Below are 53,441 nucleotides of genomic sequence, written 5' to 3'. Positions count from 1 at the left end.
GTCGGCGTTCTCGTCCCAGGCGCGTTCGAGGAGGTTCTCGGCGCTGATGACGCCGCCGCGTGCGGTCATCAGGACCTCCAGGACGGCGAACTGCTTGCGGGAGAGGGCGACGTAGCGGCCGTCGCGGTAGACCTCGCGGCGGAAGGGGTCCAGGCGCAGTCCGGCGTATTCGAGGACGGGGGGCGCGGCCTGGGCGGGGCGGCGGGCCAGGGAGCGCAGCCGGACGACGAGTTCGGCGAGGTCGAAGGGTTTAGTCAGGTAGTCGTCGGCGCCGAGTTCGAAGCCGGCGACCTTCTCGTTGAGGCGGGCGGCGGCGGTGAGCATGAGGACGCGGCAGCCCAGGCGGTGCTCGACGATGGTGCGGCAGACGTCGTCGCCGTGGGTGCCGGGGATGTCGCGGTCCAGGACGACGACGTCGTAGGTGTGGACGGCGAGGCGTTCGAGGGCGGCGTCGCCGTCCGTGACGATGTCGCAGGCGATCGCCTCCAGGCGCAGGCCCGCCTGGACCGCCTCGGCGAGGTAGATCTCGTCCTCCACCACCAGGACCCGCACGCGCTGTTCTCCCGTCCCGCTCTTGCTGTCGTTGCCGTTGCCGTTGCCGTTGCCGTCCATTGGACACGAACGGGCCTATCGAAAACGTATCGGCTAGTGCAGACGTCCTGGTAACACCGCTTTTCCTCCCATGGTGTGGCCGCCGGGTTTCCCCGTCGCGGCGAAAGTGACGAGCGCCGGGAGGCAGGGATGGACGGGACGACGCGCCAGGAGGCGACGCGGTGGCGGCCGGTGGGGGGCGGTCGGCGGGCGGTGGCCGTGGGCACCGGGGCGGTGGTGGTGCTGGCGCTGGCCGGCGCCTGCGCGGCCGCCGATCCGCCGGCGACCGAGGCGGCGCTGCGGACCCTGGCGGCCACCGTCGCGCCGTTCTCCTCCTCCCTCGCTCCGGGGTCCGGTTCCTCGGCAGGGGCGGACGGCGACATTCCCGACGGCACGACGCTGACCCCGTTCGACACCGGGGCGCCGGCGGTGGGCAACCTGGACGGGCCGCTGCTGGCAGCCGTCCAGCAGGCCGCCCGGGACGCGCGCGCCCAGGGCATCGAGATGACCGTCACCTCGGGCTGGCGCAGCACGGAGTACCAGCAGCGGCTGCTCGACAAGGGGGTGGCCAGGTACGGGAGTCTGGAGCGGGCCAGGCAGTTCGTGAACACGCCGGAGAAGTCGGCGCACGTCTCGGGCAAGGCGATCGACATCGGTCCGACCAATGCCGACTACTGGCTGATCCAGCACGGCGCGCGGTACGGCCTCTGCCAGGTGTACGCCAACGAGATCTGGCACTTCGAGCTGCTGACCAGCCCTGGCGGGACCTGCCCGGCGCTGTTGCCCGACGCGGCCGGGTAGGGGGCGTTCATGATCCGATCGCAGGAGGGGCTCGCGCCGGGGGCGGGGGCGGTCTCAAGGCCGGGAGCGGTGGCGGGGGCGGGACAGGGGACGGTGGGGGGCGCCTCGGCGGGTGTCTCCCGCCCGGGCGGCCGTCGATGCCGTCGGCGGCGGCAGCGGCGCGAGCCGGTCGGGCGCTGGCGGCGCGGCCGTGTGGCCGCCGCCGTGGCCCTGCTGACCGCTCTCGCCCTGGCCGGTCACCGGCGGGTGCCGAGCCTGGGCGTCCAGTTGGGGAGCCTGTGGGAGAGCGCCCTGCCCTGGGCCGGCGTCGTGGTGCCCGCCGTCCTGCTCGCCGCCGCGCTGCGGCGAGCGCCGGTGCCGGCGTGCGCCGCGGTGGTGCTGGCCGCGGTGTGGGCCGTCGTGCTCGGGCCGGTGCTCGCCGGCGGCGGCCCGCCGCCGGGGGGCGGTGCGGGCCCGACCGGCGGTGCGGGCCTGACCGGCGGTGCGGGCCTGACCGTGGTCACCCACAACGTGAGCGCGCAGAACCCGGACCCCGCCGGCACGGCCCGGGCGCTGCTCGCCGCCCGCCCCGACCTGGTCGCCCTGGAGGAGGTCACCGACGCCGCGCTGCCCGTCTACCAGCGCGTGCTGGACGCCGAACTGCCGCACCGCACGCGGATCGGCACCGTCGCGCTGTGGAGCCGCTACCCGGTGACCGACGCACGGCGGCTGACCATCGACCCGGGCTGGAGCCGCTCACTGCGGGCCGAAGTCCAGGCCCCTGGTGGGCCGTTGGCCGTGTACGTGGTCCATCTCGCCTCCGTCCGGCTCAACGTCACCGGCTTCGCCACCGCTCACCGCGACCGCAACCTCGCCGCGCTCGGCGCCGCGCTGGACGAGGAGCCGCTGCGCCGGGTGCTGCTGCTGGGCGACCTCAACACCGCCGCCGGGGACCACGCGCTCACCCCGGTCACCAGCCGGCTGAGCTCCGCGCAGGACAGCGCGGGCGGCGGCTTCGGGTTCACCTGGCCGGCGGTCTTCCCGCTGGCCCGGATCGATCACGTCATGACCCGGGGCCTGCCCGCCACCGCCGCCTGGACCCTGCCCGCCACCTCCAGCGACCACCTGCCCGCCGCCGCCCGGCTGACGGTGTGAGGGGCGTGCGGGCGGCGGGCGCGGGGGCGGCGGGCCCGGGGGCCGGTGTCAGGCGAGGAGGTCGGACTGGAGGGTGACCACCTGGCGGAAGGCCGCGTCCGGGACGCCGTCGGGGTTGGTCATGGTGACGACGGCGACGAGGTCGGAGGCGCAGAGGTAGGCGATGCGGGCGTTCGGGGTGCCCTTGGCGCCCTTCGCCGAGCTCTCCTGGGCGTCCAGGTGGACGCCCTCGACGGTGTCCCAGGCGCTGTGGGAGGTGCTCTTCGCGCCGGGCAGGGCATTGGGCTTGGCGTCGGAGCGCAGGGAGGAGAAGACGTTCCAGGACTCGAAGGAGGCGCCGAAGCGCAGCAGCCGGATCTGGGTGCGGGTGCCGTCGGAGGCCGTCCACTCCCGGACGGTGGCCGCCCGGCAGGCGTCCTGCAGGAGCAGCGCGCGGAGCTCGGCCGGGTCGCGCTGCTCGGCGAGGATCGCGTCGCAGGTGACCCAGTCGGCCGGAGCCTGGCCGGCGGGGGCCGTGGACGGGCTCGCGCCCGCCGAGGCCGAGGCCGACGTGGAGGCGGAGGCGGTCGGGCTCGGGGTCGCGCTCGCCGACGGGGTGCCGGTGGCCGAGGCGGTGGGAACCGGGTAGAGCGCCGGGGTGAGGCTGCCGCCGGCCTCCTTGGGGGCGGGCAGCAGCAGGTAGCGCAGGTCCGCGGCGTGCAGGGCGTTCTTGCCGCCCGTACGGTCCGGCGTGCTGCTGCCGGAGGGCAGCGGCGGCAGCGTCAGCGGCGGGAAGGTGTAGCGGCCGTCGCCCGGGGTGGCCAGGCCGGGCAGGTCGGTGCGCTCGGGGGCGGTGACGGCCAGCGCGGCGCCGGTGCCCGCGAGGGCGAACACCAGGGTGGCGGTGGCCCAGCGCGCGGCCGCCCTGCGGCGGGCGCTGCGCCGGGCGAGGCGGGCCTCGTGCTCCTCGGGGGTCTCCGCGGCGGGAGCGGCGGGGAACTCGGCGAAGGTGCCCGCGGGGGTCTCGACGGCGGCCTCAGCGGGGGTCTCGGCGGGGGCGGCGGGCTCGTGCGGGATTGCGTGGTCGGTCATGCGGACGCTCCCGGGCGGGCGAGGCGGTCGAGCTGCAGGGTGAAGAGGGCGACGATCCGGTCCTTGGGCAGCGGTGCCACGCCCTCGACGTTCATGACCACCAGGAGGTCGCCCTCGGCGGCCGAGCACTCCAGGTAGTCGATCGGCGCGGACGGCGGCGCCGGCATCAGGTAGCAGTGCGCCTCGGGGTGGCCCGGGATCTCCGGGCCGATCCGGAACAGGCCGGTGTCGCCGGTGAAGACCGCGGTGTACTCGTTGAGCTTCTGCACTTCCTGCTGGTTGAACTGGCGCAGCTTCAGGCCGACCACCAGGTCGTCCTCGCTGGTCCGGTACGTCCGCACGCCAGTGGCCTTGACGTGCAGGCCCTCCCAGTAGGAGCGGAGCTTGTCGCGCTTGTCCTTGGGGATCTGCTGGAGTTCGTCGTCCAGTTCGGCGGACAGGAACTCGGCGCCGAGTTCGGTGTCGTTGCCGTAGCCGCCCTCGTCCGGGCCGGGTTCGTAGCCGGCCGGGACGGGCAGCAGCAGGTCGCGCAGCGAACCGAAGTGGTTGCCGTTGGACTTGGCGCCGAACGGCGTGGCGGTCGCGGTCGGGACGGGCGCGGCGGACGGCCCGGCGGCGACGGCCGGGGCGGGGTCGTCGTACTGGGTCTTGATGATGCCGACGCCGATGGCCACCCCGGCCAGCGCCGCCGCTGCCGTCGCGGCGCCCGCGCGCAGCAGGCGGCGGGAGGCGGGGCGCGGGGCGGCGGGATCGGCGGCGGTCGGCGCGGCGGGATCGGCGGCGAACTGCTGCTCGGCGGCGGACTGTTCGACGGCGTCCGGGGCCGCCTCGGGGGCGGTCGGCGCCGGCGTGGCGGCCGGGGTCCCGGTCATGCTGTTGTCGGTCATACCAGCCGCTCCCATTGCTGCTTGGCGAGGTCCTTCACGACATCGGGGTTCACCGGCTTGGGGTCGAAGACCTCCACCACCATCGCCACCGTGCCGCGCTGGGCTACGGCCTGGCCGTAGTAGTACCGATCGGCGCTGTCGGCCCAGTACCTGGGTGCCTCGTCCACCCGGTAGCCGCCGTTGGCGCCGTCGGCGAACGGCTTCAGGTTGCGGGTGGTGCCGACGGCGTGCGTGGCGGCTTCGTTGGCGCGGTCCGGCGCGTACTGGACCAGCGACACGCGGTACCTGGTGTCGCCCTTCTTCCAGTCCACCTCGGCCGCGCGCCGGAAGCCCCGGGAGTTCAGGTCCTTGAAGTCGCGGACCGCGCTGTCGTTGTGCTCGGCGAGCTCGCCGACCGACACCCAGCTCGGCTTGTCCGGGAATTCTCCCCAGGCGGCGCTGCCGTCCGGGGCACCGATCAGCAGTTTGAGCAGGTCGCCGTCGATGGCCAGCGGCTTGGGCTGCTGGGCGGCGAAGGCGGTCGGGTCGACCGCCACGGCCGGGTAGGACGGGCGCGCGACCTGGATCGGCGGCAGCGGCGTCGGCGGGCGCTGGGCCTGGACGGCGTAGCCGACGCCGCCGCCGGCCAGGGTGCCCAGCACCAGGCCGGACACCGCCAGCAGCACCGGGCGCGGGCGGCGCGGGGCGCGGGGCGCCCGCTCGGGGGCGGGCGGCAGGAGCTCGGAGGCCGGCGCGTCGGACGGGAACGCCTCGGCGGAGGGCGGCGGTTCGGTGGTGAACTGCGGTGCGGTGAAAGGCAGTTCAGCGGCGGGTGGTTCGGTGGCGGGCGGTTCGGTGGCGGGCGGTTCGGTGGGCGCGGTGTGGGGCCGCGGCGGGGCGGCGGGCGCCGGCGCGGTGCCGGGCGGGGGCAGCGCGGGTTCGGTGGTCACGGGGTGGCTCCAGAGGAGGGTGGGAAGGACGGCGTCGGGACGGGCGGCGGCGCGGGTTCAGCCGCGTTCAACCGCGTTCAGCTGCGTTCAGCCGCCGGAGGCGAGCCACTCGCGCTGGCGCTTCATCAGCCCGCTCAGCAGCGCCTTGTCCGGTGTCCCCTTCACCTCGACGTCGATCGTGTACTGGACGTCGCCCTGGCTGGAGATGCCGGTCATCGAGCCGGTGTACGCCTGCTGCTTGGGCTTGTGCAGGTAGCCGTGGGCGTTCGGGTCGCCGTCGATGTCGATCGGGTCCTGCGACTTGAGGGTGTATCCCTGGACGAACTCGCGCGCCATCGAGGTGGAGCCGAAGCGCAGCAGGGTGACGGTGACCTCGGCCTTGCCGTCGGCCGTCCGGTACATCCGGGTGGCGCCCGACTGGTAGCCGTACGAGCCGAGGATGTCCATGATGCCGTCCTGCTTGCCGAACAGGTCGGCGACGTCGTCGTTGGTCATGGTCATCCCGTCCGCGGGCCCGTACGACTCGCCGCCGTCCGGGATCGGGAGCAGGAAGTAGCGCAGGTCGCCCTCGTGCTTGCCGCCGTTGACGGTCCCCTTGACGGTGCTGGCCGGCTTGGGGGTGGTCGGGGCGGCGGTGGGCGTCGGCACCGGTAGCGGGGTGGCGGAGGCCGTCGGGCTCGGACTGGAGGCGGTGGTGGTGGCCGGCGCGGGTGCGGCGGCGGCGGCCGGGCGGGTGTCCGGCCTGCCGACGGCGACGGTCACCGCGGCGCTGGTCGCCGTGACGGCAAGCAGGCCGGCGGTGGCCAGCGCGACGCCGACGGCGCGCGGCAGCCGGCGCGCGGCCGGTTCGGGTGCGGCGGCGTGCTGCGGCGCAGCGTCGGGCTGCGGTACGGCGGGGTGCTGTGGCGCAGCGGGGTGCTGCGGCACGGCGGCCGGTTCCGGCGCGGCGTCGGGCTGCTCCGGAACGGCGGCTGTTTCGTTTTCGGGCGCGGACAAGGAACTCCCCCGGGAAAATGTGGGATCTCGCGCGCGGACTTCCTCGCAAACCGCTCCCCCGGCGGTTCTCCGGACCGTCCATCACGCGTCTCAGCAGGCATTATGAGAGACCGTTCGCATCGCTGCCAACAAAGTTAATCGCCGCACTCCGGTCCAATACTCGATGAATCGGACACGTCGTGATGTAACCGCAACAGGCGGTCCTGGCGTGGTACCGGGGTACCGTGCCCCCTCCGATGATCGGTCCGGGGTACCACGGATCGCGCCGGCGCCGCGCCTAGCGTGGAGTGTGAGGGAGGCCGGGACGGTCCGGCCCCGGAGCGTAGGGGTGAGCGATGATCGAGGCGCACCAGCTGACGAAGCGGTACGGGGAGAAGACCGCCGTCGACCGGCTCGACTTCATGGTCAAGCCCGGCACGGTCACCGGCTTCCTCGGGCCCAACGGCGCCGGGAAGTCCACCACCATGCGGATGATCGTCGGGCTGGACGCGCCCACCAGCGGCTCGGTGCGCGTCAACGGGCGCCGTTACGCCGCGCACGCGGCGCCGTTGCAGGAGGTCGGGGCGCTGCTGGAGGCCAAGTCGATCCACCCGGGGCGCTCCGCGTTCAACCACCTCATGGCCCAGGCGCACACCCACGGCATCCCGCGCTCGCGGGTGGAGGAGGTCGTCGAGCTGACGGGGCTGCAGTCGGTGGCCAGGAAGCGTGCCGGGGCGTTCTCGCTGGGCATGGGCCAGCGGCTGGGGATCGCGGCGGCGCTGCTGGGCGACCCGGCGACGGTGATGCTGGACGAGCCGGTCAACGGTCTCGACCCGGAGGGCGTGCTGTGGATCCGCAACCTCCTCACCTCGCTGGCCGCCGAGGGCCGCACCGTCTTCGTGTCCTCGCACCTGATGAGTGAGGTCGCGCTGGTCGCCGACCACCTGATCATCGTCGGGCGGGGCCGGCTGCTGGCCGACACCACCGTGCAGGACCTGGTCCGCCAGGCCGGTGGCGACGTGGTGAAGGTGGCCAGCGCCGATCCGGCCCGGCTGCGCACGGCGCTGGCCGGGCCCGGGGTGGAGGTCACCGGCCGTTCCGGTTCGGAGGAGCTCCTCGTCACCGGCCTGGCCGCGCGGGAGATCGGCCTGCGGGCCGCCGAGCAGGGCATCGCGCTGTTCGAGCTCACCACCCGCACGGTCTCCCTGGAGGAGGCGTTCATGGAGCTGACCAGGGACGCCGTGGAGTACCACGGCACCACCACCGCGACCGGGCCCGCCGCCAGTGCGGGTGCCGGCGCCGAGTCCCCGAGGAGCGCGGCATGAGCACCATCGCACCGAGCCAGCCGTCCGCGGCCGCCGACCGGCGGCCCGCGCGCCCCGCCTACCGGGTGACGCCCGTGCGCGTGCTGCGCTCGGAGTGGGCCAAGCTGTGGTCGCTGCGCTCGACCTGGATCACGCTGGGCCTGGGCCTGCTGTTCCTGGTCGCGTTCGGGTTGATCGCCGCGTTCCAGTTCAAGTCGAGGATCACCTCGGGGCGCCCGATGGATCGGGGGGACTTCGCCGACGCCAGTGCCCTGAGCCTGTCGCTGTTCGGCACCAACTTCGCGCAGCTGGCGTTCGGCGTCCTGGGCGTGCTGGTCGCCGCGGGCGAGTACTCCACCGGCATGATCCGCTCCACCCTGGCCGCGGTGCCGCGCCGGCTGCCGGTGCTGTGGTCCAAGGCGGCGGTGTACGGCGTGGTGGTGGTGCTGCTGGGCACCGTCGGGGTGTTCGTCGCCTTCGCGGCCGACAGCGGCATCCTCTCCGGTACCCGCGCGGCGATGACGTTCTCCGACGCCGGCGTCCTGCGCGGCCTGCTGGGGGCCGGGCTCTACCTCGCCCTGGTGGGCGTGATCGGTGTCGCGCTGGGCGCGCTGCTGCGGTCGGTGGCGGGCGGCATCTCGGTGCTGGTGGCCTCGCTGATGCTGGTCCCCGGCCTGATCTCGCTGCTGCCCTCGTCCTGGCAGGACCACATCAGCCCGTACCTGCCCAGCAACGCGGGCCAGGCGATGTTCGCCCTGCACCACGACGCGACCACGCTGTCGCCCGCCGCGGGGCTGGCGGTCTTCCTGCTGTGGACGGTGCTCGCCCTGGCGGGCGCGGCCGTGCGCCTGGTGCGCAGCGACGCCTGAGGGCTGGGAGACTGCGTGGACGTCCCGGTGCGGTGCCCGTTCGAGTCGGGTGCCGCACCGGGCCCGTTTCGTATCCGTTCCGGGGTGAGCTGGACGAAGGTGACGTCCGTTCCGGGTGAGCTGGACGAAGGTGACGACCGTTTGCGGGTGAGCTGGACGAAGGTGACGACCGTTTGCGGATGGGCTGGACGAAGGTGACGACCGTTCCGGACGAGCTGGACGAAGGTGACACCGTGAGCGAGCACGACACCGCCGTGGGGGCGGGGGGCGACCCGCTGTCGGGGTACCCGGTGTTCGCGCGCCTGGCCCGGCTGGGGCAGCGGGCGCGGCAGGCGGACCGCGACCACCCGTGGGTGCTGGACACCGCGGTGGTGGCCGCGGTCTTCCTGCTGTTCTGCCTGCCGGACCTGCTGCCCTTCCACGACGGCGGGGAGCGGGCGCGCGAGCACCGGATCGTCTTCGCCCGCCCGCCGCTGGCGGCGCTGCTGGCCTTGCAGGCGGGGCTGCTGCTACCGCTGCTGTGGCGCCGGCGGCGACCGGCGGCGGCGTTCGCGGCGGTCGCGGCCGTGTTCGTCCTGCAGTGGTCGCTGGGGGTGGCGCTGCGCGCGGACGTCGCGCTGCTCGTCGCCCTCTACAGCCTGGCCCTGCACGGGAGCCTGCGGCACCTGGCGTGGGCGTGCGCGGCGATGACCGGCGCGTCGGCCCTGGTCGCGGTGGAGCTGTCCGGCGGGCTGCCGGTCGGGGACGCGCTGTTCTTCCTGTTCAGCGCGGCGACGGCGGCGGTGGCCGTCGGCATCGCCGTGCGCATCCGCCGGGCCCAGCTCGCCGGGCTGCGCGAGCGGGCGGCGCGGCTGGAGGTCGAGCGCGACCAGCGCAGCCGGCTGGCCACCGCCACCGAGCGCACCCGGGTGGCCCGGGAGATGCACGACATCATCGGCCACAACCTGTCCGTGATCATCACCCTGGCGGACGGCGGCGCGTACGCGACCGAGGCCTCCCCCGAGCGGGGCCGGGAGGCGCTGCTGCTGATCGGGGAGACCAGCCGCCAGGCGCTGGGCGAGCTGCGGCGCATGCTCGGTGTCCTGCGCGACCAGGGCGAGCAGGGCCCCGAGTTCACGCCGCAGCCGGGCATCGCCGATCTCGACGGGCTGTGCGCGCGCATCCGGGCCGCCGGGCCGCAGGTCGTGTACACCGCGCGCGGCGAGGTGGAGCGGCTGGACCGCGGGGTGCAGCTGATGGCGTACCGGATCGTCCAGGAGGCGCTCACCAACACCCTCAAGCACGCCGGGCCCGACACCCGGGCGCACGTGACGCTGGCCGCCGAGGGCGGCCGCCTGCGGGTGCGGGTGCGGGACGGCGGTCCGCCCGGCGGGGCGGTGCGCGGCGGTGCGGCGGGCGAGGAGGGGCACGGGCTCACGGGCATGCGCGAGCGCGCGGCCCTGTACGGGGGCACCGTCACCGCCGGGCCCGGGCCCGGGGCAGGATGGACCGTGGAGGCCGTCCTCGACCTCACCCCCGACGGACCCGACGGACCTGGCGGACCCGACGGACCCGACGGCCCCGGCGCCTTCACTCCCGATCCCGACCCCGACCCGACAGGCGGCCTGACGTGACCACGGTCCTCATCGTCGACGACCAGCCGCTCCAGCGGTACGGCTTCCGGATGCTGCTGGAGAGCCAGCCCGGCACGGAGGTCGTCGGCGAGGCCGCGCACGGCGCCGAGGCCGTGCGCCTGGCGGCCGACCTGCGGCCCGACGTCGTCCTGATGGACATCCGGATGCCCGGCATGGACGGCATCGAGGCCACCCGGCGCATCGTCGCCACCGGCGGGCGCTCGCGCATCCTCGTCCTGACCACCTTCGACCTCGACGAGTACGCCCACGCCGCGCTGCGCGCCGGCGCCAGCGGCTTCCTCCTCAAGGACGCCCGCCCGGAGGACCTCCTGGCCGGGATCCGCGCCGTCTCCGAGGGCGACGCCGTCGTCGCCCCCGCCATCACCCGGCGCCTCCTGGACGCCTACGCCCACCACCTGCCCGTGCGCCCGCCCGGCGCGGCCGCCGAGGACGATCCGCGGCTGAACGCCCTGACCGAGCGCGAGCGCGAGATCCTGGTCGCGGTCGGCCGGGGCTGGACCAACGGCGAGATCGCGCAGCGCCTGGTGCTCGCGGAGTCGACCGTCAAGACGCACGTCAGCCGGGTGCTGTCGAAGATCGGCGCCCGGGACCGGGTGCAGGCCGTGATCTTCGCCTACGACCGCGGCCTGAACCGGCCGAACCCGCCGGCCTGAGCCGTCCCGCTCCTGCCGCGGGGGGCGCGGCGTCAGGGGCGCTTCTTCGGGGCGGCTTCGAGGTCGGTGGCGGCGGCGGCCAGGATGGCGCCGAAGACGTGGGCGATGACGGGCTTGCCGACCCGGCGGGCGAAGGCCGCGCCGACGAGGGGGATGGGGAGCGCGAAGCCGGTCGTCCAGACGACCAGGGTGCCCTCGGGGACCTCCTCGAAGGTCATCCGGCCGAACTCGTGCCGGGCCGGCGGGAAGCTGCGGTCGACGGTGTAGTCGAAGCCGTGCGGGGCGTTGTAGGCGGTGATCCGCTCGTTGAACCAGCCGATCAGCCAGGTGTGCAGCCGCACGGCGCCCACCCCGTAGGGCGCGCCCTCGCCGGGCCGGGCCAGGCGCGCCCTGAGCACGAACGGGGAGCGGGTGTAGTTGGTGCTCGTGGCGCACCAGTCGAACACCTCGGCGATCGGCGCCGCGATGACCCGTCGCACGGTCACGGTTTCCATGGCTCGTCCCTCTCCTGCAGCGGGGGGCGCGGGTGTCTGCCGCGCCCTGTTCACCGATGAAGACCGGGCGCGGCCCGAAACCGTGACATCGGGTGGGGGCGTCCTCGGGGGTGGCGATGCCGCCTGCCTACCATTCGGCTCTGGGCGTGCGGGCCATGAGCAGGTCGACGGCGCGGTCGGTGGTGACGGTGCCGTCGAGGATGGCGACGACGAGTGCGGTGATGGGCGGCACGCGTACGTCAGACGTCGCCGAACTCTCCGGAGCGGACGGCGGCGACGAAGCTCGACCAGGCGTCGGCCGGGAAGACCAGCGCAGGACCGTGGGGATCCTTGGAGTCACGGACCGGGACAGTGTGGACTACATTCGCATCGACCTCGACGCAGTTCCCTCCCTGGGTGCTGTATGAACTCTTGTACCAGGTGACATTGCGATCATCCATGCTCAAAGCCTTTCCGCACGTTTCGAATGAACTCGATGCTCGCTGCTCGGGACAGCGCCTCGGCCTGGAGATGATCGTACTCACTGGCCCACTCGGCCAGCGTCTCCGGATCGCGTTCGAGGTAGCCGCGCCGCTGCGTCTCGCCGTACCCCACGATGGACCTGTTCGGCATGGTCAGCAACGTAATTGGATGCCCGAACGGGCGGTTCTCGCCTGCTGCGGTAGGGCACACCTGCACCAGAAAACGGGGACGTGCAGCGAGTGCTTCCAGGTGCCTGAGTTGCGCCACCATGACGTCCCGACCACCGATCGGCCGCCGTAGCGCCCCCTCATCTATCACCACCTGGACGTGCGGCGCCGGATCTCGGGCGAGGGACTGCTGTCGGAGCAGCACCTTCTCGGTTCGTTCGTCGGCCTGCTGCTGAGTTGCGATCCCCCTCAGGACAGGCGCCTCCTGAAAAACTCGGCTGTACTCGGGCGTTTGGAGCAAACTCGGAACCAGGTTGATCTCGAACAGTCTCAGGGCGATGGCTTTCGCTTCATTGCGCAGGTACTCATCGAAGCCTTCGAACAAGACCCGCCGACCGGACGTACTCCACTCCCTGAGGAACCTCTCTCCCGACCCGAACACTCGATCAAGTGCCGTTGAGATCTGTTGACTTGGTTTCCTTCGGCCGTGTTCGAGCGCGGAGATGTACGACGATGTACAGCCGATCAGCTCGGCAAGGTGCTCCTGAGTCCAGCCTCGCTGCTCGCGCGACGTGCGAAGTAGTACGCCGAACTCGGCGGCTGGGGATGTCGGGGGGTCAAGTTCCCGCTTGTTCAAGGCTGTTCGTCCTACCAATCTGACACTGTGGGACAAGTTGAACAGCTCCGCAGCCTAGAGGACAGTTGGCGCCCCCAGTAGTCGTCGGACTACGGAACGGAGTCGCTGTCGTGACGCGCAAACGCACCCCCGTGTCCCCTGGGCCGCGATACCGCCCGCAGGTCGGCGAACTGGTTGCGGACTTGAGGTCCGTTCCGACCGGGCGGGATCAACAACTCGGCCAACCGGCCGAGTTGTTGATCCCGTCAGCACCACCACGAAATGGAGGCGCAGCACAGATGACAACCGCACCGTGGGGTACCACCCGGATGGGGCCGTTCACGGCTACCGTCCCGGTCCCGCAGTACACGCCCGTCATCGACCCCGAGACGCAGATTGCGGTGATCGTGGACGAGCACGGACGCACGGTCGAGTTGGGCGGGCATGGCACCAGCACGAGCGGCCTGACGCCCACCACGACCACGCCCGACGGAAACCCGGGCGGGCCGACCGACGCCGACAGCACCGAGTCCTACGATCAGGACCAGAGCAACGGCTGATGAACGACCGAAGCGGGTCGGTGCTGGTGCTGACCAATCCCCTTGACGTGACCGCGGATGCGGTACTGCGGGTGCTCGCCGAGCGCCGAGTTCCGGTGGTCCGGCTCGATCCCGGCACCGACCTGCACACGGGTGCCTCGCTGATCGCCACGTACCGCACAGGCCAGCAGCAGGGCACTCTGCGCACCGCCAGCCGGGACCTCGACCTCTCCGCCGTCCGGTCCGTCTGGGTGCGCCGGGCCTCACCCTACGAAGGGCCCTCCGAACTGGACGGCCAGGACCGCCGGTTCGCCGCCGCGCAATCCCTGTGGGGTGCGGGCGGCATCCTCGCCTCGCTCCCCGCCGCACACTACGTGAACCACCCCTGGGCCAACCGTGCGGCCGAGCACAAGCCAGCACAACTGGCGGCCGCGCAGCGCTGCGGGTTCCCGGTCCCCGACACGGTGATCACGAACAGCGCGAACGAGGCGCGGGAGTTCGTGGCGGCCCGGGCCGCCGGGGCGGTGTACAAGCCGTTGTGGAACATCCCCTACTCGATCGGCGGGCAGCCTCACGCCGTGTGGGTACGCGAGGTCGATCCGGCCGACATCACCGACGCCGTGTCCGCCTGCCCGCACCTCTTCCAGGCGAAGGTGCCGAAGCTGTTCGACGCAAGGGTGACGGCCGTCGACAACCGCCTGTTCGGCGTCCGGATCGACAGTCCCGACCTCGACTGGCGGCGCCGCCAGGACCGGATGACGTGCACCCCGATCGACGTACCCGAGCCGGTCGCACGTTCGGTCGCCGCCTACCTCGGAGAACTTCGTTTGGCCTACGGCGCGTTCGACTTCGCCGTGACCGCCTCGGGCGACTGGTACTTCCTCGAATGCAACCCGAACGGCCAGTGGGCATGGCAACCGGCCGAGACCACCGAGGCGATTGCCCACGCCCTCGCCGACCAGCTACAGAAAGGCCGTGACGCATGAGCACACCGGCTGAACTCCGCACCGCTCTGGCCGACAGGCTCACCGAGGACGGCATGCTGACCGAACGCGAGTGGGACAGCGCGGTGAGGGCCGTTCCCCGAGAGCTCTTCGTCGGAACCTACTTCGCTCCGGTCGCCGGCAGCGTTCCGACTGTCTACCGACCCGTCCGTCCGGGCGAGCCCGGGTGGCTGGTGGGGATCTACGATGACCAGACACTGGTGACCCAACTCGACGGCCGCATCGGGCCCGAGGACACCGCTGGGGAGACCGTGACAGGCATCCCGTCATCGTCGTCCACCCTCCCGTCCGTCGTACTGCGCATGTGGCAGCAGTTGGGCGCCGAGGCCGGGCACCGGGTACTGGAGATCGGCACGGGCACCGGGTACTCGACCGCCCTCGGCGCACACCGCCTCGGGGACGCCAACCTCACCAGCATCGAGTACGACCCCACAGTCGGCGCGGCAGCGGCAACGGCGATCAAGACTGCGGGATTCTCCCCCCGGTTGATCATCGGTGACGGGCTGCGCGGCGACCCGGACGGCGGGCAGTACGACCGGATCATCGCCACCTGTTCTGTCCGGTACATCCCCCTCTCTTGGCTCCACCAGGTCAAGCCCGGCGGCCGAATCCTGGTCACCCTCTCCGGGTGGAGCTACGCGAACGCCCTCGTGCTGCTCGACGTGACCGGACCTGGCGAGGCCACCGGCCGGTTCCTGACCGGCCAAACCAGTTTCATGATCGCCCGCCCGCACGACCGACCGCCCCGCCCGACGCTGGACCTCCTGCCCGGCAAGGAACGTCCGACCCGCATCGACCCGGCGAAGCTGGACAGTTGGACGGGCGGTTGGGTAGCCCAACTTGCCGCACCCGGGGCAATCCGCATGGGTGTGGGGGCTCAACAGATCCTCTGGGACCTGGCCACCGGATCGCAGGCCCGGACGGCGCCCAACCCCACCGGCGGGTGGGCCGTGACTCAGCGCGGGCCCGTCGCCCTGTGGGACCAGGTCGAGCAAGCGGTTGAGACCTGGCAGGCGGCCGGTGAGCCGCACCAGGATCGCTTCGGGATCACCGTGTCGGCGGCCGGACAGCGGGTCTGGCTCGGCACCGAGGACGGGCCCGGATGGAATCTGCCCGTATAAACCTGGCCCAGCCCTGCGCCGAGCCGTGTCGCACCGTAATCAATCCATCATGGAATCCTCCCGTCCTGCGAGGGGGGAAGGGCCCCTGGAAACGGCCGACCGCCGTCCGGGAAGCCGCACGCGCCCTCTCCCCCGTGGCGCCGGCTGGTGCTTGGATCGGCGACCATGACTGACACTCCCTCACGTATGGCCGACCACTGGTGGTGGCGGCCCGGCTGGACCACGGGTACCCGCTGGTACACCTGGCACCTGGTCTTCGACGGCGCCGACGACCTCCACGGCCTCGCCGCCGACTACCGCCACGCCTTGGCCGACGTCCCCGGCCTCGACCTCGTCCCCGACCGCTGGCTCCACCTCACCATGCAGGGCCTCGGTTCCACCGACGAGGTGAGCGCGGCCGACGCCCGCGCCATCGTCGACGCCGCCACCAGCCGCCTTGCGAAGATCCCCGCCTTCGACCTCGCACTGGGGCCCGCGATCGTCGCCCCCGAGGCCCTGCTCCTCACCGTCGACCCCGCAGAGCCCGTGCGCGCCGTCCGCTCGGCCATCCGCGCCGCCATCGCCGACGTCTGGCCCGAAGTCCCCGAACAGGCCGACGGCTTCCGCCCCCACGTCTCCGTCGCCTACTCCAACGCCGACGGACCGGCCCAGCCCGCCGCCGACGCCCTTGCCGGCGTCACCACCTACCCCGCGACCGCCCGCATCGCTTCCGCCGAACTCATCGTCCTCGGCCGTGACCGGCGGATGTACGAGTGGGAGGCCGCCGCCCGCGTGCCGCTCGGCTGACAAGAGGCGGACCGGGCGCGGGCCGAAACCGTGGCGTCGGGTGGGGGCGTCCTCGGGGGTGGCGAGGGTGGGCGGGTGAACGGGGAGAGGGGGGCGGGGTGGGACGCGAGGCTTCCGTGGAGTGGGGGGCGCTGCACCGGCGGTGTGCGGTGGGTGTGGTGGCGGGGGTGGCGGTGCTGGGGGGCGCGGCCGGGCCGGTGGTGTGGGCGGGGTCGCAGGACCTGCCGGGCGATCGGCGGTGGTGGCTGGTGGTGTGCGGGGTCGCCCTGGTGGCGGCCGTCGGTGCCTCGCTGCCGCTGCTGCGTCAGGTCGCCGCCGTCGAGTACGCCGCCGCGTTCGTGGCGCTGGTGGTGCTGCTCGCACTCGCCCTGGGCACGGTGTTCGCGGCGGCGCAGGCCGCCTACGCCGTCCGGACCAGGCTGCACGAGCCGCCCGGCGTCACGGCCACCGTGACGGGCTGCCGGACGACGGGCCGGGAGCTGGACGACCAGAACCAGGGCCACGACGTCTACGGCTGCACGTACCACTGGAGCGCCGGCGGCCGGGAGTTCAGCGAGGAGCGGCCCACCGGGAAGCTGTATCCGGACGGCCACGAGACCAGGGTGTGGCTCGCCGGCGAGCGGATGATCACGGGCCGGCCGAGCCTGCTCGGGATCCCGCTGTGGATCGCGCTCGCCCTGGCCGGGCTGGTGGGCACGGTCCGGTTCGCGATGGCCCTGGCCTGGAAGGCCCGCGAGGTGGGCCTGCGGCGCTAGGGGGTGGCCGGAATCCGGGGTGGCGGGCGCGGCGCTCTGGCAGCATCGGGCGGATGGGGCAGCGGGAGGGGATCGGGCGGCGCTTCGTGGTGGGCGCGGGGTACGCGCTGTACCGGGGGCCGTTGGCGGACAGTACGTCACATCGGCACGCCGCGTTCCAGGTTGCCGTCGCGCCGGCGGGCGGCGAGGTGACGATCGTGGACGGGGCCGGGGTCCGCCACCGGGGCGCGGCGGTGGTGGTGGCGCCGATGGTGTGGCACCGGATGGCGCCGGTCCGGGAGGTGTCGGCGTTCTTCGTCGATCCGCACTGCGCGTTCGCGGACCGGCTGCGGGCGGGGTGCGGTGACGGTGTCACCGTGGCACCCCAGTGGCGGGACCTGGTGGAGGAGGACCTGTGTCCGTCCGGGGTGCTGCCGTCGGCCGAGGTGGACGTGCGGCTGTGGGCGGCGATGGAGGCGCTGACGGACCACCGGGTCGCGCTGCCGGGGCTGGCGGCGCGGGTGGGGCTGTCGCCGCAGCGCCTGCGGGCGCTGGCGCGGCGGCAGTTGGGGGTGCCGCTGGCGCGCTGGCGGATCTGGCGGCGGCTGGCCCGCGCCGCCGACGCGCTGGGCGAGGGGCGCACGCTCGCCGAGGCGGCGCTGGCGGGCGGCTTCGCGGACCAGGCGCACTTCAGCCGGCAGATGCGGGAGATGACGGGGCTGACGCCGTCCGCGGTGCTCCCGGTGCTGCGCGCCTCGGGCCGGGCGGGCGCCTCGGACCCGGCGTAGCCTCGTCCGCATGTGTCTGATGGTGTGGATCGGAACCGAACAGCCCGTGCTGCCGATCCCCTGCACCGCCGGTCCCCAACTCGGGACCTGCTACTGCGGGGTTCGCGAGATCGCCGCCGACGCGCCCGTTCGAGCCCGCTTCACTTCACCGCACGTGACCTACGTCGGCTCGCACGAGGGCTGCGGCTGCGGATTCAACAGCTCCCGGTTCGAGTGGGAGGGGTTCACCGACACGGCCGACGCGATGGCGCTCGTCGACGCGATGCGGGACGAGGAGCGCGAGGAGTTCCTCGCTCAGAAGCACTCCCGGGAATTCCTGGCGGCGCTGGTGTCCGCGGCCCTCCCGCACGGGAGGGTCGACATATACATGTGCTGGGCCGGGGACGAGGACGAACCGCCCGACCGCGTGGAGAGCATCGAGACACGCCGGCTGACGGAGCGTTTGACCCCACTCCAGGAGCGGGTGAAGTACACGACGCCCGGCTGAGCAGGAGGCGCGGGCCCGCCGGCGTACCCGTGGTCACCGGTCGCACGGGGGACCCGACGGGCGGCCTACGCGCGGCGGGCGACGTAGAACGACAGCGAGCCGGTGAGCGTGGCGACGGTCTCGGTCTCGCGCACGCCGTGGAAGCCGGCCTCGGTGATCAGCCGGGGCAGGATGCCGTCGGCGTTGGGCTGGGTGTCCTCCTTGCCGTCCGCCAGTTGCACGATGCGGAACGCCAGGCGCATGGCGGCCGTGCGCTGGCGCCCGAAGTCGGCGATGACGAGCTTGCCGCCGGGGCGCAGCGCCGTGTGCATGGAGGCGAGGACGGCCTGTTTCATGGGGATGGGGCACTGGTGGAGGACGAGGCTGGAGACGACGGTGTCGGCCGTTTCGGCGCCCACGAGGTCGGCGACGGCGTCGCCCATGCCGATGTGCCATTCGGGGGTCACTCCGGCGGCGGCGGCCTTGCGGCGGGCCACTTCGAGGGTGGTGGGGTCGGGGTCGACGCCGATGACGCGGGCGCGGGGTTCGACGCGGCCGAGGAGGACGGCCAGTGAGCCGGTGCCGCAGCCGACGTCGAGGATCACGTCGTCGGGGCGGGGGGCCACGTGCATGGCGAGCAGGCTGCGCCACAGGCGTTCGCGGGTGAGGGAGACGATGGGGTCGTAGAGGCGTACGGGGCCGAGGCGGCCGGCGGCGGGGGTGAAGGCGCGATCGGTCATGGGGGTCAGTGTCGGCCGGGGGGTGTGGTGGCGTCTTGAACGAATCGCTCGCCGGGCGGGGCGGGTTGGGGTTTCCGGGCCGGTTGCGGGGGTCGGTTGCGGGGGTCGGGTTCCGGCCCTCCGAGGGCACATAGAAAGTCTATCGACATATGACGTTGGATGACTTATCGTGATCGTCGCGGTGGTCCGGCGCGGCCGGCCCGCCGCGACCACCGTTCGGCCCTGCGAGAGGACCTCCGTGCCCCGTCGTTCCCGCACGTCCACAGCACTCGGCATCGGCGCCACCGCCGTGGTGGCGCTGGCCCTGGCCGCGCCGCCCGCCCTGGCCGGGCCCGCGGCCGCCCCCGACCCGGTGCCCTCCCTGGTGGCCGGTCAGGACACCGCCGCCCCGCAGCTGGTCACCGGCCTGGCCGAGCCGGCCGTCGGCAGCCCCGCCGACGCCGCCCGCGCCCACCTCGCGGCCCACGCCGACCGCTACCACGTCGACCCCGGCGAGCTGGCCGAGGTCGGATCCGAGAGCACCGCCGACGGCCGGCGCACCGTCAGGTTCGAGCAGCGCCACGACGGCGTGCCCGTGTTCGGCGCGCAGTACCTGGTGCATCTGACGGGCGAGGGCGCCGGGCAGCGCGTCGAGTCGGTCGGCGGCAAGTACTTCACCGGCCTGACCGTGCCGACCACCGCCACCGTCCCGGCCGCCGCCCTGCGGGATCTGGCGCTCGGCTCCGTCCAGGACCCGAAGGCCCGGGCCGCGGCCACCGCCGAGGACCACGGCCTGGTCGTCCTGCCGGACGGCGCCGGCCGGCTCGCCCAGCGCTTCACCGTGCACGCCGCCGACCCGGCGACCGGGGCGCCGGCGGCCCGCGAGGTCTTCGTGGACGCCACCGTCGGCGTGGTCGCCCTCGCCTACGACACCCGCGCCCCGCTCCCGACGGGCGGCAATGCCGGGAGCACCGCCGCCGGAAGCACCGCGGCCGGCCTCGAACCCGCCACCGGGACCGCGCCGGACGCCCACGGCAACTCCGCCAAGGTGAACATCGCCCGCCTGCCGGACGGCAGTTACCAGCTCACCGACCTCACCCGGCCCGCCGCCATCACCACCTACGACGCGGGCGGCCGGGACGAGATGGACTTCGGCGGCGGCATCCCCGCCGACCTCCCCCCGGCCCACTCCCCCGGCCCGGACTTCCCGGCCTCCGCCGGCACCAGCGGCGCCACCGACGCCAGCGTCAACGCCGGTATCGTGTACGACTTCTACCACGACCGGTTCGGCCGCAACGGCCTGGACGGCAAGGGCGGCGCGATCACCTCCGTCGTCAACGTGACCCAGGACGGCGCCCCCTACGCCAACGCGTACTGGGACGGGAAGAAGATGGTCTACGGCAGCGGGGGCCCCAACTACTACCCGTTCTCCGCCGCCCTCGACATCGCCGGGCACGAGATGACCCACGGCGTCATATCGAACACCGCCGACCTGGCCGGCATGGGCCAGGCCGGCGCGATGAACGAGGGCATCGCCGACTACTTCGGCAACGCCATCGAGGTCACCGCCCGCGGCATGTCCATGAACGACCCGGCGGCCGCGCTGCTCGGCGAGAGCAAGTGCCGCACCGGCACCCCGCAGGCCTGCGCGGACCGCCGGATGGACGACCACCGCACCACCGTGGACGACTACCTCGGCGGCACGGTCGACAACGGCGGACAGCACCTCAACGCCACCATCTTCAGCGGCGCCCTGTGGGACGTCCGGCGCACCCTCGACCCGCTCACCGCCGACCGGGTGGTCTACCGGGCGCTCACCGCCTACCTCACCCCGCTCGACGACTTCGTGGCCGGGCGCAACGCGGCCCTGGCGGCCGGCCGCGACCTCGGCCTCAGCCACGCCCAACTGCGCACCGTGGCAGCCGCGTTCGACGCGCACGGGATCAAGCCCGGCTGGGAGAACCGGATCGGCATGGACAGCCGCACGCTGGCGCGCAACCTCTCCTACTCGATGGCGCCCCCGGCCGCCGGCGGCGGGCACTGGGTGGCGATGGCCCCCGCCCCCGACCCGGTCAAGGGCACGGGCGGCACCCGCCCCGACACCACCGCGCTGTACACCGGCTCCACCACCGGGCGCGGCGCCCCCGTCCGGCTCAGCCCCGACGACGGCCGCTACCACAGCTGGCCCGCCACCGACGGCACCACCGCCGTGTGGAAGGCCATCGGCACCACCGCCCAGAACCACAGCCGCGAACTGCTGGCCGCACCGCTGTCCGGCGCCGGCCCGGTCCGCAGCCTGTTCCTCGCCGACGGGACGGAGCCCGGCAGCCCCCAGGTCTCCGGCGGCGACATCGCCTTCACCGTGAACGACTTCACCACCCACCGCACCAGCATCCGGCTGTCCCACGACGGGGCCCCCGCGGTCGAACTGCCGCTGGCCGACGGGCACCACCCGGACGACCTCACCCTCAAGGACGGCTACCTCGCCTGGACCGAGTCCTGGCAGGACGGACAGCAGTACGTCACCGCGCCGACCGTCTACTCGATCGCCGCCGGCAAGGTCACCGCGCAGTACACCGCGCACGCCGCCCCCGGCGCCGCCACGACCACCGCCTCCTCCGCCCGGCTCGCCGGCGGACGGCTGCTGTGGCTGGACACCCCCGCCGGCGCGACCGCCCGCTCCTCCATCCGCTCCGGCGCCCTGGACGGCTCCGGCGTGACCGAGGTGCTGGCCGCCGACTCGCCGAACGCCCCGACGCGCGGCGGCAGCCTCGCCGCCTCCGACCAGGCCGTCACCTACAGGGTCGACGGCACCAAGCCCGCCGGCGGCTGGACCAATGCCGCACTGCCCAAGCTCTGGCAGCTCCCGACCGGCGGCGGCACCCCGCAGCGCCTCTCCTGCGACCGGGGCGGCCAGGACCAGCCCGCCGCCGACCAGGGCACCCGGGTGGTCTGGCTGGACTCCACCCCCGGCCGCACCGACCTGGTCGTGCGCGACCGCGCGGCGGGCACCTGCTGACCGCCTTTCCCTGACCCCCACCCCCCAAGGGTCCGGCCCGGCACGGACGGCTCACAGCCAACCGCGCCGGGCCGCCTGCACGCCCGCCTGGAACCGCGTGGTGGCCCCCAGCTGGGCCAGCAGCGCCGAGACCCGGCGCACCACCGTGCGCCGCCCCAGCCCCAGCCGCCGGGCGATGGCGTCGTCCGTGGCACCACTGGCCATCAGGGTCAGGATGCGGCGGTCCCGCTCGCCGATCTGCAGGTCGACGGCGGACACCGACGCCGGGACGGCCAGCCGCCAGAGCGTCTCGAACACCGCGGCCAGCGCCCGCAGCAGGCCCGAGGGCCGGATCAGCAGCGAGACGACGCCCGGGCGCCCGTCGGCCGCCAGCGTGACGATCGCCAGGTCGTCGTCGCCCAGGGCCAGCTTGAGCGGCGGCTCGTCCAGCGTGCGGGCCTGCTCCCCCGCCTCCATCATGCGCGCCATGTTGGGGCCCGCGACCGGGTCGTCGAAGGCGCAGCCGTGGTAGATCGAGCGGTAGACGACCCCGGCGGCCATCCGCTGGCGCTGCAGCACCTCCTGGTCGAGGTAGTAGGCCGAACTGCCGGAGTAGGGCGGCACGTCGATGACCCGCACCTGGTGGCGGGCGGCCAGTTGGAGGCGCCGGCTGGCCGCCAGCACCTGGGCGGCGTCCTCGACCACCTCCAGGGCGCCGTAGGTGCCGGCGTCGCGCCGGGCGAAGCGGTAGAGGCGTTCCAGTTCCGCCCCGGCCCGGCGCGCCGCGGCCTGCCGGACGGCGTCGCTCTGCAGCACCGCCTCGACCACCCGGCCGGGCGGCAGCGCCTCCCAGGCGCGGTCGCGGTGACCGTCGTCGCGGTGACGGTCGTCGCGCGGGCCGTCGTCGCAGTGGCCGTCGTCGCGGTGACCGTCGTCGCGCGGGCCGTCGCCGTTGCAGGCCACGACGACTCCCTCGTCGGCGAGTTCCCTGAGCACGGCCAGGACGGCGCCCTCGCCGAGGCCGACCCCGGCCGCCAGCTCCGCCGCCCGCGCCTGCGGACGGCCGACCAGGCAGCGGTAGATCCGGCCGCGTTCGGAGTCTGGATCCAGCACGTCGTGCACGACGTCCCCCGTCATCGTGTCGGTGTATCGGTGTGTCGGTGTGTCGGTGTGTCGGCTCGTCAGCTCGGCGCTGTGCCGTTGTGTCGGCCCGTCCGCTCGTCGGTTCGTCGGCTTGTCGTTGTGCCGGTGTCGCCCGGACGGGCCGTCGGAGGCTACCCACGCCGGTGGCGCACATGCGCCAGTGGCCCAGGTGCGCCGCAGGGCGCTCTGGCGGACCGCGAGGTGATCTCGCAAGAGTTGTCGGTGCTCAGACAGTTCCGGCGGTTCCCCCCGGGAACGGCGGCACCCTCACGGCCAAGGACGACCCATGACACCAGCCCAGCCCGCCCGGCGCCCGCCCGTGCGGCCCCCGCGCGCCCGGCTCCGGTACGCCAGGACGGCCGTCGCCGCCCTGACCGCCTGCCTCCTGCTGCTGGGCGTGCCCGCCGCGCACGCCGAGGCCCCCGCCCCGCCGCCGATGAAGGACGGCTTCGGGCTCACCCAGGTCGGCGCCCCCACCGGCAGCGCCACCAACTTCGTGCTCACCGTCACCACACCCCAGGTCGCCGGGGAGCACACCATCCGGATCCTGCTGCCCGCCGACTACGCGGCCAGCCCGGCCAAGCGCTACCCGGTCCTGTACTTCCTGCACGGCGCCTCGGACAACCCGAGCGACCCGGCCCTGGCCTACCCCGCCCTCACCGCCGCGCAGTCGATGATCACCGTCATCCCGGACGGCGGCCTGCGCGGCTGGTACACCGACTGGCTCGACCAGAACACCGCCGCTGGGGCGCAGAACTGGGAGACCTTCCACCTCGACCAGGTCGTCCCGTTCATCGACGCCAACCTGCGCACCCTGACGGGCCGCAGGAGCCGGGCCGTCGGCGGCCTGTCGATGGGCGGCTTCGGCGCGCTGCACTACGCGCAGGACCGGCCCCAGCTGTTCGGCCAGGTCCTCACCATGTCCGGCGCGAACGACCTCTCCGTGAACGAGATGATCATCCGCGGGGCCGTGGTCGCCACCCTGACCAACGCCGGCACCGTGCTGTGCGGGCCCAGCGACGGCAAGCCCTGCGGCCTCGACTTCGGCCCCACGGTCTCCAGCGACGCGATCTTCGGCTCGCCGTACCCGGTGTTCAACGCCGACTGGCGCTGGAACGCCGCGGACCCGGTCTCCCGGGTGGGCGCGCTCGCCGACACCGGCATCGCGGTCTACACCGGCAACGGCAACGGCAGCGCCTCCGACATGGAGTTCTGGGCCGAGGGCACCGCCAAGCGCCTCAAGGACCGCCTGGACGCCCTCGGTTACCGCTACCACTACGTCGACTACGGCAACGGCGCCGGCTGGGGCACCGCCTGCAACGGCGGCCACAGCGCGGGCTGCTGGGCGCAGGACCTCGTGGACTACGTCCCGCGCCTGGAAGCGGCCTTCGCCGCCGCCTGACCGGCCCGCCCTCCCCTTCTTTCCGACTTCTCTCCCCTCTCCCTCTCCCCGTTCCCGACGAAAGGACCCGACCCCGTGCTCTCCGCCACGACCCCGAGCCGACCGGCTCCCTGGCTGCGCCTGATCGCGGCCGTCCTGGTGGCCTGTTGCGCCGCCCTGGGCTTCACCGCCTCCCCGCTCGCGACCGCGCGGGCCCACGCCGCCACGGCGCCGGCCGCCGCCTGCGCCTCCCCGCAGCAGTGCCTGACCATCAAGTCCCTCAGCAACGGGCGCCAACTCGACGTCCAGAACGGCACCATGGGCGACGGCGCCTACATCGTCACCAACTCGGCGCCCGGCTACCACCAGTCCTGGCGGCTGAGCGTCGACCCCTCCGACTTCTCCTTCACCATCGTCAACAACGACACCGGCAAGTGCATCGACCTGGCCTTCTTCACCCCGGCCCTGCGCCAGCAGACCTGCGCCGGGCAGGCCAGCCAGCGGTGGTTCCTGCAGCCGGTCGCCGGGGCCGCCGACGCGTTCATGATCCGCCACCTGGGCGACAACACCTGCCTGGACCTGCTGCTCGGCGCCCAGTACGACGACGCCTGGACCGACCAGTACACCTGCAACGGCACCGCCAACCAGCAGTGGTCCACCGGCTTCCCGCAGGCCGCCCGCAGCCTCGCCGTCGACCACGCCGCCAAGCAGTGCCAGAAGGACGTCTCCTCCTGCTCCTGGGCCGTCAAGAGCGAGGCCCCCGCGGCGCCGCTGCCCAAGATCTGCGTCTCCTCGATCTGGTTCAACAACACCAGCAGCGCCGCCCAGCAGAACTTCGCGGTCACCAACATGACCGGCTGGTCCAGCACCCTCGGCGGGGAGATCGGGGCGGAGATCTCCGGCGGCGCCCCCGGCGGCGTCTTCACCACCGCGGTCAAGACCGCCGTCAACTACAGCAACGTCTGGCAGGGCTCGACCACCGTCAACAACGCCGTCACCGTCAACGTCCCGCCCCAGCAGTACGGCTGGGTGACGCTGGCCGAGCTCGCCCGCAAGGTCACCGGCAACTGGACGTTCGACGCCCGCGGCTTCCCCTGGACCGCCGAGGACACCGTCACCGTCCCGCTCACCTCCGACCCCAGCGGCGGCGCCACCCTCTACATCGCCAACACCAGCCCCACCTTCACCAGCTGCACCTGAGCCCCACCGCACGACCGACAGCCAGCCGCCGCCCGGCCCCGCCGGGCGGCGGCCCCGTTTTCCCCCGGCCCTTCCCCGGCCCTCCCCCCAACCTCACCTGCCCTGACCTGCTGACAATTGTCACGGTCGGCCGGTGCGGCAGCACACTGCCGGGCGGGGGCGCGGCGCGGACAGCATGGGGGCATGACCTCCACCGACGTGAACCACCCCGACACCGTTCGGGCCTTCCGCACCGTCAGGCGGCTGGTGTCCGCCTACCTGGGCCTGAGCGTCGTCACCCTGGCAGCCGCCTACGTCCTGCGCAACCACCCCGACCTGGTGAACCCGGCCGTGTGGATCCGCGGCACCCTCGTCGTGGCCAGCGCCGTGGTCACGTACCTGTTCACCACCCGGGCCGCCCGCGGATCGCACGCGGCGTACCGGCGGCTGCGGATCATCTCGGCCGTCATGATCGCCGCGATCGTCGTGATCATCTGCGTGCCGGGGACCTTCCCGTTCTGGATGAAGGCCGAGCAGGCCCTGTGCGGGCTGGTGCTGGCGGGGGTGGCCGCCGTGATCAACGGACGCCACCTGCGTACCCTGTTCGCGCGATCCGACGCGACGTGAGGCGGGCGAGGGTGGACGAGGACACGCAGGCGACCCTCCCCGGGCACGCCGCCGCGGAGCGCGCCACAGGGGAGCGCGCCCCGCAGCGGTGGGTACAGGGCTGGCGGCGGATCATGCTGAGCGCCGGGATGCTGGTCTACCCGTGCCTGACCGCCGTCGCCGTGAGCGGCAACGTGTCCGGGGCGGCCCTGGTCGCCGGGTACGCGGTCGTCGGCGCGTTCTGCCTCTGCTTCGTCCTCACCGCCACCGCGATGATCCACCGCCGGCGACGGCAGGTGCTCCTGCTGCTGGCGGTGATGAGCGCGCTGTTCCTGGCCGCGCTGCCGTTCGCCCACGAGAACGCGTTCTACCTCGCCATCGTCGTCGTCTCCTTCGTCGCCGTGCTGCGGCGCCGCCACGCCACCCTGGTGACCGTCACCGCCACCCTGGCCGCCCTGCTGGTGCCGTGGGCGGTGCCCGCCTGGCACGCCGGGCCCGGCACCTTCCAGGCGCTGGCACTGCTGTTCACCGTGCTCACCACGGGGGCGTTCGCGGAGATCGCCACCACCAACCAGGCCCTGGTGGCCGCCCGGGCCGAGGTGGCGCGGCTGGCCTCGGAGGCCGAACGCAACCGGATCGCGCGCGACCTGCACGACCTGCTCGGGCACTCGCTCACCGCGATCACCGTCAAGTCCCGCCTGGCCCAGCGCCTCGCCGCCAAGGACCCCGACCAGTCACTGGCGGAGATGGCCGCGGTGGAGTCGCTGTCCCGGCAGGCGCTGGCCGACGTCCGGGCCGCGGTCACCGGCTACCGCGACGTCACGCTGGCCGGCGAACTCGCGCGCGGGCGCGAGCTGCTGCGCGCCGCCGGGGTGGTCGCCGACCTGCCGACGTCCACCGACCCCGTCGCCACGCGGGACGGGGAACTGTTCGGCTGGGTGGTGCGCGAGGGCCTGACCAACGTGGTCCGGCACGCCCGGGCCGACCGCTGCACCGTCACCGTCACCGGCTCCTCCGTGGAGATCCGCGACGACGGGACGGGCGCGGACGGCGGGACCGGCGGGACCGGCGGGACCGGCGGGACCGGCGAGGGCAGCGGGGTCGGGAAGGGCAGCGGGGTCGGGAAGGGCAGCGGGGTCGGGAAGGGCCTGAGGGGGCTGCGGGAACGGGTCGCGGCGGCCGGCGGTACCGTCGAAGCCGGCCCGCTGAGCCCGCGCGGGTGGCGGCTGCTGGTCACCGTCCCGCCGAGCGCCCGCCACGGGCGCGCCCCCGCCCGGAAAGGGACGACATGACGATCCGCCTGCTGCTCGCCGAGGACCAGGAACTGGTCCGCACCGCGCTGTGCGCCCTGCTCGACCTGGAGGACGACTTCGAGGTGGTCGCCGCCGTCGGGCGCGGCGACCAGGTCGTCGACGCGGCCCGCGAACACCGGCCCCACGTGGCCCTCCTGGACATCGAGATGCCCGGCCTCGACGGCCTGGCCGCCGCCGCCGTCCTGGCCCAGCAGGTGCCCGACTGCCGGGTCGTCATCCTCACCACCTTCGGACGCGCCGGCTACCTGCGCCGGGCGATGGAAGCGGGCGCGGTCGGCTTCGTCGTCAAGGACGCGCCGGCCGAAGTGCTCGCCGACGCCATCCGCCGGGTCGCGGCGGGCGAACGCGTGGTGGACCCGGAACTGGCCGCGGCCACCCTGGCGGCCGGCGCCTCCCCGCTCACCGCCCGGGAACGCGACGTGCTGAACGCCTCCCGCTCCGGGGCCGGCGTCGCCGAGATCGCCGGCAAGCTCTACCTCTCGGAGGGCACGGTGCGCAACTACTTCTCCTCCGCCATCGCCAAGACCGCCAGCCGCAACCGCACCGAGGCCCTGCGCACCGCCGACGACCGCGGCTGGCTGTGACACCGCCGGACGACGGGCGCAGGGCTGCCGGACTGCCGGGCTGGCGGGGCAGGCGTCAGAGCCGCTCGACGGTGACCTGGGTGATCACGACGTCCTCCACGGGGCGCTCACCGTCCGTGGGGACGGCCGCGAGGGCGTCGACGACGGACCGGGAGTCGGCGTCGGCGACCTGGCCGAAGATGGTGTGCCGGCGGTTCAGGTGGGCGGGCGTGCCGACGGTGATGAAGAACTGCGAGCCGTTGGTGCCCGGGCCGGAATTGGCCATGGCGAGCAGGTAGGGCCTGGTGAAGTGCAGTTCGGGGTGGAACTCGTCGGCGAAGGCGTAGCCCGGGCCGCCGGTGCCGCTGCCGGTGGGGTCGCCGCCCTGGACCATGAAGCCGGCCACCACGCGGTGGAAGAGCGTGCCGTCGTAGTACGGGCCGCTGCCGGGCCCGCCGGTGCGCGGGTCGGTGTACTCCCGGGCGCCCTCGGCGAGTTCGACGAAGTTGCGGACCGTCTTCGGCGCGTGGAACTGGAACAGCTCCAGCCGGATCGGGCCCAGGGTGGTGTGCAGGGTCGCGAACAGGCCCTTGGCCATGGCGGACTCCTTTGCTCGGGTGGTCAGTTGGGGGCGGGGACCGGCTCGACGGGGCCGAAGTCGCGGAAGGTGCCGTAGGTGCGCGTCGGGGTGCCCCTGATCTCGACGCGCTGGTCGAAGCGCACGGTGCGGCCCTGGGCGTCGATCCACTGGTCGAGCTGGAAGGACGCCACCCCCATGCGCTTGAGGTTGAGGTAGCGCTCGGCGTCCACGGCGCGCATCTGCTCCACGCCGAGCGTGCCGGACAGGTGGAAGGCGGGCGCGCCGTTCTGCTCCTCCATGCCCTTGCGGGCGGCGGGGCCGAGCGCCAGCAGGGCCTTCGCGTAGCCGTGGTAGTCGGCGATCCGGTCGGCGAGGGGGGACTTGCGCCAGCCGCTGCCGGACTTGATGTACGCCGCGTCCTCGGTGACGACGACCGGGTCGCCCGCCGAATCGCCGCCGGCGCCGAGGGACTCGGTGAGGCGGCCGGTGCGTACCTTGCCGTTGAGGTTGATCCGGCCGGTGGTGGTCGCGACCAGCGGGCCGCCCTCGGTGCGGAAGTCCTGGGAGGCCGCGTAGGGCGTGCGGGCGGCCTGGGCGAGGGCCTGCTCGGGGTCGATCACCCCGCCGGCGGGCGCCTCGGCCGGGGCCGAGGCAGGTGCGGACGCCGGGGCCGATGCCGATGCCGGAGCGGACGGCGGGGCGGCGGGGGTCTGGGCCGCCGAGGGGGCGGCGTCGTCGTTGCAGCCCGTCAGCGCGGTGAGGGAGAGCACGGTCGCGGCGGCGGCCAGGGCGGTGGTGCGGCGAATCGTCAAGAAAGGTCTCCGGTCGAGGGGATCGGTGTCGGCATCCTGGCACACGGCGGGCTCGCCACCGCACTCGGCGCAGGGGCGGGGCGCAGGTCAGGGGGGTGGGTCGGGGCGCGGGTCGAGCGGATCCCGCGCGGCGCCAACTTCCCTGTAGGACAGGCCTGGTGTCCACTTGTATGGCGGATCGGCCCGGTTTCGGGTGGGTCGGGGGCGCGGGCGGGGGGCTCGGCTTGAGAGGATCGGCCCGGAAACGGGATGGACGGGAGAGGGGTGAGACGTGGTCGGTGCCGTGCTGGTCGGTGTCCTGGTGATCGTGGTCGGCGGGTGCGTGTGCGTGGTGTGGGCCGAACGCGGCGGCCCCCGCTGGGTGCGCGCCGTGGCGTCCGTGACGCTCGCCTCGGGGTCCCTGCTGCGCCGCTCCTCGCGCAGCCGGCGCCGGAACCGGAGCCTGAGCGGCGGTGACAGCGGCGACGGTGGCGATGGCGGTGGTGGCAGCGGTGGCAGCGGTGGCGGCGGTGGCGGCGGCGATGGTGGCTGAGCGCCCCGCCCGCGGGCGCGAAGACGACGAGCGGCTGCGGCGGGTCTTCGAGGCGGTGCTGGCCAAGACCCTGTCCGGGACCGGACCGCTCACCTGCACGGGCCTGGACGAGGACACCGAGAACGCGCTCTGGGCGGTCTGGGAGGCGTACCCGCACGCTTCGGCCGGGCTGGTGCAGGCCGCGCGGCGCGCCTTCGCGGGCCAGCTGGACGGCAGCAACGCGGCCCGCTGGCACGCGGACCTCGCCCGGGCGATCGCCGAGCGCAGCCCCCGCGGCTGAACGTGCGTCCCCGGACGTCCGGGCGTCCCCGGACGCGTGGGCGGCCGGGGACGCTCGGGGGCGTCAGCTCTCGGTGGAGCGGCGGCGGGAGGCGACGACGAGCGCAGCACCCGCGGCCAGGGCCGCGGCGGCGCCGCCGGCCTCCCAGCCGAGGCCCTCGGTGCCGGTGGCGGCGAGCTGGCCGGGGCGGGTGGTGCCCGTGGTGGCCGTGGCCGTCCCGGCGGTGGTGCCCGCCGCGGTCGTGCCCGTGGTCGTGCCCGTCGTGGTGGTCAGGGCGGCGGGCTGGACGGCCGACTGGACGCCGGTGGCGGTCTGCGGCTGCTCGGCGGGCCGGGCCGGCTGCGGGGCAGGCTTGTTCGCGGCCTCGTCCTCGGCGCGGGCCGTGAACTGGCCCTCCTTCAGGAACTTCACGACGTCCTCGTCGGTGCCGCCGTCCAGCGCCCGGCTGGCGGCCTCGCGCACGGCCCGCCCACCGGCCGCCATGATCTGGGCGAGCTTCACCCGGTTGTCGTCGGCCCGCTGCTTGGGAAGCTCGACGTCCAGGAAGTGCCGCACGTCGGCGACGGTGCCCGCGAGGGCCTTCTCCCCCGCCTCGCGCACGCCCGGGCCGGTCTCCTTGTCGTCCAGGATGCCCTGCACCTTCGCACGGGCCTCGTCCTCGGCACGGGCCGTGAACTGGCCTTCCTTCAGGAACTTCACGACGTCCTCGTCGGTACCGCCGTCCAGCGCCCGGCTGGCGGCCTCGCACACGGCCCGCCCGCCGACCGCCATGATCTGGGCGAGCTTCACCCGGTTGTCGTCGGCCCGCTGCTTGCGGAGCTCGACCTCCAGGAAGTGCCGCACGTCGGCGGCGGTACCCGCGAGGGCCTTCTCCCCCGCCTCGCGCACGCCCGGGCCGGTCTCCTTGTCGTCGAGGATGCCCTGCACCTTGGCGCGGTCCTCGTCCTCGGCGCGGGCGATGAACTGGCCCTCCTTGAGGAAGGCCAGGATTTCCTCGTTGCTGCCGGATATCGCCTTCCCGGCGGCCTTCTTCAGTGCCGGCCCGGCGCCGTCGAAGATCCGGGCGACCTTCAGCCGGTTGTCGGTCTGACGCCGCTCCTCGAGTTCGACGTCCAGGAAGTGCCGCACGTCGGCGGCGGTACCCGCGAGGGCCTTCTCCCCCGCCGCGCGCACGGCCGGGCCGGTCTCCTTGTCGTCGAGGATGCTCTGGACCTTGGCGCGGTCCTCGTCCTCGGCGCGGGCGATGAACTGGCCCTCCTTGAGGAACTTCGCGACGTCCTCGGCGGTGCCGCCCCGCAGGGCGGCCGTGGCGGCCTTCTTGACGGCCGGCCCGCCGACGGCGAGGACCTGGTAGGCCCTCACCCGGTTGTCGATCACGCGCTGGTCGTGGAGCTCGACGTCCAGGAAGTGCCGCAGGTCGGCGGCGGTGCCGTTCAGCGCCTTCTGGGCCGCCTCGCGCACGCCCGGGCCGCTCTCCTTGTCGGCGAGGATGCGCCGCACCTCGGCGCGGTCGTGCTCTTCCTGGCCCGTCCCCTGGTCCTCGGCACCCTTGGACGCGGTGTCAGGTCCGGAGACACCGGCCGGCTGGGGGTTGTCGGCGGCGGAGGCCATCGACGGGAAGAGGACGGTGGGGGCCAGGACGGCGGCCGCGACGACGGCGGACACCCGGGGCAGCTTCATTCAGTACCTTGCGTTGTGCGGAGAGATTGTGAACGCCCGCCAGCATAGATCGTCTTTTACGGTTGCCATACCAAGTATTTGCCGCCCTCCCCGGTGCTGCGTGAACTGCGGGAGGTCCGTCAGCAGTTCGACCGCCCGTTCGTGGTGGACGCCTCCGCCTACGAGGCCGCTTTCGCGGTGCGCGCGACCGCGCTGGAGGAGCAGGTGGAGGCGACGGTGCGGTGGTGGCGGTGGGGGCGCATCCGTCGCGGATCGGTAGGGGGTACGTAGCGCGGCCGCCCCCGGCGGGTTGCCGGGGGCGGGTCTGGTGGGTGGTCAGGTCACGCCGGGTCGGGTGGTCAGGTCGTGGCGGTGTCCTTGGCGGCGGGTGCCGGGTGGGTGGTGGCGGGTGCGGCCCCGGCGGGCGGGGCGGGGATGGTGGCGGCGACCGCGGCGGCGGCCAGGGCCACGCCGCAGCCGATCAGCAGGCCGACCCTGAAGCCGCTCTCCGAGGGCAGGGTGTGGCCGCCGAGGGTGGTGGTCAGCTGAGCGAGGACCACGCCGACCACGGCGGCGGAGACGGAGGTGCCGAGCGAGCGCATCAGGGTGTTGAAGCTGTTCGCCGACGCCGTCTCGGACAGCGGCACGGCGCTCATGATCAGTGCGGGCATCGCGCCGTAGGCCAGGCCGACGCCGCTGTTGCACACCAGTGTCACGACCAGGACGCCCCAGGTGGAGCCGATGAGCACCATCGAGAGTCCGTATCCGGCGGCGATCGCGAGGGAGCCGGCGACCAGGGTGAACTTGGGGCCGCGCGCGGCCGACAGGCGTGCGCCCAGTGGTGAGACGGCCATCATCATCAGGCCGGAGGGCGCCATCCACAGGCCCATGGCCAGCATCGACCGGCCCAGGCCGTAGCCGGTGGCCTCGGGGAGTTGGAGCAGCTGGGGGATGATCAGCGCCTGCGCGTACATGCCGAAGCCGACCAGGACGGATGCGGCATTGGTCAGCAGGACCCGGGGGCGGGCCGTGACCCGCAGGTCCACCAGCGGTTCGGGGCAGCGCAGTTCCCACCGGCCCCAGGCGAGGAGCAGGACGGCGGCGGCGGCGAACAGGCCGAGGGTGAGGGGGTCGGTCCAGCCCCAGTCGGCGCCCTTGGAGACGGGCAGCAGGAGGCAGACCAGTCCGGCGCCCAGGCCGGCCGCGCCGACGGGGTCGAAGCGGCCGCCGGCGGGGCGCCGGGCGGGGGCGGGGACGAGGAAGCGGATCATCGCGGCGACGACGAGGGTGAGGGCGGCGGCGCCCCAGAACAGGGCCCGCCAGCTGGCGTACTGGGCGACGGCGGCGGCGATCGGCAGGCCGAGGCCGCCGCCGATCCCCATCGAGGCGCTGACCAGGGCGATGGCGGAGCCGAGCCGTTCGGGCGGCAGGACTTCGCGCAGCAGGCTGATGCCGAGCGGGACGACGCCCATGCCCATGCCCTGGAGGCCGCGGCCGATGATCATCGGTACGGCCGCGGAGGCGAGCGCGCACAGGACCGATCCGATGAACAGCGGTACGCAGCAGGCCAGGAGCATGCGGCGTTTGCCCAGCAGGTCGCCCAGGCGTCCGCTGATCGGGACGAAGACGGCGCCGGCGAGCAGGGTCGCGGTGATCGCCCAGGAGGCGTTGGACGGCGCGGTGTGCAGCAGTCGGGGCAGTTCGCCGATCAGCGGGGTGACCAGGGTCTGCATGATCGCGGCCACGGTGCCGGTGAAGGCGAGGGTGGCGACGATGCCGGTGGTGGGGGTGGTACCGGCGGCCGGGGCGGTGCCGGCGGTCGGGGCGGTGCCGGTGGTGGGGGCGGTCGTGCCGCCGGGCTGGGGGCCGTCCATGGCGGGCTCCTCGGAAACAGAATGTGTATCGTGCATATTATGTGCATCGAGCACACTACATGGCCGGGCCGCGCCGTCACACCCCTTTGCCATACTGGACAAGGCCCGCGAAACCCGCAGGTCAGCGGTGCGGCGATGAGGGTGAAGGGCGAAGGACGACGGCATGGGAGAACGTACGGACCTGGTCGAGTTCGAGTACATGGTGCTCGGCCGCCACCACTACCTGAGCCAGTCCGCCGCCCGCCCGCGCGGCAGCACCCTGGAGCGCAGCGCGTACATCCTGCTCAGCCGCATCCGCATCCAGGGCCCGATGTCCATCGGCGAGCTGAGCGAGGCCTTCAACCTCGACGCCTCCACCCTCAACCGGCAGACCGCCGCCATGACCCGGGCCGGCCTGGTCGAGCGGATCGCCGACCCCGACGGCGGGATGGCCCGCAAGTTCCGCCTCACCGACGAGGGCGACCGCCGCCTCGACGAGGAGCGCGAGGCCCACGTGGAGGCCCTGGACCGGGTGATGGCCGGCTGGTCCGCCCAGGACGTCACCACCTTCGCCGCCTACCTGCGCCGCTTCAACACCGACATCGAGCACCTCGACGGGCGCCCCTGGCCGCGCCCCTGACCAGTCGGGTGTCGAACGACCCCCAGGAAACTGGGATACCGGCGATTGATCGCGCGCTGACAAGCTGACCGCGGCGGACGGACCGGGTGGCCCGGGGGCCCTCCGGACCGGCCGCCGCCCCTCGTCGTCTCCCCTCCTTGGAGAGCACTGTGCGTTCGCTAGTCCGGCGTATCGTCCTCGGCATCGCGCTCGCCCTGACCGGCCTGGTGCTGGTCCCGGGCGGCTCGGCCTCGGCCGACACCCCCTCGACGGTCCTGTTCAACCAGAAGTCCGAGCGCTGTCCCAACGGCGCGATATGGGGCGGGCAGGGTCTGCACCCCTGCGCGCCGTCCGACAACCCGGGCCAGTGGGTGTTCAAGCCCGTCCCGGGCCTGCCGAGCGTCTACACCGTCAACAACGCCGCCGACCAGCGCTCCTGCCTGACCGTCGACAGCACCCCCTCCGGCGTCCAGTGCTACGCCAACAACACCTCGCAGATGTGGCGGGTCACGCCGTGGACCGCGGCCGACAGCACGCCGCGCTACGGCCTGCTCGGGATCCGGCTGCAGAACATCTCCACCTCCCAGTGCCTCGACAACACCGAGCACCGGATCGGCGGCGGCTGGCGGCTCTACATGTTCGACTGCAACCAGGGCGGGTACCAGGAGTGGGACATCGCCCGCAACACCTACGAGGCCCTGTTCGGCGGCGTCGCCACCCACAACGGCATGACCTGGGCCACCCTTGAGCAGCGCGCCGACAACGTCGTGCACGTCGGCAACGACAACAGCAGCAACGCGTACAGCGGCGACACCCCCGCCACCGCGCAGCTGCCCGTACTGTGCCTCAAGCAGGACGGCCGCCCCGCCCCCGCCGGCGTGCCCACCAGCGGCTTCCACAGCTGGGCCGGCGGCGAGGTGAAGGCCACCGTCCCCACCTCCGGCAGCCAGCTCACCAGCCGGGCCGCCGCCGACCAGCTCTGCGCCGGCTACTTCGGCACCGGCTTCCGGATGGCCGAGTTCCACGACGCCAACGGCTGGGGCCTGTGGGCCAACGGCACCCTGCCCGCCGGCACCCGCTTCTGGACCGCCATCACCGACCAGCCGGCCAACCCCTGGAGCTGACCGCAGCTGAACGAGAAGGGGCGGGCGCCTGGCGCCCGCCCCTTCTCGCTGCCGAAGCGCCCAACGCGTCACCGACTGGGCCGATGTGGGCGCCGACCCCAACCCGGCGGTGCCGATCAGGTCGCGCGCTGTCCGTGGAGGAGGACGGGCAGCGCTCGGCCCGCCAACGCCTCGCTGACGCGGGCGGCCTGGGAGGGCGCCATGACGTCGGGGAGCCGGCGGACGGGGACGAAGCGGGCGCCGAGCAGGCCGCTGCGGTGCTGCGGCGGGACGGTGAGGCGGACGTCGTCGCGCACGGTGCCGCCGTCGAAGACCAGGTTGAGGCGCTCCAGGTGGCGGTCGGCCGGGGTGAAGTCGACGGCCAGGACGTCGGCGAGGCGCAAGTTGAGGCCGGTCTCGGCGTGGAGGTGACGCGCGGCGGCGAGGTTGGGAGGCTCGTTGGGCTGGGCTGCGCCGCCCGGGAGGAGGAGGCCGTCCATGTAGTCCGGGTCGACGAGCAGCACGTCGCCGCGCGGGTTGCGCACGAGGACGAGGCAGCCGAGCCGGCACACCGGCGGCTTGGCGAGCAGACGGGGGTCACGCATCGGGGGTTCACTTCCTGAGGGCGGCGAGGAATACGAGGGAGAAGCCCGCCCACCACAGCAGGCGGACCAGGAGTTCAGCCGTCACGCGTCAGGCGCTCGTAGCGCAGGCCCTTGCGCAACAGGTCCACGACCCGCAGGAGTTCGAACGGGCGGGCGCAGCCCAGGCTGATCAGGTAGCAGCCGGTCCTGCGGCCGTGCTCCCAATCCACCTCGATGGACGGCAACGTGACGCCACTCAGGGCGAGGACGGCCGTCAGGTCGTCCAGGACGTCGGCCGCCTGCCGCCGCTGGTCGGCGGTCACGCGGGAGAGCATCGAGGACACGCTCACTCCCCCGGCCGCTTGTGGACCTCGAAGACGCGCCAGGCACTCCAGGCCTCGGAGAAGGAGCCGAACCCGCCGAGCTCACCGTCCGGTTGGCGCAGCCAATCCCCGGTGAGCTCGTGCCGGACCCGGTAGAGGCGGGTCTCGGTGTCCCAGCGCACGCCGTAGCCGTGGAGCTTGGCAGGCTGGGGTGACTTCATGGTCATGACTGATCGCCTTCCACGCGAATCTGCAGTCCCGCGAGCCGATTCACGATCGACTTCACTTTCTGCACCTCAATCGTTACTCGCCGCAGCTAGGCTGACCAGCGTGGACGTGTGCCACGTTGTGGTTGGACACATTGGAGGGGCTCCATGGCCTTCAAACCCAATAAGTTGGATCCGGGGCGCTCGGCCCGCGACCTGTTCGGCTGGGAGATGCGCAATCACCGAGAGCTCGCCGGCTCCATGTCGCTTGATCAACTGACCGAGATCCTCGGCTGCTTCTCGAAGGGGCACCTGGCCAGGATCGAGCGCGCCGAGTCGATGCCACCGCCGGACCTTCCGGCCAAACTCGATGCCGCGTTCGGCACCAACGGACTCTTCGGCCGCATCTACATACTCGCCAAGAAGGAGAATTTTCCCGGCAAGTACCGCCGTTGGTCCGAGATCGAGACCAAGGCGGAAACCATCGAAGAGTTCTCTGCTGCCACCATTCCAGGGCTCCTACAGACCCCTGAGGTCGCACGACTCTCACTTCTCGCGGGTCATCCGTATGCCACCCCGCAGGAACTCGACGCACTGGTGTCAGCACGCCTCAACCGCCAGAAACGGTTGGTCTCGCCGACTCATCCGCATTGCTGGTTCATCCTCGATGAGTCGACTCTCCGACGGCCGGTCGGGGACGCAACGGTGATGAGACGACAACTCGATGCCATCGCGTCAGACCAGAGATCGCACATCACCGTGCAGGTTCTGCCATTCGCAGCAGGAGTCCATGCCGAGATGGGAGGGTCGCTCTTTCTCTATTCGGTACCGGGCCGTCCGATGGTGGCTTGGGAAGAGGGGGCCCGTAGTGGCGAACTCATCGAAGATGTCGAGGGTGTGGCCGCCCGCCGGAGGTCATACGATCTGCTGAGGGCCCTGGCCCCGTCGCCCCGGGACTCCCGGGCGATGATCAGGCGCATCTCAAAGGAGTACGGCCGTGCGAGCGAACCATCACGAGAGCTGGCGAAAGAGCAGCCATAGCAATAACGATGGTGGCGCCTGCGTCGAAGTGGATGACGCGCACCCTGGTCGGGTTCGGGACAGCAAGGACCCCGACGGCCCCCGCCTTAACTTCCCACCAGCCGCTTGGCAGGCATTCATCACCGCCATCCGAGCCGGGGAGTTCAGCACCAACTGATCCACCTGCGCGGCGCAGCCATCCGCGATGGCTGCGCCGCACAACCCGGGACCCCGAGCATCCGGAAGGAACTGGCACCATGAGCTTCCGCCCCGATCTGTCCTCTGCCCACTGGGTCAAGTCCTCCCACAGCACCGACGGGGGTCAGTGCATCGAGATCGCGCCCGGCTTCCCGAGCGTCATGCCCGTGCGTGACTCCAAGGACCCCCACGGCCCGGCCCTCGTCTTCCCCTCCGCCGCCTGGCAGGCCTTCGTCACCGCCGTCCGCACGGGAGAATTCGGCACCAACTGATGCCGCTCGATGGCGCCGCCGACCCGGGCCGGGGCGGCGGCGCCTGACGGTGTCGCTCTGGATGACGAGCCGACGCTGAGCCACCTCTGCCCAGACGGTGGGCGAGCCTGGCGGGGCACGGCCTGCGGTGGCTCGATGCCCTCGACGGCCCCGAACTCGGCGGTGGGAGCGGGTGCCGGGGTCAGCGCATCAGGCGAGGGGGGCTCTCACAGTACCTGTATCACCAGGGTCTCCCAGACGTTCAAAACGCCTGTCACCATGGACACACACCGCAGCTTCAACCCCATCGGTTCAATTCAGCTGCCCCGAATGCGCGACCGTGTCGGCGAATTCTTCCACGACAGAACAGACGGAGACCAATGGCGGACAACCAATTCACCACTCACGCGGAACTTTTCGATCTGAGTGGGAAGTACGCCCTTGTCACCGGCGGCACCAGGGGAATCGGGCTGATGATAGCGCGCGGCCTTCTCCAGGCGGGCGCCCGCGTCGTCATCAGCTCGCGCAAGGCAGACGCGTGCGCGGAGGCACAGCATCTGCTGTCCGAATTCGGCGACGTTCGAGCAATCCCCGCCGACCTGTCCAGGCACGACGAGTGTCAGCGCCTCGCCGATCTTGTCCAGGTCGGCTCGGAACGCCTGGACATCCTTGTCAACAACGCGGGAGCGATGTGGCGCGAGCCGCTGGCGACGTTCCCGGACGAGGCCTGGGACGCGGTGATCGACCTCAACCTCAAGTCGCCGTTCTGGCTGGTGCAGGCGCTGCTCCCCGCACTTCGCAGGGCGGGCACCGCCGATGATCCCGCGCGGATCATCAACATCGGCAGTATCGCCGCCATCCACGTCGCCCAGTCGCCCAACTACTCGTACGCCAGCAGCAAAGCGGCACTCCATCAACTCACCAGGGTGCTTGCCAGGGAACTGGGCCCACAGCACGTCACGGTGAACGCGGTAGCACCGGGAGTGTTCCCGTCGCGGATGACGGCGTCCACGCTCGATGCCGTCGGTGACACGATCGCGGCGGCGGCCCCTCTGCGCCGGATCGGCCGCGACGACGACATGGCGGGTGTCGCCGTGTTTCTCGCCAGCCGGGCCGGGTCCTACCTCACGGGCACCGTCATCCCGGTGGACGGCGGCATCGCGACGACCGCATCGGGCACCCCTTAGACTGCGGGACCGGCTTACGGTGAGGGGATGGCCGCGATGGATCTGCGCACCGAGATCCGGGAGTTCCTCAGCTCGCGTCGCGCCCGCATCGCACCCGCGCAGGCGGGCCTGCCCGCTTACGGCGGCAACCGTCGGGTCAAGGGTCTGCGCCGCGAGGAGGTGGCGCTACTGGCGGGGGTATCGGTCGACTACTACGTGCGCATGGAGCGCGGCCGCCTCGCCGGTGCCTCCGATGGCGTGCTCGGCGCGCTGGCCTCCGCCCTGCAACTCGACGAGGCCGAGCGCGACCACCTGTTCCACCTCGCGCGCCAGTCCACGGCGCCCAGCGGCCCACGCCGGCGCAGGCCTGCCGTGACGGTGCGCTCGACGCTGCAGCAGGTGCTCGACGCGATCTCCGATGCGCCGGCCTGGATCGGTAACGGCCGTTACGACGTGCTCGCCACGAACCAACTCGCTCGCGCGCTGTATTCACCGGTGCTGGCCGACGCGCGACGGCCCGCGAACACCGCGCGGTTCGTCTATCTGAACCCCGAGGCGGCCAGGGATTTCTTTGTCGACTACGACCACATTGCCGGTGGCGTGGCCGCGAAGCTGCGCATGGAAGCCGGCCGCGATCCGCACGACGAGGAGCTGATCACCCTGGTCGGCGAACTGTCGACGTCCAGTGAGCTGTTCCGGCAACGGTGGGCATCTCAGGACGTGCGGCTGCACCGGTCCGGCCGCAAGCGTGTGCGCCATCCGATCGCGGGCCGGCTCGACTTGGACGTCGAGTCCCTGGGACTGCCCGCCGAACCCGGCCTGCACCTCAACGTCTACACCGCACCCGCGGGCACACCGACCGCTGACAATCTGGCGCTCCTGGCGTCGTGGGCGGCCACCCGACGGGCGCCGACGACCGAGCTCGAAGCGCACAACGGATAGTCCAGCCCCTTCAGCCGTACTGGTCCGGTGGATCCGGACTCGGTGGCGGGAACGGGTGCCGGGTCAGTCCCACCAGAACGACCACTGGTGGGCGGCGACGAGGCGTTCGGCGTAGGCGGCCAGAGTGCCGGCGCCCTGGAAGACGAGGTCGGGGCAGAAGGCGGTGTGCTCGGCGGCCAGCGGAAGGGCCTCGGCGAGCGTGGCGGGCGGGACGGCGACGCTCAACTCCAGCGTGTCGAAACCGACTTGGACGACCTGGGCGCCGAAGCGGCGTTCCCAGTCGGCGAGCACGGCGGCGATCTTGGCGGTGTCGTCCTCGTGGTTGAGCGGGCCGCTCCAGCCGCAGGCGGCCAGCGCCTCGGCGCCGCTGCCCGCCTCGACCAGGCCCAGGCGCGCGTCCCGTACGGACAGCAGCACGTCGGCCAGGCCGCGGGCTTCGATGCCGGGGGCTCCGTCGGGGACGGCGGCGGCGGGGGCGGTGCCGGGCCAGGCGGGGCCGAAGGGGGCCAGGGCGGCGTGGAGTTCGGCGGCGTCCTCGGCTTCGAACGGGCCCTCGGGCGGGCTCTCGGGCGGGCTCTCGGGCGCGTCCTCGTCGGTGCCGCCGAGTTGCTGCCACCAGCGGCGCAGCAGGGCGTCGGGGTCGTAGAGGGTGGGGTCGGAGGCGGAGGCCGGGAAGAGTTCGCCGGACAGCCAGGGGCGGTAGTCGGCGCCGTCGCCGAGGGGGACGAGCAGCAACGGCCACAGGCCGGACTGCGGGTGGGCGCGGTGGAGTTGCTGCCACAGGCCGGCGGGGGCGGGGGCGTCGCTGATCCACAGCAGCGGCTCCGGCCCGTCCTCGCCGCCGACCAGGCGGCCGGGCGGGAGGGTGGCGGGCAGGAGACGGGACAGGTCCGAGGTCATGCGGCCACCGTAGGGGCGGTCACTGACACGGGGGTTCGGGCGGCGGGGTTCGGGCCCGCGGTGCGGCGGGGGCGGTTCAGGACCAGGGCAGGGCGGCGCGGGTGCGCCAGTACTCCGGGGCGGGTTCGGCCAGGGTGGCGAGCGCGGCCAGGTCGTCGGGGTCGGGGTACAGGGTGGCGGCGGTGAGGTTGGAGGCGAGCTGGTCGACGGTCGCCGCGCCGGACAGGACGAGGTCGGCCCAGGGCTGGGCGGCGGCCGCGGCCAGGGCGAGGGCGTCGAGGGGCGCGCCGGTGCGGGCGGCGAGGGCGCGCAGTGCGGCGGTGTCGTCCCCGGTGGCGTTGCGCCCGGCGAGGCGGCCGTTGGCCATGCCCTCCTTGACGACGACCAGCCAGCCGGCGGCGTGGGCGTCGGCCAGGGCGGGGGCGGCGGAGGGTTCGAGGAGGTTCCAGGTGGCCTGGACGGCGGTGAACAGCGGGCGGCCGTCCACGGTGGCGGCCAGGGCGGCGCGGATGGTGTCCGCCTGGGCCGGGCCGCTGGTGGACAGGCCGACCCGCACGCCCTGCCCGGCCAGGTCGGCCAGGCGGGCGTGCAGGGCGGTGTCGGTCAGGGCGGGGCTGTCGGGGGTGACGGAGTGGACCAGGTAGACGTCCAGGTGCGGGCCCAGCAGGGAGCGGGTCTCGTGGAGCTGGCGGTCGAACACCGCCGTGGAGTGCTCCTTGACCTCGTGCGCGGCCACCCCGGTGGTCTGCCAGCCCGCCGTGTAGGTGTAGCCCCACTTGCTGCCGACCGTCATCTCGGCCGCGGCCGCGGGGTGTTCGGCGAGCCACTGGGCGACGAACTCCTCGGCGCGGCCGTAGGAGCGGGCGGTGTCGAGGTAGCGCACGCCCGCGGTGTAGGCGGCGTCGAGCAGGGCGTGGGTGCGGTCGCGCAGCGCCTCGACGGTGCGTTCGGCGGGCAGGTCGCCGTCACGCCCGAGGGTGATGTAGCCGGGCCGGCCGACGGCTGCGGTGCCCAGGCCGTACCGCGCGATCGGCGGGCGGTCGGCGGCGGCTCCGGTGGCGGGGTCGGTCGGCATGGCGGGGTCTCCTCGGGCGCGACGGTGCTCACCTGGGACTTTACCGTCGGGTCGGCCGGCGTATCCGGCCACCGGGGTCAGGCGGTCGGCCGGATCGGCCGGATCGGCCGGATCGGCCGGTCAGTCAGTCAGGCGAAGGCAGGTCAGCCGGGTCAGCCGGGTCAGCCGGGTCAGCCGGGTCAGCCGGCGGCGATGGTGGCCCGGATCCAGTCGGCGTAGGCGCGCACGTCGGTGTACAGGCCCGGGCCTTCGGAGCAGGGCACGCCCGGGGCGCCGGGGCCGGAGGTGGTGCCGATGAGCTCCCAGCGGCCGCCGCGGCCGCGCTGGATCTGCGGGCCGCCGGAGTCACCGAAGCAGGCCATGGCCTTCGGGGTGGGGCTGGTCGTGCACAGGCGGGTGGGGCCGGCGTAGCCGGGGGCGCAGTCGGCCACGGCGCCGCGGCGGGTGTCGAGTTCCTGGAGGCGGTCGGGGAAGACCATCTCCTCGAACTTGGGGGTGTCGACGACGGTGCCGAAGCCGAGCAGCCGGGTCGGGGTGCCGGGCGGGCCGGGGCGCTGGGCGACGGGGAGGGGCCGCTGGGCGACGGGGCGGTCCAGGCGCACCAGGGCGAGGTCGTCGTAGTTGGGGCGGGTCTGGCCGTCGCCGAAGCTGAAGCCGGGGTGGACCACGGTGCGGGTGATGGCCCGGACGGTGCCGCCGCTCTTGCGGTGCGCGCTGCCGATGCGCACGGTGCCGTCGAGCGTCAGCTCGCTGCCCGGGTAGCCCTGGACGCAGTGGGCGGCGGTGAGGACCCACTGGGGGTCGATCAGGGTGGCGCCGCAGGTGCCGTCGGCTATCTGCTTGGCGCTCATCGGGATCGTGGCCATGAACGGGTAGCGCTCGGTGGAGTCGTGGCCGTTGACGATCGCCTGGGCGCTGCCGGTCATGGCGGTGGTGCCCAGGGCGGCGGCGAGGGCGGCGACGGCGGTGGCGCGGGCGGCGCGGCGGCGGACGGTCTTGCGCAGGAGCACGGGTGACGGCCTTTCGGATCGGTTGGTTCGGATGCGTCCAGCCAACCCTGCGGCGCCCGTCCGGGCCATCCGGGCAGCGGGCCGCCGGGCCCGGGGGTTGTCCCCCGGGCCCGGGGGCGGGCTACCAGGGGGTCGCGGCGGGCCGGGCGTTGGTGCCCGGGGCCTGCGCCGGCCTGGGCGCGGGAGTGGCCGCGGGCCGGGGGGCGGGCGCGCCGAAGTCGCCGACGTCGCCGGAGGAGGTGCGGATGGCCCGGGGCGCGGAGGGCTGCAGGGAGTCGGCGGGGCGCACGGCCCGGACGGGGGCGAGGACGGGGGCCGGGGCGAGGCTCTGGTCGAGGCGGACGACGAAGTTGACGTAGTCCAGGGGCTTGTCGGGCCAGTGGCAGTCGTTGCTGGTCAGCAGGCGGCTGCGGACGCCGTCGCGTTCGGTGACGGGCCCGGGGGTGACGCGCAGGTTCGGCTGCCAGCTGCGGCCCCACAGGTGGTGTTCCAGGGTCAGCGTCCAGCTGTCCTCGTCGACTTCCAGGGTGGCGCCGACCCGGCCGGGCAGCGTCCGGGTGCCGTAGGGGCCGCGCACCACCGCGCGCTGGTCGAAGCTGGCGTTCTTGCCGACCACGGTGATCCGCCATGCGCCGTGGAACCTGAGCATCGCCGCTCTCCTGACGTCCTGGCGCGCCGTCCGGGCGGGCGCGCTTCCGTCGGGGTCAACGGCTGCGGGGCGGTGGGCGGCTCAGCGGTGGGCGCTCAGCGGTGGACGGCTCAAAGGGCCGGGCCGGCCGGGGCGGGCTGCGCGGGCCCGGTTCGGTCCCGGCTCAGGCGGCGTCGGGGCGGGCGGCGGGCCGAGCGGAGAGGGACGCGCCGGGGGCGGTGTGGGCGAGCGCCGGGTAGCCGTGCGCGGTGAGGACGAGGTCGGCGTAGCGGCGGTCGTCGAAGGGGACGCCGTGGCGCCGGAGCAGGTCGAACAGTTCGGCGAGGCGGCGGGGTTCGGTGCCGCGCGGCAGCCCGTCGCGGGTGGTGCCCAGGATGCCGAGGACCGGCCCGTGCAGGTGTGCGGCGCGGGCGATGCGGGCGGCGCGGGCGGTCCGGCGGGGTGCCGGGGTCAGGCGCAGCAGCAGGACGAGCCGGTGGGCGCCGGAGTCGGCGTCCTGCCCGGCGTCCATCGTGAGCCCCTGGATGTCCCGCCACCGGTAGCGGCGCGGGACGAACGCCCGTACGAGGGTGAGGCCGTGGTCGTCGGCGCGCAGCCAGAAGCCGTACGGGACGGGCAGGGCCACGCCCAGGACGGCCGCGCTCGACAGCAGCAGCGCGGGGACGGCTCCCATCCGGCCTGCGTCCCCGCTGTCGGCGAGCGCGACGCCCATCGCCAGGGCGAGCACGCAGCCGACGGGGGCGCCGGCGGCTCGCCACAGGAAGCCCAGCCGCACCGTCTGGTGTCGCGGCGCCGTGTTCACGGGCGCCCCCTTCCCACGTCGTGCCGTCGGTGGGGCCGGCCGGTCCGGCCGGTCCCGTCTCGGGCGTCGATGCCTGGCGGTCCCAGGGGAGTCGGTCACACTACCGGCCTGCCGAGATCGTTCGGCCGATCCGGGGGAAACGTCAAATGTCTTTAACACGAACGGACTTGATGGTCAGTCAGTTCGACCGGTTCGCCCGCGGTCCAGGATGTCAGCCGCCGACGGAGGGGTCAACTGACGTTGATCGGCGGTATCTTGTGATCCACGCCAGCTGATGCCGTTGGGTTATCGTGACCTGGCCGGCCCTGCCCGCCCGCCAGGAGGAGACGTGCGGGGCCCCGGTGAGGAGGGCGGGCCATGGCGGAATCGAACCGGGAGGACGGACCGGTGGAACTGTCCGGGCTCGCGGCCAGGATCGAGGCGCTGTTCCACACCGTCCGCAGACCCGACCGCGAGCAGTACACCAACGAAGAGGTGGCCCGGGCCTGCCGCGAGGCGACCGGGGAGTCGTTCTCCACCACCTACCTGTGGCAGCTGCGCACCGGGCGCCGGGACAACCCGACCAAGCGCCACCTGGAGGCGCTCGCCCAGTTCTTCCAGGTCCCGCCCGCGTACTTCTTCGACGAGCGGCAGGGCGCGGAGATCGCCAAGGAGCTCGCGCTGCTCGGCGCGCTGCGCGACGCGGGCGTGCGCAGCCTGGCGCTGCGCGCGGTCGGCCTCTCCTCCGAGGGCCTGGACACGGTCAGCGAGCTGATCGACGTCATCGCCCGCCGGGACGCGGCCCGCCGGAACCCGGCGCCCTGACGCCGGCGGCGGGGGCGGGGGCGTGGCCGCGGGCGGGGCGGACGGGGTCCGGGGCGGACGGGGCGCGGGGGGCTACGAAGACGGGGGCCAAGGCGGGGGCCAGGCACGGAGGCGGAGCCACGGCGGTCGGGAGATCGGGGGGAACGGGGCCGCTGATCGAGAAGGGGAACACAGCGTGCGGGACGACAGGTGCTACCGATCGGCGCTGCGCCGCTGCCGGCGGATGGCCGAACAGCTGGAACTGCCGAGCCCGTTCGACACCACCGTGCTACTGGAGCAAATCGCCCGCCGGCGGGGGCGGCCGATCGACCTGCTGCCGGTGGCCGCCCGGCCCAACGCGCCCTGCGGGCTGCTGGTGTCCACCCGGGAGGCGGACTACATCCTGTACACCGCCGACACCAGCGCGCTGCACCGCCGGCACATCCTGGTCCACGAGATCGCCCACCTGCTCCTGGACCACGCCGGCTCCGCGCCGCTCGGCCCGGCCGCGGACCTCCTGCCGCACCTGTCCCCCGACCTGGTCCGGCGGGTGCTCGGGCGCACCGGCTACGACGAGCCCCAGGAACGCGAGGCCGAGCTGCTGGCCTCCCTCATCCTCAGCCGGGCCGCCAAGGCCGACGCCGCGCACCCGCCCGGCCCCGCCCCGCACCCGGACTCGCTGGACGTCCTGGACGCCCTGCTCACCGGCGAGCCCGGACCCGCCGACGGCCGGGCGGCGGGGCGTCCGTGAGCGGCCTCGTCCTCTACGGCGTCGCGCTGTTCTTCGCCCTGAGCGCCTGCCACTTCGCCCGCGGCCGCCGGACCAACCCGCGCGCCATCGCCCGCTACAGCTGCTACGCCACCGCGCTGCTCGCCGCCGCCCTGCTGCTGCTCGCCCCGCCCACCGTCCAGGCCGCCGACCGGCTGCACCGGCTCGGGATCGCGCCCGCCGTGCCCGTCCTGCTCGGCGACGTACTGCGCATCGGCGCGGCCTGCGCGATCCGGCTGCTGGCCGGCGTCCTGCGCGATCCCGAGGGCGTGTCTGACAATTCGCGGCGGATCAGCGCGCGGCGGTGGGCGCCCGGCCGGGCGTGCCGGCGAAGCGTCCTCGTACTGGGCCGTACTTGGGCGTTTCGCCGGTGCGTCCAGGCGGGATGCCCGGCGTCGTGCGCCCGGCGGGAATTGTCAGACACGCCCGACCTTCCCCGCCGCGCGGTGCGGCGCCAGCTCGCCCTGCTGGCCGGCGTCCTGGGGGTGCGGGCGGTCCTGTTCGTCGCCGCCGCGCCGGGCCTGGATGCCTCCGACCTCACCGCCGCGCCCTCCACCGGCGCCCGTCTGGCACTGGCCGGGTACACCGCCGCCGGCGTGCTCTACCTCGCCTACTGCCTCACCGCCCTGCTGCGCCAGCTCGCCCGGCTCGCCCGCGCCGCCGCGCCCGGGCGCCAGCGCAGCGGGCTGCGGCTGCTCACGCTGAGCCTGGTCGCGGGCCTGCTGTGGAACGCCTGGGGCGTCGACGACGTCGTCCAGGCGGCGGCCACCGGCACCCAGGCCGGCGCCGAGGACGCCCTGTGCGGCGTCCTGGGCCTGCTGTGCGTGGCGCTGCTCGCGGCGGGCCTGGGCACCACGGTGTGGCCGGCCGCGCACGCCGCCGTCCGCGGCTGGCTGCGCGCCCACCGCCGCTACCGGGCGCTGGCCCCGCTCTGGCGGGACCTGCACACCGTGCTGCCGGAGATCGCGCTCGCCCCGGCCAGCCGCCTGCCGCTGCTGCCGCCGCGCGACCCGCAGTTCGCCCTGTACCGGCGGATCATCGAGATCCACGACGCCCGGCTGATCCTGCGCCAGCACCTCGACCCGCGGACCCCGCGGTGGCTCGCCGCCGCCGCCTCGCGCTTCCCCCCGTCCGCCGCCCGGGCCGGCGCCACCGCCGAGGCCGCCGCGCTGGCCGCCGCGCTGGAACGCGCGGCCGCCGGCGCCCGGCCCAACCCCGACACCCCGCGCACCGCCCCGGCGGCCGAACCGCCGCACGCCCTGGGACAGGACCTGGAGTCCGAGGCCGACCACCTGGCCCACCTCACCCGCGTCTACGCCACCTGCCCGGCCGTCGCCGAGGTCCGGGCCCGTGCCCGCGCCGCCGTCCCCTCCCCCGCCGCTCCCGACCCCGACCCGGTCGCGAGCCCCGCGCGATGAGCCGCCGGACCGGCCGGGGGCAGCCCGGCCGGTGGAACGACGGGAGCGGGCCGGGGCGGCGGCGGCTACCGGCGGACGGCCGCCAGCGAGCGCAACTGCACGTGGACGGCGCCCGGTTCGGTGCCGGTCAGGGCCGCGACCTCGGCGGCGGGCAGGTCGAGGACCAGGTGCAGCAGCAGGACGTCCTGCTGGGGGGCGGTGAGGTGGGCGACCGGGCCGAGCGGGCGCGGGCCGGCCAGGGCGCAGACGCGTCGGCGGACCGCCTGCCAGGCGCAGGCGGCCGGGCTGGCGGTGGCCAGGGCGTCGAGCCAGTGGCCGCTGAGGTCGTCGAAGGCGCCCTGGACGGCCAGCGGGGCGTCGGCCGCGGGGAGCAGCAGGGCGGCGTAGTCGAGGTAGTGGCGCAGGTGGAGGTCGTACAGCGCCCACAGGCCCAGCGCCGGTCCGGTGGCGGTGGTCGTGGTGATGGTCGTGGTCGTGGTGGTCGGCTGTCGTGGTGGTGTCGGCATGGTTGATTCCCGAGGTGGCGCGGGTGGGTGCTGGTCCGCGGACGGGGCGCTGGTGGCGCGTTCCCGTCCGCGGACCGGGTCACACGAGTACCGGCGGGCTGTCGCCGGTGCCGTCGCGGCCGGTCGCGGCGGGGTGGCCGGGGTGGCCGGCGTCCTCGGCGCGGTCGGCGGCCAGGCTGTTGCGCAGGGTCACCCACAGTTTGAACAGGATGTCCGTCGAGGTGCCGCTGCTGGAGGACTGCATGGCCCGGGTGAACTCCCGCTGGTACGTGCGGGAGTTGACCGGTGCCGGGGTGCGGGCGTTGTTCGTCCGCTCCCAGGCCGCCGCCCACAGTGCGCGGCGGGCCTCCTTGACCCCGCAGACCTCCATGTAGGTGAGGAACACCGCCTTGCGCAGCGGGGCCTCACCCCTGAGGACCAGCGCCAGGGTGCTGGAGGGCAGGCGCCCTCCCCCGGCCCGGGCCCGGCGGTCCAGCTCCTCCAGGGAGGGCCAGTCGGCCTTGCGCCGCATCTCGTGCATCGCCCGTCGCAGGTCGGCGAGGGAGTCGACCTGCTCGGGGTTGAGCCGTCGGGGCGCCCGGCGCTGGGTCCCGGAGGGGCGCGGGACGTGGGCCCAGTAGTTGGCTTGGGTCCACTTGCGGCGGGCCTTCTTGAGGTCGCCGTCGCAGGCCCGGGTGAGGGCCTCGACGACCTCCCAGTTCGGCATGGTCCGGCCGCTGGTGGCCCGTTGCAGGGTGGTCGGGTGGTAGTTGGTCCGGTCGGCGAGCTGACGGTAGGTCAGCCCCGCCTCTTCACGCTGCTCGCGCAGCAACGCGGCGAGTCGGCCCAGGGCCGGCTCGGTCGCCGCGATCGGTTTCTCCTGGCGTCCCATCGCGGTCCGGCGTTCCTTCTAGGCCCGCCCCTGCTGGAGCCTGGCGTTCAACAGCAGCCCGCCGGTGGCCAGTTCGAGTGCCGCTCCCGCCGACATGCCCGTCCTCACCAGGGCGGCGGCCACGACGACCACGACGACGACCACGGCCGTCCGCACGGGGCCGGACGGCCAGGGCAGGCCCGGTCGCGGCGGCGCCGGGTGGCCGGCGGCGCAGTGGGCGGGGGCACGCTTCTTCTTCCGCTTCCTCGTCATCGAGGACCTCCTATATCACCGTCTACTCCAACGGACGGGCACTTCGGTGGTTGGCGTCACGCGAGGAACCCGTTTCGCGCAACACTCTGTCAGGCGTACGGGTGATTCCCAATCGGTTCGGTGAACATCGCGAAGATTGATGCGCCAGAATCCCGGGCCCGGCCCGCAATCTCGTCACAACCCTCTGGCATCAGTGCAGTTCAGGAACTCGAAACCGGAATTTGATGCATTTTTGTGCAACTCGCCCTTGTAGCCGTCCTGGCTGAATGTGACGATGTGCAGCAGCGTCATCCAGACCTGCGGGTCAGGAACCCGGGGGCGCTGTCTACTCCAAATTTTCGGGAACACCGGCAGCGGGCCGTGTTGGCGCATGGGCCCGTCCGAACAGCAGAGACCGCCCGGCCCCAGCGGCCCGAGCGGTCTCTCTGCATTTCCCCGGCCCGAGAGGACCCCGCCCGGTGAACGGCTTCGAGTACCTGCTCGGCATGCTGCTGGCCCAGCCCGTACGGGCCCGGGACGCGCTGCGCGCCCGTCTGCCCACCACCCGCCGGCTGCGCGCCCTGGCCTCCTCGCCGCGGGTCGAGGCGCTGCGGGCCGCCGAGCGCGAGCGGATCCGCCGGCTGGTCGAGGGCCTGGCCGCGGTGGAGGGCGTGACGCACCTGCTGACCCGCGTCGCCGACCACTGCGACCGCCCCTCCTCGCTCGGCCTGCTCACCACCACCGCCGAGGGCCGCGGCGTGCTGGTCTGCCGGATGAGCGCCGCCGCCTACTTCGCCACCGGCGAGGACATCACCGCCGTCCTGCCCAGGATCGAGGCGGCGGGCCTGGCCGACTGGGGCTTCCCGAACACCTGGGGCGACGAACCGCCGTACTCGCCGGGCACGGTCGCCTACGCGCTGCGCTACCACCGCGACCGCGGCCTCTTCCCCGACGGCCGGCGGATGCCCGGCCCGAGCCTGTCCACCGCCGACGCCACCCTGGTCTGGGACCTGCCCGGCATCCCCCGCCCGGACCCGCGCTGGCCGCGCCCGGGCAGCGACGTGCGCTTCCGGCACGAGCAGATCCCGCCGGACGGCGACCCGGCCGCGCTGCTGCGCGCCGCCCGCGCCGAGGGGCGGGGCCCGGTGCTGGTGCTCACCTTCGGCCGCGACTGGACGGACACCTGCACGTACCACGCCGTGCCGCGCGGGCGCGGGCGCGGGCGCGGGCGCGGGCGCGGGCGCGAACCGGGCTGAGCGGCCGGTGCGGCCGGGGGCGGCGCCCCGGCCGCACGCACGGTTCAGGCGCTCAGCACTGGGGCCGGCGGCCGTGGTTGGCCCCGCGCCGGGCCCGGGCCTTCTTCTTGCGGCGACGCTTCGACGACATGGCCACTCCTCTCGCAACCAGGACACCCCCGGCTTCCACCGTTCCACACCCGGCCCGCACCGGCCCGCCGGGAACGGCCGTCACGGGCCCCGGGCGGGGCAGGGCGGTTTCTAGGGGGCGGGGCCTCAGGCGCGGGCGGCGCTCCGGTCGAGGGCGGCGCGCCAGGCGGGGCTGTCGACGTAGTGGTTGTCGAAGCGCCCGGCGGAGGCGGCGATCGCGCCCGGGTCGGTCTCGCCGCGCATGACGCGGCCCAGCAGGCGCAGGTAGTCGAAGCGGTCCAGGCCCGGGGTGAACACGAACAGGACGTCGGCCTCGGCGCCCGGGGCGGCGGCGAAGGCGTGCGGGGTGTGCGGCGGCACGGCGAGGAAGTCGCCCTCGCCCAGGATCGTGACCTCCTCGCCGACCAGCACCTGCAGCGAGCCGCCGATGACGAAGAACAGCTCCCACGCCCGGGTGTGGAAGTGCGCGGGGGCCCCGACGGCGCCCTCGGCGAAGGTGGAGCGGTAGCTGGTGAACCCGCCCTCGGTGTGCGCCGAGTCGGCGAGCAGGGTCATGGTGCTGCTCGGGTCGGCGCAGGTCTCGGCCCCGGCGTGGCGGGTCAGCACGGGGGCGGCGGGGGCGGCGTTGCTCGTCGTCGTCATGGGACCAGGCTAGGGCCGGAAAGACCAGCTATCAGGTGGCAATTCCATGCCGATTTCATGGGTCAATTCCCGGGGTCGGCGGCTGCTGGCAGACTGGCCCGATGACGACGGACGATCTTCTGCGGCGCCAGGACGAACGGCAGGCCGAGGCCGGGGCGGTCAGCGCCGACCTGGGCCTGGACGAGCTGCTGGGCGCCCTCGGGGAGCCGGTGCGGGTGGGCAGTTCGGCGCTGGGGCTGATGGTGCGCCGGGACCTGGACGTCACCGTGGTGTGCCCGCGCCTGGACACGGCCGCGCACGAGCGGGTGGCCGCGCTCGGCGCGCGGCTGGCACTGCACCCGCGGGTGCGGCAGGTGCGCCTGCGCAACGACACCGGCACCTGGAACACCGACCCCGCCGCCTACCCCGACGGCCTCTACCTCGGCCTGGACTACCGCTGCCCGCAGGGCCGCGACTGGACCCTCGACCTGTGGTTCGTCGACGAGCCCGCCCGCCAGCCCGACCTCGCCCACCTGCGCGACCTGCCGCCGCGCCTCACCCCGCAGGCCCGCGAGGCCGTCCTGCGGATCAAGCACGCCTGGTCCGAGCACCCAGAGTACGGCCGCGGCGTGCGCGGCTGGGACGTCTACCGCGCCGTCCTGGACGACGGCGTGCGCACCCCGGAGCAGTTCGAGCAGTGGCGCACCGCCCGGGCCGCGTCCGCCTGACCCGTCCGCCCGCGCTACTCCCCCGGGCCCGCGGCCCGTGGCCCGTCAACGCGGACGGCGCGGGTGCACCCGTTCGGGGGGCGGACGTGCGGCGCGGGCCGCTGTGCCCGTAGCGTCGTCGCTGCACACGGCGTAGGTCCTGTCCGGGGAGGGTGTCAGCGATGGCGGCAGTGCCGGTCATGAGGGGTGGGCGGCGGCCCGGGCGGGCCGCCGCGGCCCTGGCGGTGGCGGCGGCGCTGCTGACGGCGTCCGCCTGCGGCGCCTCCCCCGTGTCGGACGGCGCGGCCGGCGACGCGGTCGCCGCCGCCGACGGGCGGCCGCTCGCGCTGGTCTACCGGGGCCCGGCGGCCTGCGAGGGCTGCCCGGAGGCGGCGCGGGAGCTGCTGGAGCGCGACGGCTTCGCGGTGCGCTACGTCGGGCCCGAGGAGCGGCTGCGTTTCGGCGCGGGCGTGCTGGCCGGCGCCGCGCTGTACGTGCAGCCGGGCGGCACCAACGGGCAGGAGGTGAGCACCGCGTGGGGCCTGCTCCAGCGCGACCCCGGCTTCTCGCCGGAGCTGGTGCGCGACTACGTCCGGGGCGGCGGTCGCTACCTGGGCCTGTGCATGGGCGGCTACCTGGCCGGCGATCCGGGCTACGACCTCCTGCCGGGCGACTCCGGGCAGTACATCCGCTCCCGGGGGGCGACCGTCACCGACGAGCAGGACCGCCTCGTCGACGTCGCCTGGCGCGGCCACCCGCAGCGGATGTACTTCCAGGACGGCCCGTACTTCGACGTCGACGGCCCGGGCGTGGACGTCCTGGCCCGCTATTCCAACGACCGCGCCGCCGCCGTCATCGCCCCCTACGGCGCCGGCCGGGTGGCGGTCAGCGGCCCGCACCCGGAGGCCCCCGCGGACTGGTACCGCGACTACCACCTGCCCGACGAGTCGAAGACCGGCCTGGGCCTGGGCGACGACCTGCTGCACGACCTGATGGCGGCCCCCGCGTCCTGACGTTCCGTCACGTCCCGTACGGGCGGGCCGCGGTGTCACACCCGCGCGGCGGGTCCTGCGGGGAACTCGGCGCGCAGCCGGGTGCGGGTGCGACGGGCCTCGGCGGGGTGCGGGAGCCCCCGGGCCCGGCCGGGTGGCGCTACCGCCCGGCGGGGCGCAGGACGCGGTCGGCCACCAGGTCCGGCCGGTCGGTCGGCAGGGCGTGGCCGGCGCCGGGCACGATCTCCGTCCGGGCCGAGGGCACGAGGCGGCCGAGGCGCTCGGCGACCGCGTGCGCGTCGTGCATGGCGCTGCGTTCCCCGAGCAGGAACAGTGCGGGGACGTCCAGGCGGCGCAGTTCCTCGTCGGACAGGACCGGGGGCACCGGGAGCGCGCGGCGGAACCCCATCGACGCGCGCATCAGGGCCATCAGTTCGGTCTCCAGGATGGCGCTGTTGCCGACCAGGCGGGCCAGCCGGGGGCGCAGCGCTCGCGGCGCGGTGGCGGCGAGGCCGCCGGCGATCACCCAGGCGTAGAACCGGGCGCCGATGTCGGCGAAGCCGGCCGGGTCCACCAGGGTGAGGGAGGCGACCCGCCCGGGGTGGTGGATCTGGTGGTGGAGCGCCAGCCAGCCGCCGTAGGAGCAGCCGACGACCTGGGCGTCCGT

Annotated in this window: 61 protein-coding genes and 1 pseudogene (2 of these 62 only partly in view); 34 read left to right on the top strand and 28 right to left on the bottom strand. The window is 73.8% G+C overall.

What is annotated here, in order from left to right; translation table 11 throughout:
* On the bottom strand, window positions 1-552 hold the 5' portion of the coding sequence (locus ACIO9K_RS29895; RefSeq protein ID WP_063353004.1) for a response regulator transcription factor. It extends 120 nt beyond the left edge of the window; the window shows 552 of its 672 coding nt (coding positions 1-552); it begins with the start codon at window positions 550-552; its stop codon lies off the left edge, out of view.
* A 189-nt stretch (window positions 553-741) separates the two neighbouring features.
* On the opposite strand from ACIO9K_RS29895, the gene ACIO9K_RS29890 reads away from it, so the two are divergent.
* Both ACIO9K_RS29890 and ACIO9K_RS29885 read left to right on the top strand, forming a co-directional pair.
* Window positions 742-1,392 carry a M15 family metallopeptidase gene (locus tag ACIO9K_RS29890; RefSeq protein ID WP_400334625.1) on the top strand — a complete coding sequence of 217 codons (651 nt, stop codon included), beginning with the start codon at window positions 742-744 and terminating at the stop codon, window positions 1,390-1,392.
* Window positions 1,393-1,584: 192 nt separating this feature from the next.
* Window positions 1,585-2,526, top strand: coding sequence for an endonuclease/exonuclease/phosphatase family protein (locus ACIO9K_RS29885; RefSeq protein ID WP_400334621.1), 942 nt, complete (start codon window positions 1,585-1,587; stop codon window positions 2,524-2,526).
* A gap of 48 nt (window positions 2,527-2,574) precedes the next feature.
* On the opposite strand, the gene ACIO9K_RS29880 is transcribed toward ACIO9K_RS29885, so the two are convergent.
* From ACIO9K_RS29880 to ACIO9K_RS29865, 4 genes are all read right to left on the bottom strand, one after another.
* Window positions 2,575-3,597 (bottom strand): hypothetical protein, encoded by a 1,023-nt coding sequence (locus tag ACIO9K_RS29880; RefSeq protein WP_400334619.1) that lies wholly within the window; start codon window positions 3,595-3,597, stop codon window positions 2,575-2,577.
* Window positions 3,594-4,484 carry a hypothetical protein gene (locus ACIO9K_RS29875; protein ID WP_400334617.1) on the bottom strand — a complete coding sequence of 297 codons (891 nt, stop codon included), beginning with the start codon at window positions 4,482-4,484 and terminating at the stop codon, window positions 3,594-3,596. The genes ACIO9K_RS29880 and ACIO9K_RS29875 overlap by 4 nt, the downstream gene beginning before the upstream one ends.
* The gene (locus ACIO9K_RS29870; protein ID WP_400334615.1) at window positions 4,481-5,413 is read right to left on the bottom strand and encodes a hypothetical protein; all 933 of its coding nucleotides are present in this window, start codon (window positions 5,411-5,413) and stop codon (window positions 4,481-4,483) included. Before ACIO9K_RS29870 ends, ACIO9K_RS29875 begins: the two co-directional genes overlap by 4 nt.
* Before the next feature lie 87 nt (window positions 5,414-5,500).
* On the bottom strand, window positions 5,501-6,409 hold the full coding sequence (locus tag ACIO9K_RS29865; RefSeq protein WP_400334613.1) for a hypothetical protein: 909 nt from the start codon (window positions 6,407-6,409) through the stop codon (window positions 5,501-5,503).
* 335 nt (window positions 6,410-6,744) lie between these two features.
* On the opposite strand from ACIO9K_RS29865, the gene ACIO9K_RS29860 reads away from it, so the two are divergent.
* The 4 genes from ACIO9K_RS29860 (at window position 6,745) to ACIO9K_RS29845 (ending at window position 10,848) form a co-directional block, all read left to right on the top strand.
* The gene (locus ACIO9K_RS29860) at window positions 6,745-7,713 is read left to right on the top strand and encodes an ATP-binding cassette domain-containing protein (protein ID WP_363589069.1); all 969 of its coding nucleotides are present in this window, start codon (window positions 6,745-6,747) and stop codon (window positions 7,711-7,713) included.
* Complete coding sequence (locus ACIO9K_RS29855) at window positions 7,710-8,561, top strand: ABC transporter permease (protein ID WP_400334611.1); 852 nt, start codon at window positions 7,710-7,712, stop codon at window positions 8,559-8,561. Before ACIO9K_RS29860 ends, ACIO9K_RS29855 begins: the two co-directional genes overlap by 4 nt.
* A 179-nt stretch (window positions 8,562-8,740) precedes the next feature.
* Window positions 8,741-10,174, top strand: coding sequence for a sensor histidine kinase (locus ACIO9K_RS29850; RefSeq protein ID WP_400334609.1), 1,434 nt, complete (start codon window positions 8,741-8,743; stop codon window positions 10,172-10,174).
* Window positions 10,171-10,848 (top strand): response regulator transcription factor, encoded by a 678-nt coding sequence (locus tag ACIO9K_RS29845; protein ID WP_363586833.1) that lies wholly within the window; start codon window positions 10,171-10,173, stop codon window positions 10,846-10,848. The genes ACIO9K_RS29850 and ACIO9K_RS29845 overlap by 4 nt, the downstream gene beginning before the upstream one ends.
* A 32-nt stretch (window positions 10,849-10,880) precedes the next feature.
* Here the strand turns inward: ACIO9K_RS29845 and ACIO9K_RS29840 are convergent, their stop codons facing one another.
* From ACIO9K_RS29840 to ACIO9K_RS29830, 3 genes are all read right to left on the bottom strand, one after another.
* Entirely contained in the window at window positions 10,881-11,342 is a 462-nt protein-coding gene (locus ACIO9K_RS29840; protein ID WP_363586832.1) for an SRPBCC family protein, read from the bottom strand.
* A 239-nt stretch (window positions 11,343-11,581) separates the two neighbouring features.
* Window positions 11,582-11,782: a DUF397 domain-containing protein gene (locus ACIO9K_RS29835; RefSeq protein ID WP_363625861.1), complete on the bottom strand. Its 201-nt coding sequence runs from the start codon at window positions 11,780-11,782 to the stop codon at window positions 11,582-11,584.
* The gene (locus ACIO9K_RS29830) at window positions 11,775-12,608 is read right to left on the bottom strand and encodes a Scr1 family TA system antitoxin-like transcriptional regulator (protein WP_400334606.1); all 834 of its coding nucleotides are present in this window, start codon (window positions 12,606-12,608) and stop codon (window positions 11,775-11,777) included. The genes ACIO9K_RS29835 and ACIO9K_RS29830 overlap by 8 nt, the downstream gene beginning before the upstream one ends.
* A 278-nt stretch (window positions 12,609-12,886) precedes the next feature.
* Here ACIO9K_RS29830 and tgmA point away from each other — a divergent pair, with 278 nt between their 5' ends.
* The 7 genes from tgmA to ACIO9K_RS29795 all read left to right on the top strand — a co-directional run bounded on the left by tgmA (window position 12,887) and on the right by ACIO9K_RS29795 (window position 18,046).
* Window positions 12,887-13,147, top strand: a complete 261-nt coding sequence (gene tgmA / locus ACIO9K_RS29825; RefSeq protein WP_363625857.1) for a putative ATP-grasp-modified RiPP — start codon at window positions 12,887-12,889, stop codon at window positions 13,145-13,147.
* On the top strand, window positions 13,147-14,112 hold the full coding sequence (gene tgmB, locus ACIO9K_RS29820) for an ATP-grasp ribosomal peptide maturase (RefSeq protein WP_400334604.1): 966 nt from the start codon (window positions 13,147-13,149) through the stop codon (window positions 14,110-14,112). Before tgmA ends, tgmB begins: the two co-directional genes overlap by 1 nt.
* Window positions 14,109-15,251, top strand: a complete 1,143-nt coding sequence (gene tgmC / locus ACIO9K_RS29815; RefSeq protein WP_400334602.1) for an ATP-grasp peptide maturase system methyltransferase — start codon at window positions 14,109-14,111, stop codon at window positions 15,249-15,251. Before tgmB ends, tgmC begins: the two co-directional genes overlap by 4 nt.
* A gap of 186 nt (window positions 15,252-15,437) precedes the next feature.
* Entirely contained in the window at window positions 15,438-16,037 is a 600-nt protein-coding gene (locus tag ACIO9K_RS29810; RefSeq protein WP_400334600.1) for a 2'-5' RNA ligase family protein, read from the top strand.
* A 98-nt stretch (window positions 16,038-16,135) separates the two neighbouring features.
* Entirely contained in the window at window positions 16,136-16,792 is a 657-nt protein-coding gene (locus tag ACIO9K_RS29805; RefSeq protein WP_400334598.1) for a hypothetical protein, read from the top strand.
* Window positions 16,793-16,845: 53 nt separating this feature from the next.
* Window positions 16,846-17,559: a helix-turn-helix domain-containing protein gene (locus ACIO9K_RS29800; RefSeq protein WP_400334596.1), complete on the top strand. Its 714-nt coding sequence runs from the start codon at window positions 16,846-16,848 to the stop codon at window positions 17,557-17,559.
* A gap of 10 nt (window positions 17,560-17,569) precedes the next feature.
* Complete coding sequence (locus ACIO9K_RS29795; RefSeq protein ID WP_400334594.1) at window positions 17,570-18,046, top strand: hypothetical protein; 477 nt, start codon at window positions 17,570-17,572, stop codon at window positions 18,044-18,046.
* Window positions 18,047-18,111: 65 nt separating this feature from the next.
* Here ACIO9K_RS29795 and ACIO9K_RS29790 read toward each other — a convergent pair whose 3' ends face one another.
* On the bottom strand, window positions 18,112-18,765 hold the full coding sequence (locus ACIO9K_RS29790; protein WP_363625849.1) for a methyltransferase domain-containing protein: 654 nt from the start codon (window positions 18,763-18,765) through the stop codon (window positions 18,112-18,114).
* 238 nt (window positions 18,766-19,003) lie between these two features.
* Between ACIO9K_RS29790 and ACIO9K_RS29785 the strand changes: the two genes are divergently transcribed.
* Window positions 19,004-21,763, top strand: coding sequence for a M4 family metallopeptidase (locus ACIO9K_RS29785; RefSeq protein WP_400334592.1), 2,760 nt, complete (start codon window positions 19,004-19,006; stop codon window positions 21,761-21,763).
* Window positions 21,764-21,814: 51 nt separating this feature from the next.
* Here the strand turns inward: ACIO9K_RS29785 and ACIO9K_RS29780 are convergent, their stop codons facing one another.
* Window positions 21,815-22,879 carry a LuxR C-terminal-related transcriptional regulator gene (locus tag ACIO9K_RS29780; protein ID WP_400334590.1) on the bottom strand — a complete coding sequence of 355 codons (1,065 nt, stop codon included), beginning with the start codon at window positions 22,877-22,879 and terminating at the stop codon, window positions 21,815-21,817.
* 292 nt (window positions 22,880-23,171) lie between these two features.
* On the opposite strand from ACIO9K_RS29780, the gene ACIO9K_RS29775 reads away from it, so the two are divergent.
* The 5 genes from ACIO9K_RS29775 to ACIO9K_RS29755 all read left to right on the top strand — a co-directional run bounded on the left by ACIO9K_RS29775 (window position 23,172) and on the right by ACIO9K_RS29755 (window position 27,948).
* Window positions 23,172-24,287 carry an alpha/beta hydrolase-fold protein gene (locus ACIO9K_RS29775; protein WP_363625843.1) on the top strand — a complete coding sequence of 372 codons (1,116 nt, stop codon included), beginning with the start codon at window positions 23,172-23,174 and terminating at the stop codon, window positions 24,285-24,287.
* Between the two features lie 75 nt (window positions 24,288-24,362).
* Entirely contained in the window at window positions 24,363-25,466 is a 1,104-nt protein-coding gene (locus ACIO9K_RS29770) for an RICIN domain-containing protein (RefSeq protein ID WP_363625841.1), read from the top strand.
* Between the two features lie 183 nt (window positions 25,467-25,649).
* Window positions 25,650-26,072, top strand: a complete 423-nt coding sequence (locus tag ACIO9K_RS29765) for a hypothetical protein (RefSeq protein ID WP_363625840.1) — start codon at window positions 25,650-25,652, stop codon at window positions 26,070-26,072.
* A gap of 11 nt (window positions 26,073-26,083) precedes the next feature.
* Entirely contained in the window at window positions 26,084-27,343 is a 1,260-nt protein-coding gene (locus tag ACIO9K_RS29760; RefSeq protein ID WP_400334587.1) for a sensor histidine kinase, read from the top strand.
* The gene (locus ACIO9K_RS29755) at window positions 27,340-27,948 is read left to right on the top strand and encodes a response regulator transcription factor (protein ID WP_363586822.1); all 609 of its coding nucleotides are present in this window, start codon (window positions 27,340-27,342) and stop codon (window positions 27,946-27,948) included. The genes ACIO9K_RS29760 and ACIO9K_RS29755 overlap by 4 nt, the downstream gene beginning before the upstream one ends.
* Window positions 27,949-28,003: 55 nt before the next feature.
* On the opposite strand, the gene ACIO9K_RS29750 is transcribed toward ACIO9K_RS29755, so the two are convergent.
* Window positions 28,004-28,525, bottom strand: a complete 522-nt coding sequence (locus ACIO9K_RS29750; protein WP_400334585.1) for a peptidylprolyl isomerase — start codon at window positions 28,523-28,525, stop codon at window positions 28,004-28,006.
* A gap of 23 nt (window positions 28,526-28,548) precedes the next feature.
* Complete coding sequence (locus ACIO9K_RS29745; RefSeq protein WP_400334583.1) at window positions 28,549-29,319, bottom strand: hypothetical protein; 771 nt, start codon at window positions 29,317-29,319, stop codon at window positions 28,549-28,551.
* A 452-nt stretch (window positions 29,320-29,771) separates the two neighbouring features.
* Here ACIO9K_RS29745 and ACIO9K_RS29740 point away from each other — a divergent pair, with 452 nt between their 5' ends.
* Complete coding sequence (locus ACIO9K_RS29740) at window positions 29,772-30,131, top strand: hypothetical protein (protein ID WP_400334581.1); 360 nt, start codon at window positions 29,772-29,774, stop codon at window positions 30,129-30,131.
* A 63-nt stretch (window positions 30,132-30,194) separates the two neighbouring features.
* Here ACIO9K_RS29740 and ACIO9K_RS29735 read toward each other — a convergent pair whose 3' ends face one another.
* Window positions 30,195-31,811: an ALF repeat-containing protein gene (locus ACIO9K_RS29735; RefSeq protein WP_400334579.1), complete on the bottom strand. Its 1,617-nt coding sequence runs from the start codon at window positions 31,809-31,811 to the stop codon at window positions 30,195-30,197.
* Between the two features lie 87 nt (window positions 31,812-31,898).
* Between ACIO9K_RS29735 and ACIO9K_RS29730 the strand changes: the two are divergent.
* A pseudogene (locus ACIO9K_RS29730) lies at window positions 31,899-32,081 on the top strand (hypothetical protein); the annotation flags it as partial.
* 68 nt (window positions 32,082-32,149) lie between these two features.
* Here the strand turns inward: ACIO9K_RS29730 and ACIO9K_RS29725 are convergent.
* A complete protein-coding gene (locus tag ACIO9K_RS29725; protein WP_400334578.1) occupies window positions 32,150-33,664 on the bottom strand; it encodes an MFS transporter in 1,515 nt (504 codons plus the stop codon).
* A 163-nt stretch (window positions 33,665-33,827) separates the two neighbouring features.
* On the opposite strand from ACIO9K_RS29725, the gene ACIO9K_RS29720 reads away from it, so the two are divergent.
* Together ACIO9K_RS29720 and ACIO9K_RS29715 are read left to right on the top strand one after the other, a co-directional pair.
* The gene (locus tag ACIO9K_RS29720) at window positions 33,828-34,283 is read left to right on the top strand and encodes a MarR family transcriptional regulator (RefSeq protein WP_363586814.1); all 456 of its coding nucleotides are present in this window, start codon (window positions 33,828-33,830) and stop codon (window positions 34,281-34,283) included.
* Between the two features lie 149 nt (window positions 34,284-34,432).
* Window positions 34,433-35,386, top strand: a complete 954-nt coding sequence (locus ACIO9K_RS29715) for a hypothetical protein (protein ID WP_400334577.1) — start codon at window positions 34,433-34,435, stop codon at window positions 35,384-35,386.
* Between the two features lie 116 nt (window positions 35,387-35,502).
* On the opposite strand, the gene ACIO9K_RS29710 is transcribed toward ACIO9K_RS29715, so the two are convergent.
* The 3 genes from ACIO9K_RS29710 to ACIO9K_RS29700 form a co-directional block, all read right to left on the bottom strand.
* On the bottom strand, window positions 35,503-35,970 hold the full coding sequence (locus tag ACIO9K_RS29710) for an NUDIX domain-containing protein (RefSeq protein ID WP_400334575.1): 468 nt from the start codon (window positions 35,968-35,970) through the stop codon (window positions 35,503-35,505).
* A 74-nt stretch (window positions 35,971-36,044) separates the two neighbouring features.
* Window positions 36,045-36,293 (bottom strand): hypothetical protein, encoded by a 249-nt coding sequence (locus tag ACIO9K_RS29705; RefSeq protein ID WP_400334573.1) that lies wholly within the window; start codon window positions 36,291-36,293, stop codon window positions 36,045-36,047.
* A gap of 2 nt (window positions 36,294-36,295) precedes the next feature.
* A complete protein-coding gene (locus tag ACIO9K_RS29700; protein ID WP_400334572.1) occupies window positions 36,296-36,499 on the bottom strand; it encodes a hypothetical protein in 204 nt (67 codons plus the stop codon).
* Between the two features lie 147 nt (window positions 36,500-36,646).
* On the opposite strand from ACIO9K_RS29700, the gene ACIO9K_RS29695 reads away from it, so the two are divergent.
* From ACIO9K_RS29695 to ACIO9K_RS29675, 5 genes are all read left to right on the top strand, one after another.
* Entirely contained in the window at window positions 36,647-37,519 is an 873-nt protein-coding gene (locus ACIO9K_RS29695; protein ID WP_363624078.1) for a helix-turn-helix transcriptional regulator, read from the top strand.
* Window positions 37,476-37,676: a DUF397 domain-containing protein gene (locus ACIO9K_RS29690; RefSeq protein WP_380493475.1), complete on the top strand. Its 201-nt coding sequence runs from the start codon at window positions 37,476-37,478 to the stop codon at window positions 37,674-37,676. The genes ACIO9K_RS29695 and ACIO9K_RS29690 overlap by 44 nt, the downstream gene beginning before the upstream one ends.
* Window positions 37,677-37,755: 79 nt before the next feature.
* On the top strand, window positions 37,756-37,968 hold the full coding sequence (locus ACIO9K_RS29685) for a DUF397 domain-containing protein (protein ID WP_400334569.1): 213 nt from the start codon (window positions 37,756-37,758) through the stop codon (window positions 37,966-37,968).
* A 359-nt stretch (window positions 37,969-38,327) separates the two neighbouring features.
* On the top strand, window positions 38,328-39,134 hold the full coding sequence (locus ACIO9K_RS29680) for an SDR family oxidoreductase (protein ID WP_363586804.1): 807 nt from the start codon (window positions 38,328-38,330) through the stop codon (window positions 39,132-39,134).
* A gap of 27 nt (window positions 39,135-39,161) precedes the next feature.
* Complete coding sequence (locus ACIO9K_RS29675) at window positions 39,162-40,055, top strand: helix-turn-helix transcriptional regulator (RefSeq protein WP_400334567.1); 894 nt, start codon at window positions 39,162-39,164, stop codon at window positions 40,053-40,055.
* 63 nt (window positions 40,056-40,118) lie between these two features.
* Here the strand turns inward: ACIO9K_RS29675 and ACIO9K_RS29670 are convergent, their stop codons facing one another.
* The 5 genes from ACIO9K_RS29670 to ACIO9K_RS29650 form a co-directional block, all read right to left on the bottom strand.
* Entirely contained in the window at window positions 40,119-40,955 is an 837-nt protein-coding gene (locus ACIO9K_RS29670; RefSeq protein WP_400334565.1) for a DUF4253 domain-containing protein, read from the bottom strand.
* Window positions 40,956-41,031: 76 nt separating this feature from the next.
* Window positions 41,032-42,030: an aldo/keto reductase gene (locus ACIO9K_RS29665; RefSeq protein ID WP_400334563.1), complete on the bottom strand. Its 999-nt coding sequence runs from the start codon at window positions 42,028-42,030 to the stop codon at window positions 41,032-41,034.
* Window positions 42,031-42,209: 179 nt separating this feature from the next.
* Window positions 42,210-43,109, bottom strand: a complete 900-nt coding sequence (locus ACIO9K_RS29660) for a S1 family peptidase (RefSeq protein WP_400334561.1) — start codon at window positions 43,107-43,109, stop codon at window positions 42,210-42,212.
* 52 nt (window positions 43,110-43,161) lie between these two features.
* Window positions 43,162-43,689, bottom strand: a complete 528-nt coding sequence (locus ACIO9K_RS29655; protein WP_363624067.1) for a hypothetical protein — start codon at window positions 43,687-43,689, stop codon at window positions 43,162-43,164.
* A 163-nt stretch (window positions 43,690-43,852) separates the two neighbouring features.
* Complete coding sequence (locus tag ACIO9K_RS29650; RefSeq protein WP_363624065.1) at window positions 43,853-44,491, bottom strand: PH domain-containing protein; 639 nt, start codon at window positions 44,489-44,491, stop codon at window positions 43,853-43,855.
* 357 nt (window positions 44,492-44,848) lie between these two features.
* On the opposite strand from ACIO9K_RS29650, the gene ACIO9K_RS29645 reads away from it, so the two are divergent.
* The 3 genes from ACIO9K_RS29645 (at window position 44,849) to ACIO9K_RS29635 (ending at window position 47,461) form a co-directional block, all read left to right on the top strand.
* Entirely contained in the window at window positions 44,849-45,295 is a 447-nt protein-coding gene (locus tag ACIO9K_RS29645; RefSeq protein ID WP_363586798.1) for an XRE family transcriptional regulator, read from the top strand.
* A 175-nt stretch (window positions 45,296-45,470) separates the two neighbouring features.
* Entirely contained in the window at window positions 45,471-46,025 is a 555-nt protein-coding gene (locus ACIO9K_RS29640; RefSeq protein ID WP_400334559.1) for a ParH-like protein, read from the top strand.
* Window positions 46,022-47,461, top strand: coding sequence for an MAB_1171c family putative transporter (locus ACIO9K_RS29635; protein WP_400334557.1), 1,440 nt, complete (start codon window positions 46,022-46,024; stop codon window positions 47,459-47,461). Before ACIO9K_RS29640 ends, ACIO9K_RS29635 begins: the two co-directional genes overlap by 4 nt.
* Window positions 47,462-47,526: 65 nt before the next feature.
* Here the strand turns inward: ACIO9K_RS29635 and ACIO9K_RS29630 are convergent, their stop codons facing one another.
* The 4 genes from ACIO9K_RS29630 to ACIO9K_RS29615 form a co-directional block, all read right to left on the bottom strand.
* A complete protein-coding gene (locus ACIO9K_RS29630) occupies window positions 47,527-47,967 on the bottom strand; it encodes a sigma factor-like helix-turn-helix DNA-binding protein (protein WP_363624061.1) in 441 nt (146 codons plus the stop codon).
* 79 nt (window positions 47,968-48,046) lie between these two features.
* Window positions 48,047-48,838, bottom strand: a complete 792-nt coding sequence (locus ACIO9K_RS29625; protein ID WP_400334555.1) for a helix-turn-helix domain-containing protein — start codon at window positions 48,836-48,838, stop codon at window positions 48,047-48,049.
* Window positions 48,839-48,856: 18 nt separating this feature from the next.
* Window positions 48,857-49,090 (bottom strand): hypothetical protein, encoded by a 234-nt coding sequence (locus ACIO9K_RS29620; RefSeq protein WP_363376012.1) that lies wholly within the window; start codon window positions 49,088-49,090, stop codon window positions 48,857-48,859.
* 174 nt (window positions 49,091-49,264) lie between these two features.
* Window positions 49,265-49,462, bottom strand: a complete 198-nt coding sequence (locus ACIO9K_RS29615) for a hypothetical protein (RefSeq protein ID WP_363624055.1) — start codon at window positions 49,460-49,462, stop codon at window positions 49,265-49,267.
* Between the two features lie 86 nt (window positions 49,463-49,548).
* Here ACIO9K_RS29615 and ACIO9K_RS29610 point away from each other — a divergent pair, with 86 nt between their 5' ends.
* Window positions 49,549-50,325, top strand: a complete 777-nt coding sequence (locus ACIO9K_RS29610) for a hypothetical protein (protein WP_400334552.1) — start codon at window positions 49,549-49,551, stop codon at window positions 50,323-50,325.
* 255 nt (window positions 50,326-50,580) lie between these two features.
* On the opposite strand, the gene ACIO9K_RS29605 is transcribed toward ACIO9K_RS29610, so the two are convergent.
* Window positions 50,581-51,096: a cupin domain-containing protein gene (locus ACIO9K_RS29605; RefSeq protein WP_400334550.1), complete on the bottom strand. Its 516-nt coding sequence runs from the start codon at window positions 51,094-51,096 to the stop codon at window positions 50,581-50,583.
* 101 nt (window positions 51,097-51,197) lie between these two features.
* Between ACIO9K_RS29605 and ACIO9K_RS29600 the strand changes: the two genes are divergently transcribed.
* Window positions 51,198-51,803, top strand: coding sequence for a hypothetical protein (locus tag ACIO9K_RS29600; RefSeq protein ID WP_363624049.1), 606 nt, complete (start codon window positions 51,198-51,200; stop codon window positions 51,801-51,803).
* Window positions 51,804-51,964: 161 nt separating this feature from the next.
* Entirely contained in the window at window positions 51,965-52,795 is an 831-nt protein-coding gene (locus tag ACIO9K_RS29595) for a BPL-N domain-containing protein (protein WP_400334548.1), read from the top strand.
* A 139-nt stretch (window positions 52,796-52,934) separates the two neighbouring features.
* Here the strand turns inward: ACIO9K_RS29595 and ACIO9K_RS29590 are convergent, their stop codons facing one another.
* A protein-coding gene (locus ACIO9K_RS29590; RefSeq protein ID WP_400334546.1) for an alpha/beta fold hydrolase crosses the window boundary here: on the bottom strand, window positions 52,935-53,441 show its 3' portion. It continues 357 nt past the right edge of the window; 507 of the gene's 864 nt are visible here — the last part of the coding sequence; its start codon lies off the right edge, out of view; its stop codon occupies window positions 52,935-52,937.

Origin of the sequence: Kitasatospora sp. NPDC087271 (assembly GCF_044744605.1) — a bacterium.
In the GTDB taxonomy this organism is placed as follows: Bacteria; Actinomycetota; Actinomycetes; order Streptomycetales; family Streptomycetaceae; genus Kitasatospora.
This window is presented reverse-complemented; position numbering and strand designations above follow the sequence as displayed.

Coding starts and splice junctions, on each gene's coding strand:
- ACIO9K_RS29890 (WP_400334625.1), top strand. CDS start 742: ATGGACGGGACGACGCGCCAGGAGGCGACGCGGTGGCGGCCGGTGGGG.
- ACIO9K_RS29880 (WP_400334619.1), bottom strand. CDS start 3,597: ATGACCGACCACGCAATCCCGCACGAGCCCGCCGCCCCCGCCGAGACC.
- ACIO9K_RS29875 (WP_400334617.1), bottom strand. CDS start 4,484: ATGACCGACAACAGCATGACCGGGACCCCGGCCGCCACGCCGGCGCCG.
- ACIO9K_RS29860 (WP_363589069.1), top strand. CDS start 6,745: ATGATCGAGGCGCACCAGCTGACGAAGCGGTACGGGGAGAAGACCGCC.
- ACIO9K_RS29855 (WP_400334611.1), top strand. CDS start 7,710: ATGAGCACCATCGCACCGAGCCAGCCGTCCGCGGCCGCCGACCGGCGG.
- ACIO9K_RS29850 (WP_400334609.1), top strand. CDS start 8,741: ATGGGCTGGACGAAGGTGACGACCGTTCCGGACGAGCTGGACGAAGGT.
- ACIO9K_RS29840 (WP_363586832.1), bottom strand. CDS start 11,342: ATGGAAACCGTGACCGTGCGACGGGTCATCGCGGCGCCGATCGCCGAG.
- ACIO9K_RS29835 (WP_363625861.1), bottom strand. CDS start 11,782: ATGGATGATCGCAATGTCACCTGGTACAAGAGTTCATACAGCACCCAG.
- tgmA (WP_363625857.1), top strand. CDS start 12,887: ATGACAACCGCACCGTGGGGTACCACCCGGATGGGGCCGTTCACGGCT.
- tgmB (WP_400334604.1), top strand. CDS start 13,147: ATGAACGACCGAAGCGGGTCGGTGCTGGTGCTGACCAATCCCCTTGAC.
- tgmC (WP_400334602.1), top strand. CDS start 14,109: ATGAGCACACCGGCTGAACTCCGCACCGCTCTGGCCGACAGGCTCACC.
- ACIO9K_RS29810 (WP_400334600.1), top strand. CDS start 15,438: ATGGCCGACCACTGGTGGTGGCGGCCCGGCTGGACCACGGGTACCCGC.
- ACIO9K_RS29800 (WP_400334596.1), top strand. CDS start 16,846: ATGGGGCAGCGGGAGGGGATCGGGCGGCGCTTCGTGGTGGGCGCGGGG.
- ACIO9K_RS29795 (WP_400334594.1), top strand. CDS start 17,570: ATGTGTCTGATGGTGTGGATCGGAACCGAACAGCCCGTGCTGCCGATC.
- ACIO9K_RS29790 (WP_363625849.1), bottom strand. CDS start 18,765: ATGACCGATCGCGCCTTCACCCCCGCCGCCGGCCGCCTCGGCCCCGTA.
- ACIO9K_RS29780 (WP_400334590.1), bottom strand. CDS start 22,879: ATGACGGGGGACGTCGTGCACGACGTGCTGGATCCAGACTCCGAACGC.
- ACIO9K_RS29775 (WP_363625843.1), top strand. CDS start 23,172: ATGACACCAGCCCAGCCCGCCCGGCGCCCGCCCGTGCGGCCCCCGCGC.
- ACIO9K_RS29765 (WP_363625840.1), top strand. CDS start 25,650: ATGACCTCCACCGACGTGAACCACCCCGACACCGTTCGGGCCTTCCGC.
- ACIO9K_RS29755 (WP_363586822.1), top strand. CDS start 27,340: ATGACGATCCGCCTGCTGCTCGCCGAGGACCAGGAACTGGTCCGCACC.
- ACIO9K_RS29750 (WP_400334585.1), bottom strand. CDS start 28,525: ATGGCCAAGGGCCTGTTCGCGACCCTGCACACCACCCTGGGCCCGATC.
- ACIO9K_RS29735 (WP_400334579.1), bottom strand. CDS start 31,811: ATGAAGCTGCCCCGGGTGTCCGCCGTCGTCGCGGCCGCCGTCCTGGCC.
- ACIO9K_RS29725 (WP_400334578.1), bottom strand. CDS start 33,664: ATGGACGGCCCCCAGCCCGGCGGCACGACCGCCCCCACCACCGGCACC.
- ACIO9K_RS29720 (WP_363586814.1), top strand. CDS start 33,828: ATGGGAGAACGTACGGACCTGGTCGAGTTCGAGTACATGGTGCTCGGC.
- ACIO9K_RS29710 (WP_400334575.1), bottom strand. CDS start 35,970: ATGCGTGACCCCCGTCTGCTCGCCAAGCCGCCGGTGTGCCGGCTCGGC.
- ACIO9K_RS29700 (WP_400334572.1), bottom strand. CDS start 36,499: ATGACCATGAAGTCACCCCAGCCTGCCAAGCTCCACGGCTACGGCGTG.
- ACIO9K_RS29695 (WP_363624078.1), top strand. CDS start 36,647: ATGGCCTTCAAACCCAATAAGTTGGATCCGGGGCGCTCGGCCCGCGAC.
- ACIO9K_RS29685 (WP_400334569.1), top strand. CDS start 37,756: ATGAGCTTCCGCCCCGATCTGTCCTCTGCCCACTGGGTCAAGTCCTCC.
- ACIO9K_RS29680 (WP_363586804.1), top strand. CDS start 38,328: ATGGCGGACAACCAATTCACCACTCACGCGGAACTTTTCGATCTGAGT.
- ACIO9K_RS29675 (WP_400334567.1), top strand. CDS start 39,162: ATGGCCGCGATGGATCTGCGCACCGAGATCCGGGAGTTCCTCAGCTCG.
- ACIO9K_RS29670 (WP_400334565.1), bottom strand. CDS start 40,955: ATGACCTCGGACCTGTCCCGTCTCCTGCCCGCCACCCTCCCGCCCGGC.
- ACIO9K_RS29665 (WP_400334563.1), bottom strand. CDS start 42,030: ATGCCGACCGACCCCGCCACCGGAGCCGCCGCCGACCGCCCGCCGATC.
- ACIO9K_RS29660 (WP_400334561.1), bottom strand. CDS start 43,109: ATGGCCCGGACGGGCGCCGCAGGGTTGGCTGGACGCATCCGAACCAAC.
- ACIO9K_RS29655 (WP_363624067.1), bottom strand. CDS start 43,689: ATGCTCAGGTTCCACGGCGCATGGCGGATCACCGTGGTCGGCAAGAAC.
- ACIO9K_RS29645 (WP_363586798.1), top strand. CDS start 44,849: ATGGCGGAATCGAACCGGGAGGACGGACCGGTGGAACTGTCCGGGCTC.
- ACIO9K_RS29630 (WP_363624061.1), bottom strand. CDS start 47,967: ATGCCGACACCACCACGACAGCCGACCACCACGACCACGACCATCACC.
- ACIO9K_RS29625 (WP_400334555.1), bottom strand. CDS start 48,838: ATGGGACGCCAGGAGAAACCGATCGCGGCGACCGAGCCGGCCCTGGGC.
- ACIO9K_RS29620 (WP_363376012.1), bottom strand. CDS start 49,090: ATGACGAGGAAGCGGAAGAAGAAGCGTGCCCCCGCCCACTGCGCCGCC.
- ACIO9K_RS29615 (WP_363624055.1), bottom strand. CDS start 49,462: ATGCGCCAACACGGCCCGCTGCCGGTGTTCCCGAAAATTTGGAGTAGA.
- ACIO9K_RS29605 (WP_400334550.1), bottom strand. CDS start 51,096: ATGACGACGACGAGCAACGCCGCCCCCGCCGCCCCCGTGCTGACCCGC.
- ACIO9K_RS29600 (WP_363624049.1), top strand. CDS start 51,198: ATGACGACGGACGATCTTCTGCGGCGCCAGGACGAACGGCAGGCCGAG.
- ACIO9K_RS29595 (WP_400334548.1), top strand. CDS start 51,965: ATGGCGGCAGTGCCGGTCATGAGGGGTGGGCGGCGGCCCGGGCGGGCC.